The sequence below is a fragment of the Mycobacterium sp. PO1 genome, assembly GCF_017312405.1.
GTDB lineage: Bacteria > Actinomycetota > Actinomycetes > Mycobacteriales > Mycobacteriaceae > Mycobacterium.
The window spans coordinates 1-56,130 of record NZ_BLTG01000044.1 but is presented as its reverse complement, the minus strand read 5'-3'; the positions used below and the strand labels follow the sequence as shown (position 1 = coordinate 56,130).

At 67.5% G+C, this 56,130-nt stretch carries 58 protein-coding genes and 1 pseudogene (1 of these 59 only partly in view); 31 read left to right on the top strand and 28 right to left on the bottom strand.

Going from position 1 to position 56,130, the window contains the following annotated elements; all coding sequences use genetic code 11:
* Positions 1–288 carry the 3' portion of an Rv0518 family GDSL lipase gene (locus tag J3476_RS15840; protein ID WP_207067372.1) on the top strand. It extends 411 nt beyond the left edge of the window, so only the last 288 of its 699 coding nucleotides appear in the window; its start codon lies beyond the left edge, outside the window; it ends in the stop codon at positions 286–288.
* Positions 289–364: 76 nt separating this feature from the next.
* Here J3476_RS15840 and katG read toward each other — a convergent pair whose 3' ends face one another.
* Both katG and J3476_RS15830 read right to left on the bottom strand, forming a co-directional pair.
* On the bottom strand, positions 365–2,500 hold the full coding sequence (gene katG / locus J3476_RS15835) for a catalase/peroxidase HPI (RefSeq protein ID WP_207067382.1): 2,136 nt from the start codon (positions 2,498–2,500) through the stop codon (positions 365–367).
* A gap of 117 nt (positions 2,501–2,617) precedes the next feature.
* Positions 2,618–3,064 (bottom strand): Fur family transcriptional regulator, encoded by a 447-nt coding sequence (locus tag J3476_RS15830; protein ID WP_207067371.1) that lies wholly within the window; start codon positions 3,062–3,064, stop codon positions 2,618–2,620.
* Between the two features lie 81 nt (positions 3,065–3,145).
* Between J3476_RS15830 and J3476_RS15825 the strand changes: the two genes are divergently transcribed.
* Positions 3,146–3,439, top strand: a complete 294-nt coding sequence (locus J3476_RS15825; RefSeq protein ID WP_207067370.1) for a Dabb family protein — start codon at positions 3,146–3,148, stop codon at positions 3,437–3,439.
* A gap of 49 nt (positions 3,440–3,488) precedes the next feature.
* Here the strand turns inward: J3476_RS15825 and J3476_RS15820 are convergent, their stop codons facing one another.
* Positions 3,489–4,232 (bottom strand): glutamine amidotransferase, encoded by a 744-nt coding sequence (locus J3476_RS15820; protein WP_207067369.1) that lies wholly within the window; start codon positions 4,230–4,232, stop codon positions 3,489–3,491.
* Between the two features lie 35 nt (positions 4,233–4,267).
* Here J3476_RS15820 and J3476_RS15815 point away from each other — a divergent pair, with 35 nt between their 5' ends.
* Entirely contained in the window at positions 4,268–5,050 is a 783-nt protein-coding gene (locus J3476_RS15815) for an O-succinylbenzoate-CoA synthase (protein ID WP_207067368.1), read from the top strand.
* Between the two features lie 64 nt (positions 5,051–5,114).
* Here the strand turns inward: J3476_RS15815 and aceA are convergent, their stop codons facing one another.
* From aceA to tenA, 5 genes are all read right to left on the bottom strand, one after another.
* Positions 5,115–7,424: an isocitrate lyase/phosphoenolpyruvate mutase family protein gene (gene aceA / locus J3476_RS15810; protein WP_207067367.1), complete on the bottom strand. Its 2,310-nt coding sequence runs from the start codon at positions 7,422–7,424 to the stop codon at positions 5,115–5,117.
* A gap of 45 nt (positions 7,425–7,469) precedes the next feature.
* Positions 7,470–8,117 carry a uracil phosphoribosyltransferase gene (upp, locus tag J3476_RS15805; RefSeq protein WP_207067366.1) on the bottom strand — a complete coding sequence of 216 codons (648 nt, stop codon included), beginning with the start codon at positions 8,115–8,117 and terminating at the stop codon, positions 7,470–7,472.
* Between the two features lie 2 nt (positions 8,118–8,119).
* Complete coding sequence (locus J3476_RS15800) at positions 8,120–9,397, bottom strand: DUF1688 family protein (protein WP_207067365.1); 1,278 nt, start codon at positions 9,395–9,397, stop codon at positions 8,120–8,122.
* Positions 9,394–10,677, bottom strand: a complete 1,284-nt coding sequence (locus J3476_RS15795; protein ID WP_207067364.1) for a GTP cyclohydrolase II — start codon at positions 10,675–10,677, stop codon at positions 9,394–9,396. Before J3476_RS15795 ends, J3476_RS15800 begins: the two co-directional genes overlap by 4 nt.
* Positions 10,678–10,785: 108 nt before the next feature.
* On the bottom strand, positions 10,786–11,490 hold the full coding sequence (tenA, locus tag J3476_RS15790) for a thiaminase II (protein ID WP_207067363.1): 705 nt from the start codon (positions 11,488–11,490) through the stop codon (positions 10,786–10,788).
* Positions 11,491–11,594: 104 nt separating this feature from the next.
* Here tenA and J3476_RS15785 point away from each other — a divergent pair, with 104 nt between their 5' ends.
* The 5 genes from J3476_RS15785 to J3476_RS15765 all read left to right on the top strand — a co-directional run bounded on the left by J3476_RS15785 (position 11,595) and on the right by J3476_RS15765 (position 17,265).
* A complete protein-coding gene (locus J3476_RS15785; RefSeq protein WP_207067362.1) occupies positions 11,595–12,293 on the top strand; it encodes a DUF899 family protein in 699 nt (232 codons plus the stop codon).
* A gap of 59 nt (positions 12,294–12,352) precedes the next feature.
* Positions 12,353–12,847, top strand: a complete 495-nt coding sequence (gene tpx, locus J3476_RS15780) for a thiol peroxidase (protein ID WP_207067361.1) — start codon at positions 12,353–12,355, stop codon at positions 12,845–12,847.
* A gap of 196 nt (positions 12,848–13,043) precedes the next feature.
* A complete protein-coding gene (gene ripD, locus J3476_RS15775; RefSeq protein WP_207067360.1) occupies positions 13,044–13,634 on the top strand; it encodes an NlpC/P60 family peptidoglycan-binding protein RipD in 591 nt (196 codons plus the stop codon).
* A 367-nt stretch (positions 13,635–14,001) separates the two neighbouring features.
* Positions 14,002–15,237, top strand: a complete 1,236-nt coding sequence (locus J3476_RS15770; RefSeq protein WP_286183196.1) for a PE-PPE domain-containing protein — start codon at positions 14,002–14,004, stop codon at positions 15,235–15,237.
* A gap of 204 nt (positions 15,238–15,441) precedes the next feature.
* Entirely contained in the window at positions 15,442–17,265 is a 1,824-nt protein-coding gene (locus J3476_RS15765; RefSeq protein WP_207067359.1) for a fatty acyl-AMP ligase, read from the top strand.
* Positions 17,266–17,275: 10 nt separating this feature from the next.
* Here J3476_RS15765 and J3476_RS15760 read toward each other — a convergent pair whose 3' ends face one another.
* Together J3476_RS15760 and J3476_RS15755 are read right to left on the bottom strand one after the other, a co-directional pair.
* On the bottom strand, positions 17,276–17,980 hold the full coding sequence (locus tag J3476_RS15760) for a CPBP family intramembrane glutamic endopeptidase (RefSeq protein ID WP_207067358.1): 705 nt from the start codon (positions 17,978–17,980) through the stop codon (positions 17,276–17,278).
* 20 nt (positions 17,981–18,000) lie between these two features.
* Positions 18,001–18,588, bottom strand: a complete 588-nt coding sequence (locus J3476_RS15755; RefSeq protein ID WP_286183194.1) for a YdcF family protein — start codon at positions 18,586–18,588, stop codon at positions 18,001–18,003.
* A 122-nt stretch (positions 18,589–18,710) separates the two neighbouring features.
* Here J3476_RS15755 and J3476_RS15750 point away from each other — a divergent pair, with 122 nt between their 5' ends.
* Complete coding sequence (locus J3476_RS15750; protein WP_207067380.1) at positions 18,711–19,238, top strand: hypothetical protein; 528 nt, start codon at positions 18,711–18,713, stop codon at positions 19,236–19,238.
* A 5-nt stretch (positions 19,239–19,243) separates the two neighbouring features.
* On the opposite strand, the gene J3476_RS15745 is transcribed toward J3476_RS15750, so the two are convergent.
* Positions 19,244–19,678: an MOSC domain-containing protein gene (locus J3476_RS15745; protein WP_207067356.1), complete on the bottom strand. Its 435-nt coding sequence runs from the start codon at positions 19,676–19,678 to the stop codon at positions 19,244–19,246.
* Between the two features lie 191 nt (positions 19,679–19,869).
* Here J3476_RS15745 and J3476_RS15740 point away from each other — a divergent pair, with 191 nt between their 5' ends.
* Positions 19,870–21,375, top strand: coding sequence for a hypothetical protein (locus tag J3476_RS15740; protein WP_207067355.1), 1,506 nt, complete (start codon positions 19,870–19,872; stop codon positions 21,373–21,375).
* A 14-nt stretch (positions 21,376–21,389) separates the two neighbouring features.
* Here J3476_RS15740 and J3476_RS15735 read toward each other — a convergent pair whose 3' ends face one another.
* Positions 21,390–22,142: an alpha/beta fold hydrolase gene (locus J3476_RS15735; protein WP_207067354.1), complete on the bottom strand. Its 753-nt coding sequence runs from the start codon at positions 22,140–22,142 to the stop codon at positions 21,390–21,392.
* Positions 22,143–22,209: 67 nt separating this feature from the next.
* Here J3476_RS15735 and J3476_RS15730 point away from each other — a divergent pair, with 67 nt between their 5' ends.
* Positions 22,210–23,100, top strand: a complete 891-nt coding sequence (locus J3476_RS15730; RefSeq protein ID WP_207067353.1) for a TIGR03854 family LLM class F420-dependent oxidoreductase — start codon at positions 22,210–22,212, stop codon at positions 23,098–23,100.
* On the opposite strand, the gene J3476_RS15725 is transcribed toward J3476_RS15730, so the two are convergent.
* The gene (locus J3476_RS15725; RefSeq protein WP_286183190.1) at positions 23,080–24,660 is read right to left on the bottom strand and encodes a class I adenylate-forming enzyme family protein; all 1,581 of its coding nucleotides are present in this window, start codon (positions 24,658–24,660) and stop codon (positions 23,080–23,082) included. The genes J3476_RS15730 and J3476_RS15725 overlap by 21 nt on opposite strands.
* Positions 24,661–24,864: 204 nt before the next feature.
* Here J3476_RS15725 and J3476_RS15720 point away from each other — a divergent pair, with 204 nt between their 5' ends.
* Entirely contained in the window at positions 24,865–25,377 is a 513-nt protein-coding gene (locus J3476_RS15720; protein WP_207067351.1) for a DinB family protein, read from the top strand.
* Between the two features lie 242 nt (positions 25,378–25,619).
* Positions 25,620–26,015 carry a DUF4267 domain-containing protein gene (locus J3476_RS15715; RefSeq protein ID WP_207067350.1) on the top strand — a complete coding sequence of 132 codons (396 nt, stop codon included), beginning with the start codon at positions 25,620–25,622 and terminating at the stop codon, positions 26,013–26,015.
* Here the strand turns inward: J3476_RS15715 and J3476_RS15710 are convergent.
* Together J3476_RS15710 and J3476_RS15705 are read right to left on the bottom strand one after the other, a co-directional pair.
* Complete coding sequence (locus J3476_RS15710) at positions 25,998–26,543, bottom strand: bifunctional 2-polyprenyl-6-hydroxyphenol methylase/3-demethylubiquinol 3-O-methyltransferase UbiG (protein ID WP_207067349.1); 546 nt, start codon at positions 26,541–26,543, stop codon at positions 25,998–26,000. The two genes, J3476_RS15715 and J3476_RS15710, sit on opposite strands and share 18 nt — an antisense overlap.
* A 10-nt stretch (positions 26,544–26,553) precedes the next feature.
* On the bottom strand, positions 26,554–26,892 hold the full coding sequence (locus J3476_RS15705) for a DUF3253 domain-containing protein (protein WP_286183186.1): 339 nt from the start codon (positions 26,890–26,892) through the stop codon (positions 26,554–26,556).
* A gap of 141 nt (positions 26,893–27,033) precedes the next feature.
* On the opposite strand from J3476_RS15705, the gene J3476_RS15700 reads away from it, so the two are divergent.
* Positions 27,034–27,321: a hypothetical protein gene (locus J3476_RS15700; protein ID WP_152517439.1), complete on the top strand. Its 288-nt coding sequence runs from the start codon at positions 27,034–27,036 to the stop codon at positions 27,319–27,321.
* Positions 27,322–27,381: 60 nt separating this feature from the next.
* On the opposite strand, the gene J3476_RS15695 is transcribed toward J3476_RS15700, so the two are convergent.
* Positions 27,382–28,341: an alpha/beta hydrolase family protein gene (locus J3476_RS15695; protein WP_207067348.1), complete on the bottom strand. Its 960-nt coding sequence runs from the start codon at positions 28,339–28,341 to the stop codon at positions 27,382–27,384.
* A 182-nt stretch (positions 28,342–28,523) separates the two neighbouring features.
* Between J3476_RS15695 and J3476_RS15690 the strand changes: the two genes are divergently transcribed.
* The 4 genes from J3476_RS15690 to J3476_RS15675 all read left to right on the top strand — a co-directional run bounded on the left by J3476_RS15690 (position 28,524) and on the right by J3476_RS15675 (position 32,508).
* Entirely contained in the window at positions 28,524–29,852 is a 1,329-nt protein-coding gene (locus J3476_RS15690) for an NAD(P)/FAD-dependent oxidoreductase (RefSeq protein ID WP_373889072.1), read from the top strand.
* Between the two features lie 88 nt (positions 29,853–29,940).
* Positions 29,941–30,228 (top strand): putative quinol monooxygenase, encoded by a 288-nt coding sequence (locus J3476_RS15685; protein WP_207067347.1) that lies wholly within the window; start codon positions 29,941–29,943, stop codon positions 30,226–30,228.
* Positions 30,229–30,331: 103 nt separating this feature from the next.
* Positions 30,332–31,156 (top strand): nitroreductase, encoded by an 825-nt coding sequence (locus tag J3476_RS15680; protein WP_286183182.1) that lies wholly within the window; start codon positions 30,332–30,334, stop codon positions 31,154–31,156.
* A gap of 116 nt (positions 31,157–31,272) precedes the next feature.
* Entirely contained in the window at positions 31,273–32,508 is a 1,236-nt protein-coding gene (locus tag J3476_RS15675; protein WP_207067345.1) for an osmoprotectant NAGGN system M42 family peptidase, read from the top strand.
* Between the two features lie 71 nt (positions 32,509–32,579).
* On the opposite strand, the gene J3476_RS15670 is transcribed toward J3476_RS15675, so the two are convergent.
* Positions 32,580–33,284, bottom strand: a complete 705-nt coding sequence (locus J3476_RS15670) for a FadR/GntR family transcriptional regulator (protein ID WP_207067344.1) — start codon at positions 33,282–33,284, stop codon at positions 32,580–32,582.
* A gap of 126 nt (positions 33,285–33,410) precedes the next feature.
* Between J3476_RS15670 and J3476_RS15665 the strand changes: the two genes are divergently transcribed.
* The gene (locus J3476_RS15665; protein ID WP_207067343.1) at positions 33,411–33,911 is read left to right on the top strand and encodes a gluconokinase; all 501 of its coding nucleotides are present in this window, start codon (positions 33,411–33,413) and stop codon (positions 33,909–33,911) included.
* 83 nt (positions 33,912–33,994) lie between these two features.
* Positions 33,995–35,482, top strand: a complete 1,488-nt coding sequence (locus J3476_RS15660) for a GntP family permease (protein WP_207067342.1) — start codon at positions 33,995–33,997, stop codon at positions 35,480–35,482.
* Positions 35,483–35,500: 18 nt separating this feature from the next.
* Here J3476_RS15660 and J3476_RS15655 read toward each other — a convergent pair whose 3' ends face one another.
* The 4 genes from J3476_RS15655 to J3476_RS15640 form a co-directional block, all read right to left on the bottom strand.
* Complete coding sequence (locus tag J3476_RS15655; protein WP_163675919.1) at positions 35,501–35,863, bottom strand: RNA-binding S4 domain-containing protein; 363 nt, start codon at positions 35,861–35,863, stop codon at positions 35,501–35,503.
* 93 nt (positions 35,864–35,956) lie between these two features.
* Positions 35,957–37,825: a serine/threonine-protein kinase gene (locus tag J3476_RS15650; RefSeq protein ID WP_207067341.1), complete on the bottom strand. Its 1,869-nt coding sequence runs from the start codon at positions 37,823–37,825 to the stop codon at positions 35,957–35,959.
* A gap of 45 nt (positions 37,826–37,870) precedes the next feature.
* Positions 37,871–38,854 carry an alpha/beta hydrolase fold domain-containing protein gene (locus tag J3476_RS15645; protein WP_207067340.1) on the bottom strand — a complete coding sequence of 328 codons (984 nt, stop codon included), beginning with the start codon at positions 38,852–38,854 and terminating at the stop codon, positions 37,871–37,873.
* A 3-nt stretch (positions 38,855–38,857) separates the two neighbouring features.
* Positions 38,858–39,475: an FKBP-type peptidyl-prolyl cis-trans isomerase gene (locus J3476_RS15640; RefSeq protein ID WP_207067339.1), complete on the bottom strand. Its 618-nt coding sequence runs from the start codon at positions 39,473–39,475 to the stop codon at positions 38,858–38,860.
* Between the two features lie 305 nt (positions 39,476–39,780).
* On the opposite strand from J3476_RS15640, the gene arr reads away from it, so the two are divergent.
* A complete protein-coding gene (gene arr, locus J3476_RS15635; RefSeq protein WP_207067338.1) occupies positions 39,781–40,206 on the top strand; it encodes an NAD(+)--rifampin ADP-ribosyltransferase in 426 nt (141 codons plus the stop codon).
* A 9-nt stretch (positions 40,207–40,215) separates the two neighbouring features.
* Here the strand turns inward: arr and J3476_RS15630 are convergent, their stop codons facing one another.
* The gene (locus J3476_RS15630; protein ID WP_207067337.1) at positions 40,216–42,207 is read right to left on the bottom strand and encodes an aconitate hydratase; all 1,992 of its coding nucleotides are present in this window, start codon (positions 42,205–42,207) and stop codon (positions 40,216–40,218) included.
* A 221-nt stretch (positions 42,208–42,428) separates the two neighbouring features.
* Between J3476_RS15630 and J3476_RS15625 the strand changes: the two genes are divergently transcribed.
* Positions 42,429–42,893, top strand: a complete 465-nt coding sequence (locus J3476_RS15625) for an SRPBCC family protein (protein ID WP_207067336.1) — start codon at positions 42,429–42,431, stop codon at positions 42,891–42,893.
* 19 nt (positions 42,894–42,912) lie between these two features.
* Here J3476_RS15625 and J3476_RS15620 read toward each other — a convergent pair whose 3' ends face one another.
* Together J3476_RS15620 and J3476_RS15615 are read right to left on the bottom strand one after the other, a co-directional pair.
* Positions 42,913–43,062, bottom strand: a complete 150-nt coding sequence (locus J3476_RS15620; protein WP_207067335.1) for a hypothetical protein — start codon at positions 43,060–43,062, stop codon at positions 42,913–42,915.
* Positions 43,063–43,177: 115 nt separating this feature from the next.
* Positions 43,178–44,125, bottom strand: coding sequence for a YafY family protein (locus J3476_RS15615; RefSeq protein ID WP_207067334.1), 948 nt, complete (start codon positions 44,123–44,125; stop codon positions 43,178–43,180).
* Between the two features lie 62 nt (positions 44,126–44,187).
* Between J3476_RS15615 and J3476_RS15610 the strand changes: the two genes are divergently transcribed.
* Positions 44,188–44,856, top strand: a complete 669-nt coding sequence (locus J3476_RS15610; protein ID WP_207067333.1) for a TIGR03086 family metal-binding protein — start codon at positions 44,188–44,190, stop codon at positions 44,854–44,856.
* A gap of 248 nt (positions 44,857–45,104) precedes the next feature.
* On the top strand, positions 45,105–45,608 hold the full coding sequence (locus J3476_RS15605; protein WP_286183200.1) for an LGFP repeat-containing protein: 504 nt from the start codon (positions 45,105–45,107) through the stop codon (positions 45,606–45,608).
* A 127-nt stretch (positions 45,609–45,735) separates the two neighbouring features.
* Here the strand turns inward: J3476_RS15605 and J3476_RS15600 are convergent, their stop codons facing one another.
* Both J3476_RS15600 and glnT read right to left on the bottom strand, forming a co-directional pair.
* The gene (locus J3476_RS15600; RefSeq protein ID WP_207067331.1) at positions 45,736–46,731 is read right to left on the bottom strand and encodes an alpha/beta fold hydrolase; all 996 of its coding nucleotides are present in this window, start codon (positions 46,729–46,731) and stop codon (positions 45,736–45,738) included.
* Between the two features lies 1 nt (position 46,732).
* The gene (gene glnT, locus J3476_RS15595; protein WP_207067330.1) at positions 46,733–48,094 is read right to left on the bottom strand and encodes a type III glutamate--ammonia ligase; all 1,362 of its coding nucleotides are present in this window, start codon (positions 48,092–48,094) and stop codon (positions 46,733–46,735) included.
* Between the two features lie 115 nt (positions 48,095–48,209).
* Here glnT and J3476_RS15590 point away from each other — a divergent pair, with 115 nt between their 5' ends.
* Complete coding sequence (locus J3476_RS15590; RefSeq protein ID WP_286183178.1) at positions 48,210–48,908, top strand: TetR/AcrR family transcriptional regulator; 699 nt, start codon at positions 48,210–48,212, stop codon at positions 48,906–48,908.
* A 328-nt stretch (positions 48,909–49,236) separates the two neighbouring features.
* Positions 49,237–49,680 carry a hypothetical protein gene (locus J3476_RS15585; RefSeq protein WP_207067329.1) on the top strand — a complete coding sequence of 148 codons (444 nt, stop codon included), beginning with the start codon at positions 49,237–49,239 and terminating at the stop codon, positions 49,678–49,680.
* 89 nt (positions 49,681–49,769) lie between these two features.
* Here the strand turns inward: J3476_RS15585 and J3476_RS15580 are convergent, their stop codons facing one another.
* Together J3476_RS15580 and J3476_RS15575 are read right to left on the bottom strand one after the other, a co-directional pair.
* A complete protein-coding gene (locus tag J3476_RS15580) occupies positions 49,770–51,464 on the bottom strand; it encodes a GMC family oxidoreductase (RefSeq protein WP_286183177.1) in 1,695 nt (564 codons plus the stop codon).
* Between the two features lie 206 nt (positions 51,465–51,670).
* The gene (locus J3476_RS15575; RefSeq protein ID WP_207067327.1) at positions 51,671–52,435 is read right to left on the bottom strand and encodes an NAD(P)H-dependent oxidoreductase; all 765 of its coding nucleotides are present in this window, start codon (positions 52,433–52,435) and stop codon (positions 51,671–51,673) included.
* A 161-nt stretch (positions 52,436–52,596) separates the two neighbouring features.
* On the opposite strand from J3476_RS15575, the gene J3476_RS15570 reads away from it, so the two are divergent.
* The 5 genes and pseudogenes from J3476_RS15570 to J3476_RS15550 form a co-directional block, all read left to right on the top strand.
* The gene (locus J3476_RS15570; protein WP_207067326.1) at positions 52,597–53,559 is read left to right on the top strand and encodes an AraC family transcriptional regulator; all 963 of its coding nucleotides are present in this window, start codon (positions 52,597–52,599) and stop codon (positions 53,557–53,559) included.
* 263 nt (positions 53,560–53,822) lie between these two features.
* The gene (locus tag J3476_RS15565; protein WP_207067325.1) at positions 53,823–54,059 is read left to right on the top strand and encodes a type II toxin-antitoxin system Phd/YefM family antitoxin; all 237 of its coding nucleotides are present in this window, start codon (positions 53,823–53,825) and stop codon (positions 54,057–54,059) included.
* On the top strand, positions 54,056–54,478 hold the full coding sequence (locus J3476_RS15560) for a type II toxin-antitoxin system VapC family toxin (protein ID WP_307726973.1): 423 nt from the start codon (positions 54,056–54,058) through the stop codon (positions 54,476–54,478). Before J3476_RS15565 ends, J3476_RS15560 begins: the two co-directional genes overlap by 4 nt.
* Before the next feature lie 838 nt (positions 54,479–55,316).
* Entirely contained in the window at positions 55,317–55,952 is a 636-nt protein-coding gene (locus tag J3476_RS15555) for a TetR/AcrR family transcriptional regulator (protein WP_207067324.1), read from the top strand.
* Positions 55,949–56,130: pseudogene (locus tag J3476_RS15550) on the top strand (hypothetical protein); the annotation flags it as partial. The gene J3476_RS15555 and the pseudogene J3476_RS15550, both read left to right, overlap by 4 nt.

Sequence of the window (56,130 nt, the reverse complement as noted above, 5' to 3'; positions counted from 1 at the left end):
GGCACGTTGAGCCTGGCTCGCCAGATCGCGCGGTCGGCACAGCTGCTGGTGATCGGGCCGCCGTGGCCGACAGCCGATCCGCCGGCGAAGATCTTGCGCGTGCGCGACGTGCTCAGCTATCAGGCTGAGCTTGCCGGTGCGACGTTCGTCGACCCGATCGCGGCGGGGTGGTTCGTCGGACGACCCGAGCTGATCGGCGCTGACGGGGTTCACCCCACCGACGCCGGCCACACCTACATGGCTGAGAAGATCGCGCCGCTGATCGCCGCCAAGTTGCACCCGTACTGAGCCGCATGGCGAACAGGGCACCCGGGCTGGCGTGGCCAGCACCGGATGCCCTGTCCGACTGAGCGGGATCGCCTGACTAGCGCACGTCGAAGCGGTCGGCGTCCATCACCTTCGTCCACGCCGCGACGAAGTCCTTGACGAACTTCTCCTTCGAGTCGTCCTCGGCGTAGACCTCGGCCAGCGCCCGCAGTTGCGAGTTCGACCCGAACAGCAGATCGACGCGGCTGGCGGTGTACTTCTGTTCACCGCTGGCGCGGTCGGTGCCCACATAGGTGCCGTCGTCAGCCGGGGCCGGAGCCCACTTGGTGCTCATGTCGAGCAGGTTGACGAAGAAATCAGCGGACAGCACACCGGGCTGGTCGGTGAGCACACCCAGCTTCGTCCCGCCGTAGTTGGTGTCCAGTGACCGCATGCCGCCGATCAGCACAGTCATCTCGGGCGCCGACAGACCCAACAGGTTGGCCTTGTCGATGAGTTGGTACTCCGCCGGCAGCGGCAGCCCCTTGCCGGCGTAGTTGCGGAAGCCGTCGGCCTTGGGCTCCAGGTAGGAGAACGACTCGACGTCGGTCTGCTCCTGGGTGGCGTCGCCCCGCCCGGGGGTGAACGGCACCTCGACGTCGACACCGCCGGCCTTGGCGGCCTTCTCGACGCCGACGTTTCCGGCGAGCACCACCAGGTCGGCGAACGACACGGACGTGCCCGTCGATCCCTGGATCTCCTCGAGCTTGCGGATGACCAGCGACAGCTCGTCGGGCTCGTTGGCCTCCCAGCCCAGCTGCGGCTGCAGCCGGATCCGGCCACCGTTGGCACCGCCGCGCATGTCGCTGCTGCGGTACGACGAGGCCGCCTTCCACGCGGTCGACACCAGCTGTTGCACAGTCAGATCGGAGTCGGCGATCGCCCTCTTGAGGGTGGCGATGTCGTCGGAGGACAGGTCGCTGCCGGCCGGAACGACGTCCTGCCACAGCCAGGTCTGCTGCGGCACCAGCGGCCCGAGGTAACGGACCACCGGCCCCATGTCGCGGTGCAGCAGCTTGAACCATGCCTTGGCGAACTCCTCGGCGAGCTCCTCCGGGTGGTCCAGCCACCGGCGGGTGATTTTCTCGAACCCGGGGTCCATCCGCATCGACAGGTCGGTGGTCAGCATCGACGGGTGGGTCTTCTTGTCGCCCTGTGCCATCGGGACGGTGTTGGCCCAGCCGCCGTCCTTGGGCTTCCACTGGTAGGCACCGGCGGGGCTCTTGGTCAGCTCCCACTCGTTGCCGTAGAGGATCTCCAGGAAGCTGTTGTCCCACTTGGTGGGTGTGTGGGTCCAGATGACCTCGAGGCCCGAGCTGACGGTGTCGTTTCCGAGGCCCGAGTTCGCCCAGCCGAGGCCCTGCATCTCCAGCGGAGCGGCTTCGGGCTCCGGCCCGTTCTCCACCTCGGTGGCGCCGTGGGTCTTGCCGAAGGTGTGGCCACCGATGATGAGCGCGGCGGTCTCGACGTCGTTCATCGCCATCCGGCCGAACGTCTCACGGATGTCCACGGCCGCCGCCACCGGATCCGGTTTGCCCTCGGGGCCTTCGGGGTTGACGTAGATCAGGCCCATGTGGGTGGCGGCCAGCGGGTTCTCCAGCTTGGTGCGCTCGGAGTTGTCACCGGGGTAGCGGTGGAACGTTTCCAGCCACTCGTGCTCGGCACCCCAGTAGACGTCCTCTTCGGGCTCCCAGTAGTCCGGGCGGCCGAACGCGAATCCGGCGGTCTTGAAGCCCATGTGCTCGAGTGCGCGGTTGCCGGCGAAGATGATCAGGTCCGACCAGGAGAGGTCCTTGCCGTACTTCTTCTTGACCGGCCACAGCAGGCGGCGCGCCTTGTCCAGGCTGACGTTGTCGGGCCAGCTGTTCAGCGGCGCGAAGCGCTGCATACCCCGGCCGCCACCACCGCGGCCGTCCTGGACGCGGTAGGTGCCCGCAGCGTGCCAGGTCATCCGGATGAAAAACGGTCCGTAATGGCCGAAGTCGGCGGGCCACCAGTCCTGGGAGTCGGTCATGACCGCGTCCACATCGCGAGTCAGCGCGTCGACGTCGAGGTTCTGAACCCGCTGGCGGTAGTCGTAGCCGTCGTCCATCGGGTCGATGACGTCGGGATTCTTCTGCAGGATCTTCAGATTGACCGCGTTGGGCCACCAGTCCCGGTTGCTGCCGCCCTCCACGGGCGGCTTGATCACCATCGGGCAACCGCCTTCGACGGGATCACTCTGCGCTTCGCCGATCGGCGGAGTCTCTTCGATGGTGCGACCGTCGTCAGGCACGGCATTTCCTTTCGGGAGTGGTGAATCGGACTGTGATCACGGTTGTGATCCCACGTTGCGGGCGGCGCAGGCCGGACAGATGCCCCAGTAGACGACCTCGGCTTCGTCGACGACGAAACCCTCCAGTGCGCCGGCCGGGTCGGAGGGAATGAGACAGGGCGCCTCGCCGACGGCGCAATCCACGTCGGCGATGACACCGCAGGAGCGGCACACCATGTGGTGGTGGTTGTCGCCGACCCGGGATTCGTACCGCGCCGGCGAGCCGCTCGGTTGGATCTTGCGGAGCAGACCGACGCCGGTCAGGGCCGCCAGGACGTCGTACACGGTTTGCCGGGACACTTCGGGCAGGGCCTGCCGGACCACCCCGACAATGGTGTCGGTGTCGGCGTGCGGATGCTCTGCGACGGCAGCCAGTACGGCCAGCCTCGGACGGGTCACCCGCAGCTCCGCATTGCGAAGCAGGCCCACCGCGTCCGAGGTCACAGGAAAGTTCTACGATCTTTTTTGGACTCAGTCAAGTCTTTATTCGAACTGCTTACCAATCCGCCCTGTTAGGGTGCGCCGGTGATTCGCAACGTGGTGCTGGCCAAGCTGACAGCGGGGTACGACCGTGCGGAGGTCGAGCAGATCCAACAGTGCCTGGCCGAGTTGAACCTCCCGGGAACACGGGATTTCACGATCGGAACCGACGTCGGTCTGCGCGACGGAAACTGGGATTTCGTGATCGTCGCGGACTTCGACGACGTCGCGGCGTACCGGAGTTACGACGAGGACGCCGAACACAACCGACTGCGGGCGCGGCTGGCCCCGTGGATCGAGCAGATCGCGCGCGCCCAGTTCGAGATTCCCGACGCCTGAGCCGCGACGTCGTCGCGGCCGGGCCGCTGTGTTCGCACGTCGACGAGCTCTACGCCGGCCGGGCGTAACGTTGCGCGAAGCGCCTCATGATGACCGTCGGGTGCCGCACATCACGCTGCCGCGCATCGGCTTTGAGTGACTCTGCGGTCTCCGGAGCGAAGTAGCCGTGGTCCTTGTACACGTCGATGCGGGTACAGATGCCCTCGACGTCGAGTTCCGGGTGGAACTGGGTGGCGTAGACGTTGGCGCCGACCCGGAACGCCTGCACCGGGCACGCCGGGGAGGTCGCGAGGAGGAGGACATGGCGGGGCAGCTGTGACGCCGCCTCCTTGTGGCCGCCGAACGCCTCGAACGAGTCCGGCAGCCCGGCGAACAGCGGATCGTCGCGGCCGGCGTCGGTCAGCTCGACCGTGACCGCCCCGACGGGCTCGCTGTGCGCGCGGTCCACGACCGCGCCGACCGCTCTTCCCACGGTGCCGACGCCGTAACAGCATCCCAGGAACGGGAAGTCATCGGCGATCACGTCCGCCAGCAGGCGGGCCAGCTCGGCTTCGACCCGACGTTGGGTTTCCGACTTGGTATCGGGGTCGTCGCTGACGTTGTAGGGCCCGCCGCCGAGGATGATGCCCGACCAGTGCCTCAGATCGACCTCACCGAGCCGGCGGTGGGTCAGCCGAACGCGGCGCAGGCCCGCTTCGCCCAGACCCGTGAACCGCATCATCGCCTGGTACTCGTCGTCGGCGGCCTCGTCTTCGCCGCGGATCGACAACAGGAGAAACGGGGCGTCGGCCACCGGCCAAGAGTAGCCACGGGCTAGCTTGTCGGTCAGTGAGAACACTCATCGATTTCGACGACGCCCCGGTGATCGCGGTGCCGACCGCGGCCGGCCCGCGCCACGCCGTGCTGGTCGAGGGACCCCAGGGCTGGGGTGAGTTCAGCCCGCCGCCCGGCGCCGACGACGCGCTCGCGGCGCGGTGGTTGACCGCGGCGATGGAGCCGAGCACTGTCGGCTGGCCCGACGCGGTGCGCGGCCGGGTCCCCGTCGACGACGGGACCCGACGACCCACCGTCGCGGCCGGCGACGTCGAGGCGGCGGTGGCGCGCATCGCTGATCTGCGCGCCGAGGACATCGAGTTCGTGCTGCTGGAGTGCCGAGATCCCGCCGCTGCCAGGTCCGTTCGGCGCAGGGCCGACGTCCCGATCGCAGTGGACGCAGCGCTGTTGCTTGCCGATCCGCAGTGCGCCGACCTCGCCGTCCTGCGCTGCGGCCCGTCCGGCGGGGTTCGCCGGGCGATGCGCCGCGCGGAAAAACTCGGCCTGCCCGTGGTGGTGCAGTTCACCGGCACCACCAGCATCGGGTTGGCCGCCGATGTGGCGTTGGCCGCGGCGCTGCCCCAGCTGCTGTTCGCGTGCGGGCCGGTGCCCGGCTGGCTCGCTGAGGCCGACGTGGTGTCCGAGGCGAGGTCGCTGATTCCCAGGGACGCACACCTGCCCGCCGCTCCGATGCCCGCAGCACCCGATCCGGTGCGGCTGCAACGGTTCGCCGTCACCGACGCGGAGACTGTCGAGCACTGGCGCGGGCTTCTGCGGCGAGCCGCAGCGATACTGTAGCGGCGAGCCGCAGCGATCTTGTAGCGGCGAGCCGCAGCGATGCAGCGGCCCGCCGCCTACCTGCTCAGTCCTCCTTGCGGATCAACCGGTTGAGCGCCTCGCGGTCCGGCGCGACCAGTTCGTCGATGCGCGGCTGGTTCACGTCGGCGACGATGATCTCGCCGACTTCCTGGTAGACGTCGCTGAAGATGCCGTGCGACTTCATCTTGTCCGTTTGGTAGATGTTGTCCTCGGTGGGGGTGACGTAGTAGACGATCTCGGCCTTGAAGCGGTGGATGAGCCACACGTGGATCAGATCCATCAACCGCTTCTTGCGCAGTTGCTCAGCGAAGGTGTTCTGGTCGCGGACGGTCAGGATGCTGCGACCGTGCCGGTCCTTGATCGGATCGACGACCACATTGGCGAGCGGCTCCGCGCCGTCTTCGGAACCGTCGCTGACGATCTGCAGGTCGAGCACGTCGGAGCCGGCACGGCGCGGCCGCAGGTGCACGCGCAGTTTCTCGGGCAGCTGGTAGTGCTCGCTCCACAGGGCCAGCCACTCTTCGAGCAGCTTCTTCGGCACCTCGGTCTGCACCAGATGCTGGTGCTGGGTCGAGCCCTTGCCCATCGCCTTGGTCGTCGCGGTGCGACCCGAGGAGGCGGCCAGCGCGGCATCGCTGCGCGGTCCGCCCACCAGGGTCTGCGGAGTGCGGTAGGGCGACTCGACCAGGCGCATCTTTCGCTGCAGCCGGGCCAACGCCAACATGCCTTCCTGACGCAGCGACGTCGCGAACTCCTCGGACGCGACACCGTCGACCTGGTGCCCGCCGTAGGTGATGAAGTTGAAGACGAACCCCATCTTGCCGAGTTCCTCCGGGAACGCCCGCATCTCCTCGTCGCTCATGCCGGTGGTGTCCCAGTTGAACGACGGCGACAGGTTGTAGGCCAGCATCTGGTCGGGGTAGACCGCGTGGATCGCGTCGGCGAACTGCTTGGCATCGGCCAGGTCGGCGGTCTTGGTCTCCATCCACAGGATGTCGGCGAACGGGGCGGCCGCCAATGACTTGGCGATCGCATAGGGAATGCCGCCGCGCACCTGGTAGTAACCCTCGGGCGTCTTGGCCCGCTCGCAGTCCCAGGCCGCGTCGGCGCCGAGTTCCTTCGCCTTCTCCCGCGCCGAGTACAGCGACGCCGACTCGGCGAAGGCGCGCCACTCGCTCGAGCTCATCGCCGGGGCCTCGCCCTCGCGTTGCCGGAAGTCGAGCAGATCGGCCACCGCGTCGGCGTAGGTGCCTACCCCGGCGTCGTCCTGCCACACCTCGACGAACCGGGACTCCACCGCGTCGTAGGCGGCGTCGACCGACGAGAGTGACGGGTCCGTGCTGTCCTGCCAGGCGGCGGCGGTGTCGTCGATCAGCTGGGTCAGCCCGTGGCGCTGCAGCCACGCGTCGGCCGCGGCGTACTCGGCGTCGGGGATCGCGTAGAGCAGGTGACCGTTGATCTCGGTCATGCCCTGCTCGTAGAACCGCCGCATCATCGCCAGGAAGCACGCCTTGTACGGGGGGATCTTGAGATTGGTGACGCCCAGCAGGAAGGGTTGATCACGTTCGTCGGCGCGGCTGTCGATCAGGTTGGCGGCCTCGGCATCGGTGCGCGCGACGATGATCCCCTGGACCCGCATGACGTCGAGCTGGAATCGCGCGGTGTTGAGCCGTTTGAGCTGTTCGTCGGAGGGCACCAGCACCTTGCCGCCCTGATGACCGCACTTCTTGGTGCCGGGCCGCTGATCTTCGATGTGATAGCCCGGCACTCCGGCTTCGACGAAGCGCCGGATCAGGTTGCGGACATGCGGATCGCCGCCGTGACCGGTGTCGGCATCGGCGATGATGAACGGACGGTAGTCGTAGGCCGGCGTCGCTGCCCGCTGCTCTTCGGTCATCTGCAACCGCAGATAGTTCTGGTTGCGATCGGCGGTGAGCAGCGCCCGCACCAGTCCCGCGGCTTCCTCGGGGACCTGGCTGAGCGGGTAGCTCGCCAGGTCCGGTCCGGGGTCCTCGGAGATCGAACCTTTCGCCGAGGTCGCCCAGCCGCCCAGGTAGATCCCCTCGATTCCCATCCGCTTCATCACGACGGCCTGGCCGGGGGAGTAGGGCCCGAACGTCGTGATGCTGCGGCCCTGGGCGAACAACTCGCGCAGGTGCGGATAGAACGCGGCGGCAGCCTCTCGGGCGACCGGATAGTCGGCCGGGATGGTGCCGCGCTGCTCGGCGACCTGCCGGGCGGTGTAGAGGCGGATGATGCCCTCGAACCGGGGACTGTCGAAGTACGCCTGCGTGTCGGCGACGTCACGCTCGAACGGCGTCTGTGGCTGAAGGTCAGCTTCGATGATGGCCATAGTTCACAGTACGGCGGGAGGCAGTCCGCGGGGGCGGGGTGCGAACTATTTGGTGCCGAATATCCGGTCGCCTGCGTCGCCGAGCCCGGGGAGGATGTACCCGTGCTCGTCGAGTTGGCGGTCGATCGCGGCGGTGTAGACCGGTACGTCGGGGTGCGCGTGGGCCAGCGCGGCCAGCCCTTCGGGGCAGCTCACCAGGCAGACGAACTTCAGCGACTTCGGCCGGTACTCGGCCAGGCGGTCCAGCGCGGCCACCGCTGAGTGCCCGGTGGCCAGCATCGGGTCGACGACGATCACGTCGCGATCGGGTAGATCCGCCGGCATCTTGAAGTAATACTCCACCACGACAAGGGTTTTCGGGTCACGGTAGAGGCCGATGTGGCCGACCCGGGCGGACGGCACCACTTCGAGCATTCCGTCGAGGATGCCGGTTCCCGCGCGCAGGATCGACGCGAAGACGAGCTTCTTGCCGTCGATGACCCTGCCGGTGGTGCGTTCCAGCGGCGTGTCCACGTCGACCTCGTGCGTGGCAACGTCGCGCAGGACCTCATAGGCCATCAGCGCCGAGACCTCGTGCACCAGCCGACGGAAGGTGTTGGTGGAGGCATCTTTCCGGCGCATCAAGGTGATCTTGTGCTGGACCAGCGGATGTTCGACGAGGTGTACGGTGCCCGTCGACCTGTCGGAAGTCACCGTCAGAACACCGTGCCGTCACTGGCGATCGACAGCGGCGGCCGGCCTCCGCGCCACCGTTGCGCCGACGCCCGCCCGGCGGCCCATGTCCCGCCCTCGAGCACGCAGCCCAGCGGTGTCCGCGCCGGATCCAGTCCCAGGCGGGCGCACACCAGGGGAGCCAGCTCGTCGAGGAGCGCGACGGTCAGCGCCCGCCATTCCACCACCAGTTCGTCGGCGGGACGCCAGGTGCGCAGGGCGTCGTCGCGGTCCCGCATCGCCAGGACCCCCGTATCGATCAGCAGCCCGCCGTTGCGGTATTCGGCGAGCCCGGTCAGCCGGTCGAGGCCGGTCACGGTGACGCCACCGGCCGCGAAGGGCTCGACCAGCGAGTAGGTCAACCACTGCGACAGCTTGTGCAACGGCATCCACCCGTTGCTCAGCCCAGGCCCGGCCACGGCCTCGTGGGGCCAGCAGTCGCCTACCGCCCGGTCACCGATCTTGTTGTCGGACGGCCAGATCGGTGACAGTGCGGTCAGCAGGGCACTGAGCAGGACGTGGGCGTCGACGCCCCGATCCGTGCGGGGCAGCGCGTCGAACAACCCACCCGGGCGGGCCTGCTCACCGAATATCTCCGGGTGGCCGCGCAGCGCAGCGCCGAGCCGGTGCAGCAACTCGACGCGACCGGCGAGACCCACCAGCGGGTTGGCGGGACCGACCTGGAAGACGGCCCGCAGATCGTCGGCGGTCAACGCGGCCAGTGCCGCCGCATCGACCCGCAGGGGCCGCGCCGGGTCGGCGGAGAACCGGCCGCGGACGAAGCCGTGCCAACTGGCCACGGCCAGACCCTCGGACCGCCGATAGGGGGACCGCGAGCCGTCACAGTCCTCGACAAAACTCCAGTCCGGACCGGCCCCGGCGTCGAGCAGCACGCTGATCAGGGTGAGATCGATCATCGCGCGGCTGCGCTCGGCGAGGTCACTGTCGCCGAGCAGCGCGTCGAGATCGCCGCGCCGGTCGCGTCCACCGGCCTGGAAGTGGTTCCAGCGGCTGTGTACCGGGACGTCCAGGTCGGGGAAGCGGGTGCGGGTGATCTCGGCGACGTCGGCGGCCGTGGCGTCCAGGGCGTCGTCGTGGACGACGAACCATCGGGACTCTCCGGCGCGGGCGCGCTCGAGCAGGCGGTGCGCGCGGGTGCGCACCGCACCGGTGGTCTGCAGCTCGGCTACCGCCTGATCGACCGCCTCTTCGGTGTCCCGGACAGCAGGACCCGCGCCGAACGCACCGTGGTCGGAGCTCATTCGTTCAGCCCCCGGCCCCGAACCTTCTTGAGCTCCTCGGTTCCGGGAGCGGCGCCGGGCGTGAAGTAACCCGCGGCCATCTTCGCGTCGATCTCGACGCGGGCGTCGGCCGGGATGAGCTCGTCGGGGATCGAGATCCGCTCGCCGACTTCGATACCCGAACCGGTGATCGCGTCGTACTTCATGTTGCTCATCGAGACCAGGCGGTGGATCTTCGTGATTCCCAGCCAGTGCAACACATCGGGCATCAGCTCCTGGAAGCGCATGTCCTGGACCCCGGCGACACATTCGGTCCGGGCGAAGTACTGGTCGGCGGTGTCGCCACCGGCCTGGCGCTTGCGGGCGTTGTACACCAGGAACTTCGTCACCTCGCCGAGCGCGCGCCCCTCTTTGCGTGAGTACGCCACCAGACCGACCCCGCCGCGCTGAGCGCCGCGGATGCACTCCTCGATCGCGTGCGTCAGATAGGGCCGGCAGGTACAGATGTCGGACCCGAACACGTCCGAACCGTTGCATTCGTCGTGGACCCGCGCGGTCAGCTCGATGCCCGGATCGGCCAGATCGCCTGGCGCACCGAAGATGTAGACGGTCTGTCCACCGATCGGCGGCAGGAACACTTCGAGATCCGGGCGGGTCACCAGTTCGGGGTACATGCCCCCGGTCTCTTCGAAAAGAGCCCGGCGCAGGTCGTTTTCGCTGCATCCGAAGCGTGCCGCGACCCCGGGCAGATGCCACACGGGTTCGACCGCGGCCTTGGTGACCTGCGCGGCGCCGGTGTCGAGCAGCACCCGGCCGTCCGGCACGAGACGGCCCGCGCGAAGGGCGTCGCCGATCTCGGGGAGGATCACCTGGGCCTTGGTCACCGCGATGGTGGGACGGATGTCGAGCCCTTCGGCCAGCTGATCGGCGAACACATCGGCGACCACGGCGCCCCAGGGGTCGAGGCTGACGATCACCCCTGGCTGCCCCCACTGCGGAAAGGGGCCGATCAGGTCGGTCGGTGAGGTGTCGGTCAGGTCGGCGCGGTGCTCACGGGACAGTGCCCCGGCCGCCACTGCGAGGGCGCGGTAGACACCGTAGGCGCCGCTGTGCGTGCCGATGACGTTGCGATGGGTGCGTCTGATGGTGCCCACCACCGGGCCCCGCTCGGCAGCCGTCGCGGCGCCCCAGGACAGCGCGGGCGCCTCCGCCCCGGCACTGTGGGAGGTCAGTCTGATGTGGCCGCCGGCGGACGTGGCCGCGGGCGGCACGTTCGCCGATGGACTGGCCTGCGCCGACATCTGTCCTTCGATTCTCGTGAGCCGTCTCCTCTTCTCGAGGAGAGCCGCAAGCATAGCCAGTCGACCACCGAGTTGCCCGGCTCGTCGCACGCCTGGGCGGGCCGTGACCTACAGCGGCCAGCATTCGCGCCGGTGCGCGGCGTCGAAGAACATCCACTCGTAGCGAGCAGTAGCAGCGAAATGCGCTCGGGCCACGCTTTCCTGCCCGGCCGTCAACGTCGGTCCGGTGCGGTCGGCCAGCGCGAGCACCTCGCCGACCGTCGCAGCGAACTCGTCACCGCCGTAGCTGTCGATCCAGCGCTGGTAGCGCGGCTCGGTGGAACCGCGGGACAGCAACTCGGCACCGAACTCGGCGTAGATCCAGTAGCAGGGCAGCACCGCTGCCAGGCCGTCGGCGAAGCTGCCGTCGTACGCAGTGGCCAGCAGATAACTGGTGTAGGCCTGGGTGGTCGGGGTCTCCGGGAGGGCGTCGACCGCCTGGGCGGACAACCCCAGTGCGGGCAGCAGCTCGTCATGCAGTTCCAGCTCGACGTCGAAGATGTCGGCGGCGTGGCGGGTGAACATGGCGGTGTCGGCCAGAGTGGGGGCCTTGGCCGCCACGACCGCCAGCGCGCGGGCGTAGGCGCGCAGGTAGTGCACGTCCTGGGCGACATACTGCGCGAACGCCGCGGGATCGAGGCTGCCGTCGGTCAGCCCGCTGAGGAAGGGATGGCCGATGATGGCCTCATAGGTCGGTGTGATCTCGGCCCACAGCCGCGTCGACCACGATCCGGGCCGGGCCGTTCTCAGGCGCGGGGCAGCGCTGGTGTTCATGCCGTCATCCTGTCAGCGATGAGTATCGCGGCCCGGTCCGGTCGACATGGAGAGCACTGTCGCTGTGACAGAACTGAGCGCATCCGCCGGAGAGGGGAGCCCCGATGTCCGAATCCACCGCCCTGCCACCTGTGGTCGACGCCGCAACATGGCGTTCGGCACTCGAGGCGCTGCGTGCGCGGGAGAAAGCCGCCACCCGCGAACTGGACGCGATCGCCGCGCAACGGCGCCGGCTGCCGATGGTGCGGATGCCCGACTACACCCTGATCGGACCCGACGGACCGGTGCCGCTGATCGACATCTTCGACGGACGCTCACAGCTGATCGTCTACAACCACATGTGGAACGACGGGGCGCACTGGCAGTGCGGCGGCTGTACCGGCTACACCTCGCAGTTCACCCGACTGGAATTCCTGGACAGCTACGACGCGAAGTTCGTCATCGTCACCGCCGGACCCATCGACGAGGCACTGGCCTACCGGGACCGGGTCGGCAATTCGATGGAGTGGTACTCGTCGTCGGAGAGCGCGTTCGCCGCCGACGTCGACGCCGCTCCCGGTACCGGATTCGCGGTCAACGTGTTCCTGCGCGACGGCGACGCGGTCTATCGCACCTGGCACACCAATGGCCGGGGTACCGAACAATTGAGCCACACCTTCGGACTCATCGATGTGCTGCCCTGGGGGAGACAGGAGAGCTGGCAGGATTCGCCCGACGGCTGGCCGCAGCGCCCCACGTACTCGGGCTGGCTGGACTCGCCCGACATCGCCCGCCTGTACGGGCCGCCGCCGGGCCGCGACTGAGTGCCACACGGTCCGGACCCGGGCGCGACGACCGGCGCTGCGCTTGGCAGACTGGGCGCATGGCACAGATAACCTTGCGTGGAAACCCGATCAACACCGTCGGAGAACTGCCCGCGGTCGGCTCGCCGGCGCCCAGCTTCACCCTGACCGGAACGGATCTGGGTGAGGTCAGTGCCGAGCAGTTCCGCGACAAGCCGGTGCTGCTGAACATCTTCCCCTCGGTCGACACCCCCGTTTGTGCGGCCAGCGTGCGGACGTTCAACGAGCGTGCCGCGGCCGGCGGGGTTTCGGTGCTGTGTGTGTCGAAGGACCTGCCGTTCGCCCAGAAGCGTTTCTGCGGGGCCGAGGACATCGAGAACGTCACCACGGCGTCGGCGTTCCGTGACAGCTTCGGCGAGGACTTCGGTATCACGATCGCCGACGGGCCGATGGCCGGACTGCTCGCGCGCGCCGTCGTGGTGGTGGGCGCCGACGGGAAGGTCACCTACACCGAACTGGTGCCGGAGATCGGCCAGGAGCCGGATTACGACGCCGCGCTGGCCGCCCTGGGCTGAGTGACGGCGGTCACCCTAACGGGTGAGCCGCGCCCGTAGATCACCGTTCGGTTCCGGTACGGCATCGACTTCGTTCACCGTCCTGCGACGACGCTCAGCCACTGTTTTTGGTGGTGTAGAAGTGGTCATAGTGACAGTTGTTAATCGATGTTCCCGGCACCGTACGGTGCCGGCGTCCGGAAAGCGGTGAACTGCAATGGCACGCGTGTGCGCGCTCGTGATGGGGCTTGTGTTGCTGATGGCGACGCCGGGTCTGGCGTCGGCCGACACCCGGTCGGCGACGAACCAGAAGGCGGTCGAGACCGTCATCGCCCGCGCGATGTCCCAGCGGGGCGTGCCGTTCGCCTACGGCGGGGGCGGGGCGTCGGGACCGAGCGCGGGCACCGTCGCGGCATCCGAGCCCGATGAGGCCGAAACCGACGCCGCCGCTTTGGATCTGGTTCCCGGCCTGAACCTCCCGGCCGCCACCCCCAATGTCGCGAGCCCAACGCCGGCGCCCCGTGTGGAGGTGGTCGGTTTCGATGCGTCGGGGCTCATGGTCTACGCGTATGCGGGAGTCGGGGTCAAGTTGCCTCGCTCGTCGGGCGAGCAGTACAAGGTCGGCCAGAAGGTGGCCCCGGCGCAAGCGCTGCCGGGCGACCTCATCTTCTACGGTCCGGAAGGCACGCAGAGCGTCGCGTTGTTCATCGGCAACGGCCAGATGGTCGAAACGACCGACAAGGGTGTCGCCGTCTCGTCGGTGCGCACCAACGGCATGACGCCGTATTTGGTGCGCATTATCGCCTGAAACCGCCCGATCCGCGCAGCAAAGCACTCTATACTCCGGTTCGGCCCCATCTGGTGAACAGCGCCTGAAGTGCAGCCGAATCGTGCGATTGCTGGCATGATTCCGATCACACGGTGGGCCTTTTCGTGCTGCGCCTGCCGCCTCGGCTCACTCGCTTTTTCAACCATTCGGTCAAAAGCCCTCTGAACTGGAATGACGGCTATCTCTTGAGGAATTGACGCGTGTGGATTAATGTCCATTTCTGTCTTCGATAGGCCCCAGCTGAGCTGGCAGATACGGACAAGGACCCCCTGTGCGCGGACTCTTCGCGGTTGCTGCGGCCTCTTCAATCGCTGCTTCCAGCGCCTTTGTATCGCCGGACGTCAATTTGGCAGCAAATGTCCTGACGGTCACCGGGTACACCTCGCTCGGTTCATTGGACTGGGACATGGCCGACATGCTGCAGGGCGGGTTCTGTTCGCAGGCCTCCGGAAACACCTGTGACGAGGTCGAATACCTCTCGGGCGTACCCAACATCGGAGAGTCCAGCGGGCTGTGGGCCCTCCGCGCGGCGCTCGCCACCACCGCGCCGCCGACCATGGTGGTGGGCTTCTCCCAAGGGGCGATGATCGCCACCGAATGGATGCTGGAGTACGGCGAAACCGCGTGGGCGCCGACACCGGCCGACCTGTCGTTCGTCCTGATGGCGAACCCGCAACGCAAGTACGGCGGGGTCCGGCCGGTCTACGACATCGAGGACCCCACTCCTGCCGACAATGCCTACCGGGTGCTCGACATCGCCATGGAGTACGACGGTGCGGCCGACGTGCCGGACAACCTGTTCAACCTGCTGGCCGTCGCCAACGCGATCGCCGGCTTCCAGCACATCCACATCGACGGCTACGACGACGTCGACCTCGACACCTCCGAGAAGCTGGTGTGGATCGACGGCAACACGACCTACGTGTTGATCCGCTCGCAGAACATCCCGCTCCTCCAGCCGCTGCGCAACATCGGCCTCGACGCATTGGCCGACGCCCTCAACGATCCACTCAAGCGGATCATCGACTCCGCCTACGACCGCGACTACGTGGGACTGGTCGACGAGGACCTGCACGACGACGTTCTCGCGGAGTTTCCGCACGCCTCCAGCGCGACCCCGGCCGCGACCGCCGCCAGGACGGCCGGACCACAGACCCTCGACGTTGCCGACGCCGCGGCCGGTGACGGTACCGAGGCGACCGCCGAGAGCACACCCGTCGAGGAGCCGGCCGACATCGATCTCGCCGCAGCCGAGAGTGGAAGCGATTCTGCCGTCGGTGATGTCGACGACAGCGAAGGCGAGCCCGCCGAGCAGGATGTCGAATCGGACGTGGACCTCGAGGACGAGGATGTCGACTCGTCGCCGACCGCCGACGGGGCGGTCGACGAATCGAAGGACGACGACGATGTCGCGCTGTCCGAGGCTGAACCGGACACCGAGGGTGACAACTACGGCGCCACCGGTGAGGCATCGTCGTCGAAGACCGGTGACAGGTCCGCCCCGGATACCGGGTCCGGATCCGCTGACACGTCCGCCTCGGATGACGATTCCGGCTCCGGTGACGACTCCGCGGGGGAGTGAAACGTCGCGGTCTTCTGCCGCGCGGGTGAAGACGTGAAACGCCGCGGGGGCGCGGCGATGTGTGCGATGGACCACAGGGTTCCCCCTTTCATGGCGGCGCCCGCGCAGCGGAAGCATTGCTGGACAACGACATTGCCGACGCGGCCGGGTCTGCGGACCTGTCCAGCCGACAGCGAGCGCACGCGGCGCGCTTAAACTGCGGTCATGCGCGACGGTGCGGATCATGACATCGGAGTGGGCCTGCTTCAGGTCGAGGACTGCCTCGACGCAGACGGTGGCATCGCGCTGCCGCCGGATGTCACGCTGATCTCCCTGATCCAGCGCAACATCGCCAGTGTCGCCGATGCGGTGGCCTACCGGTACCTCGATTTCGCCAGTGGGGCCGGCCCGGTGGTGGACGAGATCACCTGGCGCGCTTTGGGCGTGCGGATGCGGGCGGTCGGCCATCACGTGCAGTGCGTCGCCGCCCGCGGCGACCGGGTCGCGATCATGGCGCCTCAGGGCTTGGACTACATCGCCGGCTTCTTCGCCGCACTCAACGCCGGGACGATCGCGGTGCCCCTGTTCGCGCCGGAGTTGCCCGGGCACGCGGAGCGTCTGGACACCGCGCTACGGGATGCGCGACCCACGGCGGTGCTGACCACCTCACGGGCTCGCGGCGCGATCGAATCGTTTCTGGACGCCACCGCGCTGCCCGAGCGCCCGGCGGTCATTGCCGTCGACGAGGTCCCCGACGCTGCGGCAGACGATTTCCGGCCCACGCTCATCGACGTCGACGACGTGTCACACCTGCAGTACACCGGTGGTGCCACCCGCGCGCCGGTCGGGGTGGAGATCACTCACCGCGCGGTGGGGACGAACCTTCTGCAGATGATCCTGTCGATCGACCTGCTCGACCGAAACACCCACGGTGTCAGCTGGCTTCCGCTCTACCACGACATGGGCTTGTCGATGATCGGTTTTCCCGCTGTGTATGGCGGCCACTCGACGCTGATGGCGCCGACCGCCTTCATCCGGCGGCCCCTGCGGTGGATCGAGGCGCTGTCGGCGGGCTCGCGCATCGGCCGGGTCGTGACGGCCGCGCCGAACTTCGCCTACGAATGGACTGCTCAGCGCGGGGTGCCCCGCGACGCCGGCGACGTCGACCTGAGCAATGTCGTGATGATCATCGGCTCCGAACCGGTGAGCATCTCGGCGATCGACACTTTCCGTACGGCGTTCACCCCCTTCGGATTGTCCCCGTCGGCGTTCAAGCCGTCCTACGGCCTCGCCGAGGCCACGTTGTTCGTCTCGACCATCGACCCCGGCACCGAGGTGAGTGTGGTCCACCTCGACCGGGATCGCCTTTCCGAGGGGCTCGCTGTCTCTGTGACGGCCGGCGACCCGGCGGCGCTTCCCGTGGTGTCGTGCGGGCACATCGCGCGCAGCCTGTCCTGCGTGATCGTCGACCCGTCGTCGCGAACCGAGTTGCCCGATGGCCTCGTCGGAGAGATCTGGTTGCAGGGAGACAACGTCGGACGGGGCTACTGGGGTCGCCCTGACGAAACCGAGCACACATTCGGCGGCCGCCTCGCCGCGACGAAGGAGGCCGGCCACGCGTCGGGGGCCACCCCGGATCGGGCATGGTTGCGTACCGGCGACCTGGGGTTCTATCTGGAGGGGGAACTGTACGTGGTGGGCCGGCTCGCCGACCTGGTGATCGTCTCTGGGCGCAGCCACTTTCCGCATGACATCGAGGCCACCGCCGCGTCTGCATCGCCGCTGGTGCGGCGCGGCTACATCGCGGCGTTCACCGTGCCGGGTGAGCCGCCCGAGCGTCTGGTGATCGTCGCCGAACGCGCCACCGGCACGGCCCGCGCCGACCCGGCAGCGGCCGTCACCGAAATCCGCGCAGCGGTCGAGGACCGGCACCGGCTCGCCGTGGCCGACGTCCGCGTGGTGCCCGCAGGATCGATCCCCCGCACCACGAGCGGAAAACTGGCTCGCCTCGCGTGCCGCGACGCCTACATGGCCGGCGCGTTCGGCTGAGTCGGACGACTCAGGCAGCAGGTACCGAGCCGGCCACACTGAACATGAGCGCAAGACCCGGCAGAAGATTCGTCACCTGGTGCGCGACGATGCTGGCGCTGAGATTCGCGGTGTACAGCCGCGCCAGCCCGATCGGGATCGCGACGACCAACAGCAGAGGCACACGGGTCAACTCGAGGTGCGCGACGGCGAACACCACGGTGGTGGCGGCGAATGCGGTCCAGCGTCCCCACCGTTGGTCCACCGCGCCCCAGAGCAGGCCACGGTAGACGATCTCTTCACAGACCGGCGCGACGAACACGACGGCCGCGAAGACGACGAGGGCCCACGCCCAGGTGCTCTGCACGTTGCCGAACACCTCGCCGGCGGCACTGTTGGCGCCCTCACCGACCACCCACACCCACAGAGACGCGGCGGGAATCGTGACCAGCAGCCCCAGCCCACCGAACAGCAATCCGAGACCCGCAGCGCGCCAGGACCACTGCAGCGCGAGGTCCGCTCGCGGTCCGTTTCCCCTCACCACGGTGACCGTTACGGCCACGGTCGCGGCCAACAGCGACGGCACCAGAGTCGCCGCCACGGCCGTGGGCACCGGATCCAGGCTCGTGCCGATCAGGAAGACGGCGAATCCGATCGCCGTCGCCAAATAGACCAGTTCGACGAGCACGAAGGCACCCAGCCCCCACCGGTGCCTGCGCTGCGGTTGTGTGTCCACACCGGCGACGCTAACGCGCGCTAGGTGATGGTGATGAACGGGCTGATGACGTCGCGCACGAGTTGGGCGATGTTGGTTGACGGGTCGCCGTCGGGAAAACTGACGGTGGCCAGCACGTTTGCGCCTGCGTCGGCGAAGTTGCCGTCCGCGCGGTTCTGGTGCGTCGAGGAAGTCACCAGGATGATCCCCGTGGTGCCCGCCTGTTCGGCGAGCGGAACCGAGAACGCCGCGTTCTGCACCGTGCTGTTGGCCCGGTCCTCGACGATGATGCGCTCTTCCGGGAAGCCCAGCACGCGCAGCATCTTTCGCATCTGCCCGGCCTCGGTGTTGCCGCCACGGGGGTTGCCGCCCGTGACGATCACGGGGGACTGGGGGAAGAACTGCGCGACAGTCAGACCGGTCAGCACGCGCCTGCGCAGGATCGCGCGCATGGTGCCGTTGTCGTTGAGCCCGTAGCCGAGGATGACCACGGCAGGCCGGGAGAAGTCCTTGGTGGGAGGGGGTGCCGCAGCCGCCACAGGCGGGGAGAACCCTTCGACGAGAAGGCCGGCGCAGAGCAGGAGCGCGGCGCACGCTGCTGCAGCCCGACCGAAACGCTGTCGCTTCATCGTTCGTTTCATCGTCGCCGCGCGCCGGGTCATTACAACCCGGTCTCGAAAGCCCAACGATGTGGCGATCGGTGCGCCCTGCGCTTCGCGCGCCCGGTGCGGGCCGTGTACTGCTGGTGGTGATGTCTGCTCACCGCGCAACCACCGCAACGGCGGCGCTGACCGCCGCCTGCTTGTCGCTGCTCTGCACGGTTGTACCGACGGCACACGCGGCACCCGACGCCGACAGTCAGGGCTATGTCGACTCGACTGCGCGCTGCGCGGCCCCGGCGAGCGTGGTCGTGTTCGGCAGCACCGGCAGTTCCCGGGTCGCGATCTGTCGCGATTCCGACGGCGAGTATCAATACCGGGGCGTACGGGTGCGCGACGGGGCGCGGCTCATCCTGCCCGCGCAGAGCGCCGGGGATGGCGAGTACACCGCCGACAACGACGGCATCGAGTATTCGGTGACGTCGAGCGCGCTTGTCATCAGCTCGGGCGGTGAGGTCATGCGCAGAGAGCCGATGCTGGACTTCCATTCGTCCGGGGTGGCCTCGTCTCCGAAGTCGCCTGGGGCGGGCCCCCAGCAAGCGACGCCCACGCCGACGACACCGCTTCCGCCTCCGCTGCCGGCGGAAGCGGGGGCCGACGACGGGTCCGCCGGCAGCTGACCCGATCAGCTCGGCGCGATGGCCACGTCATCGCCGAGCTGAATCCGTCCGGAGCTCAGAACCCGTAACACCGAGCCGGCCCGGCCCCGGAGTGCGGCTGCCGCGCCCGCACCGATGCCGTCGTCGAGCAGCCGGCAGGGCGCCGACACGCGCACCACCTCGAGTTCGACCTCGCCGACGCGCAGGCGCGTGCCCGGTGCGGTCGGGATCATGCCGGCGTCGACCGTGAGGTTGCGCCTTGTCAGTCCGGCGTCGACGGGGCCGCCCAGCTCTTCGGCGGCCGCGTCGAGCAACTCCTGAGACTGGATGGTGACGTGGCGGTGCCGGGTGCCGTGGTAGCGATCTCCGATCAAGCCCTTGCCGGCTTCGGCGTCAACGGCGTCGAACGCGCGCATCGGAATTCGACGGCCCGGTGAGATGTGGATGGCGACGATTCGCACGACGGGGCAGTCTATTGCCGACCGCCGGAACCGGCCAATTCTTTGCTGCACGCAAGTACTGGATTAACTGACGCGCTCGTCAGCAAATGAACTGATGACGAAAATTTCATCCGATGGGCTGGACATCAGGTCACGATACGGATACGTTTCGAGCGGTCGGGGACTCGGACAGCAACACGGAAGGGTCCGTCATGCCCACAGCACGTTCCTATGTCACAGCCGGCGCCGCGCTGGTCGGAGCCGGCGTCATCACCGCGACACCGATCACCACACCGAACCTCGGCGAGAGTACTGCCCGGTGGGATGTGGCACTGGCGGCCGCCACGCAGAGCTGCGCCGGAGAGAATGCCGGCGCGCTGTGCACACAGCCCGAAGCGCCCACCGCGCCGACTCCGTTCGCCGCAACACAAGACGCCACCAACGTCTTCAATATTCCGGCGAATCTTTTTATCGCTCTTGCTAATACGCCGTTCAACTTCTTCACCGCACTGGGCGAGGGCAACGTTCAACTCGGATCCGACCCCGAGGGCGACTTCGACTTCCAACCGACCTACGAAGGGGTGACACTCACCCAACCCGACGGCAGCGTGCCCGGTCTGGGACGCAACCTTCGCTACACCGGTAGCTGGTGGCTCTACAGCCAGACCAACATCCTCGGCACCGACCCCGCAGATCCCTCGCGCTACCAGGCGATCACCAACATCCTGATCCCGTTCCCCGAGCTCGCGGTGCCGCTGGGCAACATCGTGGCAACCGTCGCCGCCTCCCAACTTCCCATGGCCACCGGGTGCACCGGAACCGGCCCCGGCGCCTGCGATGACCCAGCCGACATTCTCAGCAAAATGTTCAATGTTAGTGCTATCCCCGCGCTGTTTTCGCCGGAGGGCTACACGTTCCCGGAGACGCGCGCGGGCATCACCTGCGACGAGAGCGGCCAGTGCTATGTCAAGGACGAGGACGGGCCCGAGGTGCCGTGGTCGGGTCAGACCGTCAGACTCGACGCCACCGAACCGTTCACCAACTTCTACGACAGCCTCACCGGCACACCGGACTACTCCGCGATCAAGCCGCTGACCGCTGAACTGGTGGTCAGCAGCCTGATCAGCCTCGGCACGGGGCTGAACACCGCGTTCAATCCCTTCGTCCTCGGGACGCAGTGCACCGTGTGCGCGCCGTTCGTACCCAATCCCGACAACGAGCCCGTGCCGGGTCCGGTGTTCGAGGATCCCGATGTCGACGAGCCGGCCGTCGACAGCGTTGCCGCGGAGTCGGTCGCAGCCGCGCCGCAGGATGTCGTCGACGAGGTCGTGACGCCATCGGCTCCGGCACCGACCACCGAAACCGACGACGCCGGCACCGTTGAGGATGCTGACATCGTCGAGGAGCCGGAGGTGACCGAGGACGCCGACGAGCCCGCTTCGAGCGGGCCCAAGCACCGCAAGCCCAGCTCAGCAGGCCAGACGCTGAGGCAGGTGCGGGACAGCATCAGCTCGTCGTTCTCGAAGGTCACCGACAGCTTCGGCAAGCGCGATGCAGAGGCGGGCGATTCGGACAGCTCGGCCGGAAAGTCGTCCGACGGCGACGCCGGTTCCGGCAAGGACTCCGGTTCCGGCAAGGACTCCGGCTCTCGCAGCGACTCCGGTTCCGGCAGCGACTCCGGTTCCGGCAGCGACTCGGGTTCCGGCAGCGACGACTGACGGCTGGCGGCCGCTCACAGGTAGGGGTCGGCCCAGGCGCTGATGATCCGCGCAGCGCGCGCCGCCTGGTTCTTGCCGGTCAGCAGATGGTCCGCGCCCTCCAGCGAGATGAAGCTGCGAGGGTGGCGGGCCGTCTGGAAGATGTGGCTGGCATTGTCGATGCCGACGGTGTTGTCGGTCGGGGAGTGCATGACCAGCAGGGGCCGGCGCAGGGTTTCGATGCGGTCGCGCAGATCGGCGGTGCGGACGTCCTCGACGAAGTGGCGGCGCAGGGTCAAAGCCTTACCCCCGATCGTCAGCTCTGCTTCGCCCTCGGATTCGATGCGGTGGACCAGCGTGTCGTAGATGTGCTCGATGTGCGACGGCTGGCACGGTGCACCGACGCTGACCACCGCGGCGACGGTGGGGCACTCGTGCGCGGCCGCCAGCACCGCCGACCCGCCGAACGAATGACCGACCAGCAGTCGGACCTCACGTCCGGATTCGTTCATGAACTGCACGGCGCGCACCGTGTCGGCGACCTTGTGTGAGAACGAACCGTCACCCCAGTCGCCGGCGGACTGCCCGAGGCCCAGGGCGTCGAAGCGCAGCATTCCGATGCCCTCGCTGGCCAGTTGCTTGCAGATTCGGCTGGCCGCAGGACTGTCCTTGCCCAGCGTGAACCCGTGTACGAAGACCCCCCACCCGCGGCACTCGCCCTCGGGTTGGTCGATCAGGCCCGCCAGGGCGGGTCCGCTGCTGCTGGGGAACGTGATGCGCTCTGCCACGCGCACCATCCTGTCACCGCTCACGCGGGCACAGCACGCATAGGGCGCATCGCTACGGTGGATAGTCGTGAAGATCCGCTTCGGGGTGGGGCTGGGGCCCGAGACCGCCACGCAGGACCTCCCCGGCATCGTCGACCGCCTGGAGGCAGCGGAAGTGGACTCACTGTGGTTCTCCGAGATCGTCTACTCGCAGGCGGTCGACCCCGTCATCGGGATGGCGTTCGCGCTGCCGCGCACAACGGAACTGAAGGTCGGCACCTCGGTGGCGGTGCTGCCGGGCCGCCACCCGGTCCTGGTGGCCAAGCAGCTGGCTTCACTGGCCGCGCTGGCGCCCAAACGGGTGCTCCCGGTGTTCGGTCTGCGCTCGGCACTGCCCGCCGAACGCGACTTGTTCCCCGTTCCGGCCGGCCGTCGCGGTGCGGTGTTCGACGAGGCGTTGACCCTGCTCCGTGCCGCACTCGACCCGGACGCTACGGATCCGGTCGCCTTTCGCGGCACCTATCACGATGTACGTGACGTGCGGATTCTCCCCAAAACCGCCGCACCGCTGGACATCTGGCTCGGCGGCGCGTCAGCCGCAGGGTACCGCCGGGTCGGGACGCACGGCGACGGGTGGCTGGGCAGCTTCCTCACCCCCGAGGAGACCGCTGATGCGCACACTCAGATCGTCGCTGCGGCCGGCGAAGCCGGCCGCAGCATCCCTGCCGATCACTACGGCATCAACCTCGCCGTGGGCACCGGTACGCTGCCGGCGGCCGTTGCGGACTCGGTGCGCAGACGACGCCCGGACCTGCGGCCGACGGACCTGGTCGCCGAGGACTGGCCTGCCCTGCATGCACAACTCGACGGCTACCTCGCAGCCGGGCTGACGAAGTTCGTGATCAGACCGGCCGGCCCAGTCGACATGCCGCGCTTCCTCGACGAGTTCGTCCGTGAGCTACTGCCCCGACAGAACTGAGCCGACTACCCAGTCCCGCAGAGCTTTTCGGTTCAATTTACCGCTGGGCAGCGTGGGAATCTGCGCGCTGGACACCGGGATCCACCGAGTGGGCACCTTGTAGGGGGACAACACGTCACGGGCACGACGAGCCAGGGCTTCGAGGTCCAACTGGGCAGTGCCACCAACCACGACCGCGCACACTTCCTCACCTCGCTCGGGATGGTGCACCCCGACCACCACGCACTGCGCCACCCCGTCGAATTCCCCGATCACGGCCTCGACTTCGAGCGGGGAGACGTTGGCCCCCGAGGTCTTGATGAGCTCGGTGCTACGCCCGACATAGAACAGCCGCGGATCGCCGGTGCGGCGGTAGACCCGGTCTCCGGTGTGGTACCACCCGTCCGCGTCGAAGGTCTCCCACCGTTCTTTCTTGTTGTATCCGGCCATCACGCCGATGCCGCGAACCAGCAGTTCTCCGACCACACCGTCGGCGACCGGGGTACCCCCGTCGTCGACCACCGCGATGTCGGTGTAGGCGAAGCCGCCCGCTGTCTCGGACATGGTGCGGTGCACCGGATATCCGTCGGGCACATCGGTCATCGCGATGTCGAGTGGACCGTGACGCAGCATCGGCGCCGACGACAGATCACGGCCGGCGAAGCTGGGATGCTCGCGCATCCGCTGGGTGAACGCCGGCCAACCCACGATGCCGGTGGCCCGTTCGGCCTCGGCGAGGTCCAGGGCGACACCCGCATCGAGCCGGGGCATCAGCAGCAACGTCACCGCCTCGTGCATCGCACCCATGACGGCCAACACGCCACCGATCCAGAACAACGGCATGGCACAGACGATCACCGGTGGATCCTGCGACCCGGTGACGGCCCGGATGGCGGCCGGCCACGTCGAGGTCTGCCGCACCAGGGTTCCGTGGGTGTGCAGAACGCCCTTCGGATCCGCGGTCGATCCCGACGTGTGCACCATGATGGCCAGGTCGGCGGCGGATACCTCGGCCTCGGCCGAAGCCAGCACGTCAGCGCCGACCCGGTCGTCGCCGTCGTCGGTGTCGTCGGCGCCGTCGTCGGTGTCGTCGGCGCACCGGGACGCCCAGGCGACACGGGCGCCGGAGGTGAGCGCGATGCGCCGCAGAAACGGTGCAGCCGGCAGCGACAGCCGGTCCGCCCGCTGATCGGCGAGGCCGGGGAATGCCGCCTCCAAACGCGCGGCGACGTCGATGTCCAGCACCCGGGCCGGCGCGACGAGCAGTCCGACGTCGGCCAGCCTGACCACCTTGGCCAGCTCGGCGGGCCGGTACATGGTGCTCAGCGGGACCGCGACCGCGCCGATGCGCGACGCCGCCAGCCACCAGATGATCCACTCGATGTCGTTGGCGAAGAACAACCCGACCCGGGTCCCCTTACCGACGCCGAGAGCCAACATCCACCGGGCCAGTTCCGCGGAGCGCTGTTCGGCCTGACAGTAGGTCAGTCGGCCGGTCGGGCTGATCGCATAGATCCGGTCACCGTGATCGGCGACGGCGCGCGCGAGCAGACCCGGAATGGTCAACGGTGTATCGGGCACGACTCCGATCATCTCCGATGAGTCCCGTCATCTGAAGCAGCTCCGGAAACGGCTGTGCTCGCATCCGAAGGCCGCGCTCATCTGGTGAGGCTGCGTTGTATCCGACGGCCGCGCTCGTCTGGAACGGTTGCGCTCGTCCGGAATCGGGTCCCTCATCTCGAACGGCTTGCGAACGGGTGAGAACAGGGTGCGATGATCGCGGCCATGGAAATCGGCGAGCGCGAGACACCACCGTTCAACGGCGACGAACGCACCACGCTGACAGCGTGGTTGGACTTCCAGCGCCGCACGCTGCTGCTCAAGTGCGACGGCCTGGACGACACGACGTTGCGCACCGCATCGGCACCACCGTCATCGTTGACGCTGCAGGGACTGGTGCAGCACCTGGCCGAGGTGGAACGGAATTGGTTTCAGCGGGTGATGGGCCGGCGGGACGCGCCGCCGATCTACGGCCCGGCGCCGGCCCCCGGCGGGCATGACGGCGGCTTCGAGCTGTCCGAGCAGGTGTCGTTCGCGGATGCGGTGCAACGATGGCGGGCTGAGGTCGACACCGCGCACACCATCTGCGCGGATCACGAACTCGACGACGTGGTTCCGTTCATGGGCACCGAGGTCTCCGTGCGCTGGATCTACCTCCACATGATCGGTGAGTACGCCCGGCACAACGGTCACGCCGACATCCTTCGCGAACGTCTTGACGGCGTGACGGGGATCTGACCCACAGGCCGGCGCCGCGGGACTGGCGCAGGATCTGGGATCGGCGCCTGTTCGAGCACCACAGCCGATTCCATCGGGTCGCGGTGATGCCGGACAAGGGCCGGGCCGCTCACGCACTACTTGCCTTCGCCTGGACGGTGCCGGGGAGTTCAAGCTCGAGGAAGTCGAGCGGGCCGCCGCGCTGACATCCACCCGGACTGATTTCGCTACGGGGCACCGGCGCCCTCGGTAGGGTTCGCGGCATGGCGGTGGACGGTGCGGCGTTGGCAGCGGGCGCAATTCGCTTGGCGTCGGGGGTGTCGTTCCTCGTCGATCCGCTGCGGGCCAATCGGTGGTGGGGTGACCCGGACGAACCGCCGCCCACGGCGCGGCTGTTGCTGCGATCGATGGGATACCGCGACGCGTTGATCGGTGCCATGTTGCTCGCGAGCGCGGTACGCGGACGCGACACCCGCGGGTGGTTTCTGGCTTCGGGCGGCGCGGATGCGTCAGATCTGCTGGGCGGGTGGAGCGTGCACGATCAGCTGAGACCATCGCAGAAACTCATCGGGCTCGGTGGCGCGGTCGTCGGGATCGGGGTGGGGTTGTGGGGCGCGACCCGGCCTCCTGCCGCGCGGTCCTCACCGACGGGCGAGTAACCAGGCCTGTCCGTGTGTTTCGGCGCACGCGATCACCTCGAGCGCACCGAACGCGTCGGTGAGTTCACCGGCGTGAGCGCGAAACGGTCCCGGTACGGCACCGACCTCGCTCAACGCGCTGACCGCGAGAAGGCCGCCGGGCGCAAGCCGCGCCACGAGAGCCGCGTCCAGCCGTCGATCGCGGAACATGCTGCACAACAGCACATCGACGAGCCCTCCGGCGGGCAGTCCGGCGTCGAGGTCCATCGCGTCGAAGCGACAGCGCGCGGTGACGCCGCAGCGGCGGGCGAGGTCGCGTGCGGCCCGCACCGCGACGGGCGAGACGTCGACGCCGTGGACCGTCATGCCGCGCCGCGCGAGCCATACCGCGCCGGCGCCGCGGCCGCATGCGACGTCGAGTGCGTTCCCGGCCCGCGGAAACACGTCGGCATACGGACGGAAGGCCGCGGGCAGGTCGACGTCCGCCTCGTCGACGGGGTCGCGGTCTGCATGACGCTGGTCCCAGCGGACTCGGTCTTGCTCGGACATGTCTGCGCGGTCAGCCGGTGATCCGGATCCGGATCGGCCCGCGCCAGTCGTCGTTCGGATCGACCACGCTGCCGCGCTGGGTGATCTCGACGACGCCGGCGGCCGCGAGCCGCCGGGCGGTCGCACGGGTGTCGTCCATCAGTTCGCGCCACCGGTCCCCGCCGACACTGCGGGCCACGTCCGACGGACAAGTGCTGCTGGTCCGCCCGCGATGGGCAGCCAGCGCCCTCATGGCCGCCTCGAGCCGCTGACACATCGGGCCGTCGGACAGGGCGACCAGCGCATCCTCGGACACGGTCCCGCGGGAGTCGGCGGCCCGCCGCAGCTCGGCGCGCGATGTCTGGCTCACCGTTTCAGTAGACGCCATCACATTGTTACGCGCATCACCGTTGGCCGGGGACGGGTTTACCCGATCGTGATTCGGGCTAGAACTCCGCACGTACGCACCCGACAGCGGGTCAGACCGAACCCAGGAATGGAGTTCACGACGATGAAGTTCACCAAGGTTCTCGCAAGCGCAGCTGTTCTGGGCGGCCTCACCGCGGGCGCCGTCGGCGGCATCGCCACCGCGACCGCCGAGCCCGCCCCGTGGCCGAACATGCCTGCCCAGCCTGCTCCTCCCATGCCGCCGCCGGGCCCCAACACCGGTGAGCCGCCCGCGTGGGCGCCGCCGATGCCGGTGCCGCCGGCCTGGGCCGCCGGTAATCCGCAGGTCTGGGACGAGGGCTGGCAGCACTGGGGCGTGTGGATGAACGGCGTGTTCATCCCGACCTACTGATTCTGCCGTCGACACGAGACCGGGGCGCGATCACCGATCGCGCCCCGGTTTTCGTTTGGGTCAGACGCCCAGCGTGCGCTGGATGTCCGGCTTCATCGCGACCAGCTGCGATCCCCAGTACCCCCAGCCGTGGGTGCCGTTGGCCGGGAAGTTGAACACCGCGTTGCTACCACCGGCGGCCTGGTATTGCGCCTGGAAGTTCTTGTTGCTGTCCAGGGTGATGGCCTCCAGCAGCTGTCCGGGCACGTCGCCGCCGCCGCCCAGCTCTCCGGGCCGGCCGGTTCCGCAGTACACCCAGACCCGGGTGCCGTTGGCCACCAGGCGACCGACGTTGACCGTCGGATCGTTGCGAACCCACGCCGGGCCTCCGCCGGGCCCCCACATCGCGGTCGAACTGAAACCGCCCGCGTCCCGCATGGCGATGCTCACCAGCAGCGGCCACACGCCGTCGGACAGGTTGAGGTAACCAGACAGCGACGCGGCGAAACGGAACTGGCCGGGGTGATAGGCGGCCAGGATCAGCGCCGCGCTCCCTGACATCGACAAGCCGACGACCGCGTTGCCGGTCGGGGACACCCCTTTGTTCGCCGCGAGATATGCCGGCAGCTCCGAGGTCAGGAACGTCTCCCACTGATAGGAGTAGGTCTGCCCGTTGCCGACCGCAGGACTCTGCCAGTTGGTGTAGAAGCTCGACATGCCACCGACGGGCATCACCACCGACAGACCGGACTCGAAGTAGTTCTCGAAGGCGGCGGTCTCGATGTCCCAGCCGCTGTTGTCGTCACGGGCGCGCAGCCCGTCGAGCAGGTAGACCGCGTGCGGGCCACCGCCCTGGAATTTGACCGGGATGTCTCGGCCCATCGCCGCCGACGGCACCATCAGTGTCTCGACCGGCAGCCCCGCGCGGGAGTACGCCCCCGCGGTGGCCGAGCCGCCCACGATGGTGATCAGACCGGGCAGCAGAAGTGCTGCCAGGGCGCCGGCGAGCAGTCGGCGCCACGAGTTGTACCAGAACGTCATTCGCAATTGTCATCCTCGTCAGGCGCGCCGTGCGCGCCGCATGGGAAAGGGAGCAGGTCCGGCCGCCTCAAGACCGCCGGGCGGGATGCCGACTGCTTCGCATCCATCGCATCGGTTACTTCGTCATGTGACGATTCGCCGTTACCGGTGCGCCGGATCTGCGGCCCGATAGCCTCCTGATCGTGAGCGACGAGCGCACCAAGGTCCTGATCATCGGCGGCGGATTCGGCGGATTGTTCTGCGCGCGACGGCTCGGCCGCGCCGAGGTCGACGTGACGCTGCTCGACAAGTCCGCAGGCCACCTGTTCCAGCCGCTGCTGTACCAGTGCGCCACCGGCATGCTCAGCATCGGCCACATCAGCCGTCCGCTGCGGGAGGAGATGGCCCGCCACCGCAATGTCACGGTTCTTCTCGGCGAGGCCGTCGACCTGGATCCCGACGCCCGCCGGGTGACGGCTCGCCGACCCGACGATTCGACGTTCCTGATCGACTACGACGTGTTGGTCGTCGCGGCAGGCATGCAGCAGTCCTACTTCGGCAACGAACACTTCGCGCAGTGGGCGCCCGGCATGAAGACCCTCGACGACGCGCTGTGCATCCGCCAGCGGCTCTTCGCCGCGTTCGAGATCGCCGAGACGCTGCCGCCGGGGCCGGACCGGGACGCCTGGCTGACCTTCGCCGTGTCGGGCGGCGGCCCGACGGGTGTCGAGCTCGCCGGACAGATCCGCGAAGTCGCGACCCGCACGTTGGCACACGAGTTCCACAGCATCGACCCCGAAGATGCCCGGGTGCTGCTGTTCGACGGTGGGGACCGGGTTCTCAAGAGCTTCGCTCCGTCATTGTCGGCCAAGGCCACAGAAACGCTGACGTCGCTGGGCGTCCAACTCCATCTCGGGGTGCATGTCACCGACGTCGACGGCGACGGGGTGACCGTCACCCCGAAGAGCGGCGCAGCGGTGCAGCGGTACCGGGCTCGCACCGTGCTGTGGACCGCCGGGGTCGAGGCGGTGCCGTTCGCGCACCGGGTCGCCGCCGCCCTCGGGGCGGGCGCCGACCGCTGTGGACGGATCGCGGTCGGACCCGACCTGTCGGTGCCCGGACACCCGGAGGTGTTCGTGATCGGCGATCTCGTCGGACGCGACGACCTTCCCGGCGTGGCCGAGAACGCCATGCAGGGTGGTCTGCACGCCGCCGCCTGCATCCGCGCTGACCTGATCGGTCGTCCCCGACGGCCTTACCGGTACCGCGACCTGGGGTCGGCGGCGTACATCAGCCGGGGCAACGCTCTGCTTCAGGTGGGGCCGATCAGGTTGGCGGGACTCTCCGGCTGGCTGGCGTGGGGACTCATCCACATCGCGGTGCTGACGGGAGTGAGCAACCGCGTCAGTACCGTCGCCACCTGGCTGGCCACGATCGCGCGCGCCAGCCGCTACCACCGGGCGTTCATGCTCGAAGGCGACAGAGGCCAAGGCGGCCGGTTCACGTGGTCGCGACCGGACGAGACCCCCTGAGCGCGGCACGCCCACGCCCCCCCGCGATGAACGACGACCGCACCGCGGGTCTACAGGGCGACAGATCGACCACCGAAAGGAGCCTTCGATGCTCATCGTCGCAGGACACCTCACCGTCGCGGCGACCCAGCGGGAGGCCTACCTGGCCGGGTGCGAGGGTGTCGTCGAACAGGCGCGCCGGACGCCCGGCTGCCTGGATTTCGCGATCAGCGCCGACCGGGTCGACCCGCAGCGGATCAACGTCTTCGAACGGTGGTCGAGCCGGGCAGACCTCGATGCCTTTCGCGGCGACGGACCCGACGACGCTATGAGCGCGGCACTGGTGGCCGCCGAGATGGCCGAATACCACGGCGCAACGGAGCGGTCGCTGACCTGAGCTGATCTTGAGTGACGGTAGTACCGATTAATGTGGATGTCCGCACGGAAGTTCAGTCGTCGACGAGGGGACACATTTGGCGGGCGCTCATCCTGATCGCGCGGTGCTCGAAGCCGTCCTGGATCTGGCGGCCCGCGCCCCCTCCCCACGGAACAGTCAGCCGTGGCGGTGGCAGGTCGACGGTGCAGGTCTGCATCTGCACGCGGACTGGAGTCGCGCAGTCGCTGATTCCGGTGCCGGCCGGCGCGACGTCCTGATCAGCTGCGGCGCGGTACTGGACCACTGCGCCGTCGCGCTGGCCGCGGAAGGTTGGCGCCCTCACGTGCGCCGCTTTCCGATGCCGGACGACCCGGGACACATCGCCCTGTTCGAGGTGATCGAACACCCAGCGCAGCCCGGTCATCACGAGTTGGCCGCCGCAATCGGCAGCCGGCGTTCCGATCGCCGCGAGTTTCCCGAAGCCCGGCTGCCCGCGGGCACGCTGGAGTTGCTGAGTGTGCACGCGGCGCGTCGTGGCGTCGACTTCGCCGTCGTTCCGCGCACCCGATGGGTGCGGGATGAGCACGGGGAGATGGCGCTTCGGTTCACCGGTGGAGCCGTCGGCGGACGAAGCGGTCCAGACGGTGCGGATGGCGCGGTGCTGCTCGCGTTGGGCACCGCGGGTGACGACGAGATCGACCGGGTGCGTGCTGGTGAGACCCTGAGCCACCTGCTGCTGGCCGCCACCGCGCTGGGGTTGGCGAGCTGCGCCCTGACCGACCCGCTGCACGACGGACGGAATCGACTGGCTCTCGGCTGTGAAGTGTTCGACGGCGAGTCCTACCCGCAGGTCCTGATCCGGGTCGGCACGGCCCCCGAGACCCCCCAGGCCCCGGGCACGTCTGATCGTCGGTCGCTGCAGCAAACCACCACGTGGACCCACCACTGACGGCTAGGGTGCCGGTGCGGGGGTGGTATCGAACCCCGCACGCGTGACGCATCGGCTTCGAGCCCGAACCACGCCCGTGTCGCGCCGCCCGGACGCCCACAATCGAAGGGGACGCCGTGAGCCAGCCGCCCGCGATGCCTGACGCCGAACGCACCTGGATGATCGACACCTTGCTGGCGCTGCTGCAGACGCCGAGCCCCACCGGACGCACCGACGCGGTGATGCAGCTCATCGGCGAGATGTTCGACGACATAGGCATTCCGTTTTCGCTGACGAGGCGGGGTGCCCTGATTGCGGAGCTGCCAGGGGAGTCACCCGCGGTCGACCGCGCGATCGTGGTTCATGCCGACACGGTCGGCGCCATGGTCAGTCGACTCAAGGACAACGGGCGGCTGGGTCTGATCTCGGTGGGGACGTTCTCCGCGCGGTTCGCTGCGGGCGCGCGGGTGCGAATCCTGTGCGACGAGTCGAGCGAGTTCATCACCGGAACGATCCTGCCGCTGAAGGCCAGCGGGCATGCTTTCGGCGACGCGGTCGACACCCAGCCGACCGATTGGGACCACATCGAGGTGCGCGTCGATCGCCGGGTGTCTTCACCCGACGATCTGCGTCGGCTGGGAATCCAGGTCGGCGACTTCGTGGCTCTGATGGCCGGCCCCGAGCTCACCCACGACGGTTTCGTCGTCTCCCGCCATCTCGACGACCAGGCCGGCGTCGCGGTGGCCCTCACCCTGGCCAAGCACGTCGCCGACCACGGTCTGAGGTTGCCGCACCGCACTGCGCTGATGATCACCATCGCCGAAGAAGTCGGATCCGGAGCCAGCTCCGGCCTGCCCTCCGGCATCGCGGAAATGATCACCGTGGACAACGCCGTCTGTGCCCCCGGGCTGCAGTCACGTGAGGACGCCGTCACCGTCTTGATGGCCGACCTACACGGCCCCTACGACTACCACCTGTCCCGGCAGCTGTGCCGACTGGCCGATGAGCACGGTATCCGTAGTGTCCGAGACGTCTTCCGGTTCTACCGATCTGACGCCGCAGCGGCTATCGAGGCGGGGGCCAGCACCCGCGCCGCACTGGTCGGTCCCGGCGTCGACGGCAGCCACGGCTGGGAGCGCACCCACCTGGATTCGCTGGCGGCGACCTATGCGTTGTTGCGGGCGTGGTTGCTCACCCCGCTCACGTTCGGCGACTGGGACGCGCACCCGTCCGGCCAACTGCGCGACTTCCCCTCGTCCCGCCAGCCCGCACCGAGCGAGCGGTGGGTGCCGCTGTCACGAGGCGACGACACCGGACCCGGCCCGGTGTCGGCCGGCAGGTCCTGGCCGCATCAGCCGGACGGTGCGCGCTGAGCGCTGGCCGTTACCGATCAGGAGAACCCATCGGCCACCGCCGATCAGCAGATGTCGTCGGCCACCGCCGGTCAGGAGAATTCGTCGGCCACCGCCGACGCCGCTTCATCGATGATCGCGCGCATCGCGAGTTCGGCTGCCGCCTCGTCGCCGGTCCTGATCGCGCGGGCGACCTCGTCGTGCAACGCGATCGCCGCAGGATTCGGTGACGAGGGCATCATCCCGTGATGGGTGCGACCGCTGAGCACCTCGTCCACGACACCGGTCAGCGCCCGGAACATCTCGTTTCCGCTCGCCGCCAGAAGCGTCCGGTGGAACAGCCGGTCGGCGAGCAGGTACGCCTCGAGGTCGCCGGAGCGTCCGTGCATGACCATGTCGGACGCCGCGGCCGCCATCGTGCGGCACTGGTCCGGGGTGGCCCGGCGCGCAGCCAGCGCCGCCGCGGCGGGCTCGAAACCGCGCCGTAGCTCCGATAGGGACACCAGCTGGGCCGCCCGGTCTCCAGAGTCGACACGCCATCGAATGAGCCTGGGGTCGAACACATTCCAGTTCTCAGCCGGCAGGATGGTGATTCCTACGCGGCGGCGCGATTCCACCATGCGCATCGACTCGAGCACCCGCACCGCCTCGCGCGCGACGCTTCGGGAGACCCGGTACCGCGCGCTCACAGCTTCGAGGGTGAAGACCTGACCGGGTGGGTACTCACCCGACACGATTGCCGATCCCAACGCAGCCAGCAAACTGCCATGGAGGGCACCGGCGGGCTGGTCGGCCATACACAGATCCTGTCATACGTTGCCCACCGACAGTTAAAACCCGCTTAATCCGGCCAAGGGGGTTGCTTTGATATGCCTATTGAGGCAAGCTGCGTGATGCTGGCCACAATCGGGTAGGTGGAGGACATGTCATCACCAATCGTCGTCATGGGCGTGTCGGGTTCGGGGAAGTCGACAGTCGGCGCCGCGCTGGCGCAACGGCTGCGCGTCCCCTTCGCCGACGCCGACGACTTCCACCCGCCGGCCAATGTCGCGAAGATGAGCTCCGGCGAACCGCTCGACGACGACGACCGCTTCCCTTGGCTGGAGGCGATCGGGGAGTGGTTGGCCGCGCATCCCGGCGGCGGCGTGATGAGCTGTTCGGCGCTCAAGCGCAAGTACCGCGACCAACTTCGCGAGCACTGCGGTGACATCGAATTCGTCCACCTGTACGGCTCCACCGAGGTGATCGGCAAGCGTCAGGCAAGCCGGCCCGGCCATTTCATGCCGCCGTCGTTGTTGGCCTCGCAGTTCAAGACCCTCGAGCCGCTGGAACCCGACGAGCGCGGCGTGACGATCGACGTCGACCAGAACATCGACGGAATCGTCGACAGCTACGTCGACGGCACCGATCAGGCCGCGCCATGATCTCGCGGGCCCCGGGCGAGGGCGTGATCGCCGGAACACAGCAAGGTCCGGGACCCACCCGGCACTGACAGTACGGAGGAATTGTGGAAGCAATCGAGCCGGCCTACGGAGCAACCACCCTGCTCCTGATTGCCGCTGGGGCAGTGGCGCTTCTGCTGTTCCTCATCATCAGGGTGAAGCTGCACGCGTTCGTCGCACTCGTTCTGGTCAGCCTCCTCACGGCGCTGGCGGCCGGAATCCCCGTCGCCGACGTGCCCGAGGCACTGTCCTACGGGTTCTCCAACACCCTGGGGTCGGTGGCCCTCCTCGTGGGCTTCGGCGTCATGATCGGCCGGCTCCTCGAAATCACCGGCGGGGCACAGGTTCTGGCGGACACGCTGATCGGTCGCTTCGGCGAGAAACGCGCGCCACTGGCCATTGGCGTGGCCGCACTGTTGTTCGGTTTCCCGATCTTCTTCGACGCCGGGCTCGTGGTGTTCCTACCGATCATCATCACCGTCGCCCGCCGATTCGGCGGCTCCCTCATTCTCTACGCGTTCCCCACCGCCGGCGCCTTCGCCGCGATGCACGCGCTGGTGCCGCCACACCCCGGCCCCGTCGCCGCCGCCGAGGTGATGGGCGGCAACATCGGTCTGGCGTTGCTGGTCGGTGTGCCCGTCGCGGTGCTGTCCTGGTTCGTCGGCTCCTTCCTGGTCTCCCAGTTCATCGGCCGCCGAGTGTGGGTCGACGTTCCGACCGCGCTGTTCGGCGAGATGAACGGCGGCCGCGACGACGACAACGGCAAAGGCCGGGACGCGGACAACGGCGGCCGGGGCCGGGATGCGGACAACGGCGGCGCTGCAGGTGCCGCAGGCTCCGGCGGGGGCACGGCCACCGCCACCCGGACCGCCCCGGCGTTCGGCACCGTTCTCGGGATCCTGCTCCTGCCGTTCGTGCTGATCTCGTTCAACACCGTTCTCGACACCCTCATGGCGGCCGGCGTCCTCGAGGAGGACGCCACCTGGGCGCGGTACCTGATGCTGCTGGGCAACACCAGCGTTGCGCTGTTGATCACCGTCATCGTGGCGACTCTGGTGCTCGGGCTGCGTAACCATTCGATGGCCGACGTCAGCGGCATCTTCGACAAGGCGCTGGCACCCATCTGTGTGATCATCCTGATCACGGGAGCCGGCGGCATGTTCGGTGGCGTGCTGCGGTTGAGCGGGATCGGTGACGCGCTCAGCGATTCGCTGTCCGACCTCGGCATGTCACTGATCCTGCAGGCGTTCCTGATCTCCACGATCCTGCGCGTGGCGCAGGGCTCGGCGACAGTCGCGTTGACCACGACGTCGGGTCTGATCGCGGCGTCGGTGGCCGATGCCGGGTTGAGCGACTTCCAGATCTCGCTGCTGGTGATTGCCATCGCTGCGGGCGCCACCGTGCTCTCGCACGTCAACGACTCGGGATTCTGGTTGGTGAGCCGGTTCTTCGAGATGGATGTCAAGACCACCCTGAAGACGTGGACGGTCATGGAGACGACCTTGGGCCTGTCGGCGTTCGTCCTTGCGCTGGCCATGTGGATGGTGGCTTGACCGGACGGCGGTCACCGCTCAGCGGCGGCCGCGCCACTTGTCCAGTGCGCGGCGGTCGCGTTTGGTCGGGCGGCCCGCCCCACGCTCACGCACCCCGATCGGCGGCGCGCTGACGGGAGGCGGCGGGGGAGTCCGGTCGAGGTAGCACGTCACGGCGTCGGCGGCGCCCACCCGCTTCTGGATCACCCGCACCACTTCGACGATGCGGGTGCGCTCGCCGACCAGCGCACGCACCGTATCGCCGGGTGAGACGGCCGTCGAGGGCTTGGCCGGCTTGTCGTTGATGCGCACATGGCCGCCCCGGCACGCGGCGGCGGCGTCGGGGCGGGTCTTGGTCAGCCGGACCGCCCACAGCCAACGGTCCACCCGGGTCGACTCCATGGCCACCATTGTCCCCACCGACGAGCAGAATCCCGCCCGGAGGCGGACACCCCAATCCCACCTGGCGGCTACACGCCTGAGCGCGGGCCTCGGTCAGCCGGCCGCCTGCACCGTGATGTCGGAGATCTCGGTGCGGCTCTGTCCGTCGATCGTGCCCAGTTTCGAGATCCACACCAGAAGGTGTTCGGTGCGGGTGTCGTTGTCGACGGGGATGCGGTTCTCACCCGGCTGCAGCGGCACGTCGGAGGTCAACTCGGCGGTATCGGAGAGGCTGGCCGGATCGGTGCTGTCGGCGGCACGGATCTGCACCTCGGTACCGGTGCTGGCGACGTCGAGGGTCACCGCGTCGATTGCGGTGGGTTCAGGGAGCTGCAGCATCAATCCGATGCCCTGTTTGAACACGGGGAACGGTTCGGGGTCGACGTAGGTGTCGCTGTGCCAGGCGGTGTCGGGATTGCCGTCGATCACCAGATCGGCCTCGTCGGGATGGTCCGGCGCGCCGCCGGGCGAGAAGACGGTGGCCTGGGTGGGCTGGATGACCGGTCCCGGGCCGCGCTGCGGCGACCACAGCCCGAACCCGTGGGTCAGCACAGCGGTCAGCACCAGTGCGGCCACGGCGACCACCGCGACCGCGGCGGCGACGGCGCGTCCGCGCCGCCGTGTCGGGGACGGCGTCGGTTCGGGTTTGTTCGATCGCACCGCGAAGGGCCCCGGGGCGCGTCGCCGGCCGGACGGCGCGGAGTGGTTGAGCACCGATTCCCCGAGCAGCGTGTTGCCGTCCCACATGCCCTGCACCTCGACCACGTCGCCGTCGGCGAGTCGCCCGACGATCGACGTGCCCCGCAGTTCCACCGGGACGCGGGCGCCGAGCTGGTTGGTCTGCCCGTGCTGGTGCACCGTGAAGGTCCAGACCTCCTCGTCGTGCGGGGGCCGGGCGGGCTGTTTGCGGACGTCGGCGACGGTTCCCTGCACGGTCGTCGCGGTCAGCCGCATGGTGTGATTCGCCGGGTTGCGCTCCAGGTCGGCGGCGACGTCGAATGCCGAGGTGCTCATCAACGGGTCCTGAGGGCCTGGCGCGGGCCTGCTGGGAGACGCCGACGGAGCGGGAGCCGGCGAGTCGCTGGTTGCGTGACCGGCCAGCGCCTGGGCGAATGCTTCGCAGGTGGGGAAGCGGTTGCGGGGATCCTTGTCCAGCGCTTTCGCCATGACCGCGTCGAGGTGCGCGAGGTCGGGCCGGCGAGCCGACAGCGGCGGCGGGGGAGTCTTGAGGTGATTGCCCACCACGACCACCCGGTTGGAATGGTCGAACAGCGGCACGCCGGTGAGCAGATGATAGGCGGTCGCGGCGAGCGCATATTGGTCGGCGCGGCCGTCGATGACGTTGCTGACCAGCTGTTCGGGCGCGGCATAGGACACAGTGCCCAACGCGATGTCGACGTCGGTGAGGCCGTCGACGTCGTCGGCTTCGCGCCCGATGCCGAAATCGGTGAGCAGGATCCGGCGACGCGCGCCCTCCGAGGGGTCGGTCACCAGGATGTTGGCGGGTTTGACGTCGCGGTGCAGCAATCGACGTTCGTGCGCGAAGTCGAGGGCTTCAGCGACGGCCCCGACGATCTCGATGACGTCGTCGTAGGGCATGCCCGCCGGGTACTGGCCGGTGAGCAGCTCGCGGGCGTCAGTGCCGTCCACGTAGTCCATCGAGATCCACAACCGGCCGTCGTACTCACCGCGGTCGTGCACGCCGACGATGTGCGGATGCCACAGGGTCGCGGCCAGGTCGGCCTCACGCACGAAGCGGGCGCGGAAGCTCTCGTCGTCCGTGGCGTCCAGCGACAAGATCTTCAACGCATCGAGTCGCGGGAGCCGCGGATGCCGGGCCAGGTAGACCTCGCCCATGCCACCGGCCCCGAGCAGCCGCTGAATGGTGTAACCAGCGAAAACATCGCCGTCCTCATACGGCATGCCCACGAGCCTACAAAAGGGCACGTAGGCCGAGCCGTTGCAGCGTCACTCGGCGGTGGCGTCGTCGCGCAGCGCCTGCAGTCGCCGCACCCGGTTGTCGACCGCGTGCCGAGACACCGCTGCGGCGGGGGCCAGCATTTCGAATCCATGCGGGCACCCGGGATAGACGTGGAGTTCGGTGGCCACGCCGGCCGCCGCCAGCCGCGCGGCGTGTCCGACGATCTCGGCCCGGAAGATGTCCAGATCGCCGGTGTCGAGGTAGGTGGGCGGGAGTCCGCTCAGATCCGTCTCCCGCGCCGGCGCCGCGTAGGACGGCACGTCGGGGCCACCCGCACGATCACCGAGAAGGGCGCCCCACCCGGTGCGGTTGTCGTCGTAGGTCCACACCATGCCCTCGACGGGGATCTGCGGGTCGGGAACCGTGGTGCGGTCGTCGAGCATCGGATAGACCAACAGCTGCAGCGCCAGCGACGGGCCTCGGCGGTCACGGGCCATCAGGGCGACCGCGGCCGCCAGCGCCCCGCCGGCGCTGTCACCGACCACCGCCAGCCGAGCGGGGTCAACGCCGAGTTGCCCAGCCCGCTCGGCCAGCCACCCGAGCGCCGCGTAGCAGTCCTCGGCCGGCGTGGGGTGGGGGTGCTCGGGGGCGGCCCGGTAGTCCACCATCAGCATCGGCACCTTGCTGTGCGCCACGTAGGACCGCACGACCGCGTCGTATCCGCGGCCGGTGTGCTCGAGGTCGAGGATCATGCCGCCGCCGTGCAGATACAGCGCCGCGCCGCCGGCTGACTCCGTCAAGTCGGGCTGATACCACAGCAGCGCGAGCTCGGCGCCGTCGGCGGTGACGAGGACATCGCGCTCGACGGTGACACCCGCGACGGCGGGGTAGGCGGCGCCGATCATGTCGAAGTTCGCGGTCGCGTTGCGCCGCCGCGTCGCGATGTCGCCGACCGGTGGCGGCGTCGGATCCGGCGGCGGCGGTGCGGCCAGCATCGCGGCCAGGACCTCGGGATCGTGGACGAGCGTCATCGGCTAAGCCGTGGCGTCGAGGATCTTGATCGCGAAGACGAGCGAGTCACCCGGGGCGATACCCGCCGCGGGCTGGCCCTGCGGATAGCCGTCGGCGGAGGTCATGGCGACCGCGACGGTGGAGCCGACGGTCTGCCCGGCGATCGCCTTCTGGAATCCGGGCACGACACCGTCGAGCGGGAAGTCGACGGGGGCACCACGCTGATAGCTGCTGTCGAACACAGAACCGTCGCGGCCGTTGACCCCCATGTAGCAGACCAGCACCGTCGCGGTGTCGGAGACGACGGGCCCGTCGCCGGCCTGCAGCGTGTGCACCTGGGTTTCGGACACGCTGAACGGAGGTTCGACAGTGACCTGCGGCGCGGCCTCATCGGTGGATCCGGTGACCGACACGCTGCCGGTCGCACCGGGCAGAGTCCATTCCGGGGCGACGTCCGTCGCCGGCGCGGCGACCGGGCAGCCGGCCGCAGGAGCTGTCACCGACGAGGTCGCCACGTCGGTCACCGACGGCGCACCGGCCGACGTGGTCTCAGCGTCGGAGCCACAGGCCGCCAGGAGAGTCACCAGCGAGGTGGCACAGGCGGCGAAGGCAACAGATGACAGCACACGAGAGAGTTTCACGCCGGCCACGTTACCTGCGGGACCGTTCCAGACCGGCTCGGCGGTTCGGGTTGCCGAGGCACGCTGCCGAGGGGCTGCCGAGGCGCGAGCGGCGGTTCGGGTTGCCGGAAAACCGCGAGATTGTGCTGAGGGTGGTGATCGCTCACATCCAGCAGCCCTGACATCAATTTCGGCGCACAGTCCTGGACGACTTCCCACTCTCACTGTAAGCGATACCCCGGGTCTTGCGGCAAGGCCCCGGCCAGGGCGCACAATCATCCGGCTTCTCGGTGCGACAACCGAATTCGCAGAACAGGGGGAGACACGTGAACGCAGCGAAACCGTTCGAGACGCACCCGAGCGGTGCACTTCTACACGGGACGAAAGCCGATCTCACCGTGGGCGACCTGCTGGTGCCGGGGCGGCCGATGAACCACGACAACAGCCGCATCGCCAACCACGTGTACGTCACCTACACCGTCGACGCCGCGGTATGGGGGGCCGAGTTGGCGCTCGGAGAGGGGCCTGGCCGCATCTACCTCGTCAAGGCGCGGGGTGACCTCGAGGACGACCCGAACGTCACCGACAAGCGATTCCCCGGAAACCCGACCCGCTCGTACCGCACCCGCGAACCGGTGGAGGTCATCGGTGAACTGACCGACTGGGTCGGCCATACCCCCGAGCAACTGCGGGCCATGCGCAAGTCGTTGGCCGAGCTGACGCGTCAGGGCCTCGACGTCGTCTACGACTGAGCGGGGCGCTCACTGCCGTGGTTCGGTCGCCGCCTGCGCGGCGCCCTCGGTGTTCTCCTGCGCGACTTGGGGAATGAGCCCGCCGGCAAGGACGTACTCGGCCTGCCGGGGGGAGAGCCTATGCCGCACTTCGAAGGTGGTCTTCTGGCTGACGTTCTCGACGGTGAGCGGGTCCGAGCCGTCCAACGCCTGGTGCAGATCGACCAGTTTGAGGGTGTCGCCCTGCTCCACACGGTCATAGTCGCCGGCGTCGACGAACTCCAGCGCCAGCACCCCGAAGTTGGCCAGATTCTGCCAGTGGATGCGGGCGAAGGACTTGGCGATCACGACGCGTAGTCCCAGGTAGCGCAGCGCGATCGCGGCGTGTTCACGGGAGGAGCCCTGCCCGTAGTTCCGTCCGCCGATGATGATGTGGCCGGTCGACCGCGCCTCGTCGGCCCGGCGCGGATAGGACTCGTCGACCTGGGTGAAGCTGAACTCGGCGAGTTTCGGGATGTTCGAGCGGTACGGCAGGGCCCGCGCGCCCGCGGGGGAGATCTCGTCGGTGGAGATGTTGTCCTCGACCTTGAGCAGCACCGGCGCCTCCAGTTGGTCGAGCAGCGGCTCGGAATCAGGCAGACGGGAGATGTTGGGACCCTTGACCGGTTGTATCTGCTGAGCCTGTTCCGCCGGTAGCGGCGGTACCAGCATCGCGGTGTTGACGCTGCTGCGCTCGGGCAGTTGCAGGCTCGGATAACTCATGCCGGCGTCCTCTGCCCATTCACGGGGGTCGGTGATCGAGCCGGTCAGCGCCGATGCGGCCGCCGTCTCGGGGGAGCACAACCAGACGCGGTCCTCCTTGGTCCCGGAGCGGCCGGGAAAGTTGCGCGGCATGGTCCGCAGCGAATTGTGTCCAGTGGCCGGCGCCTGCCCCATCCCGATGCATCCCATGCAGCCGGCTTGGTGCAGCCGCGCACCGCTGCTGATCAACGACGTGGTGGCGCCCATCCGGGTCAGGTCCTCGAGGATTTCCCGCGAGGTGGGATTCACGTCGAAGCTGACCTCGGGGGAGGTTTGTCGTCCGTCGACCATCGCTGCGGCGATGGCGAAGTCGCGCAGCCCGGGGTTGGCGCTCGATCCGATGACCACTTGGGCGATCGGCTCACCGGCGACCTCCCGCACCGGTACGACGTTGCCGGGCGATGACGGTCGAGCGATCAGCGGCTCGATCTCGGCCAGGTCGATCGTCTCGTCGATGTCGTAGTCGGCGCCGTCGTCGGCCAGCAGTTCCACCCAGTCGTCTTCGCGGCCTTCGGCGCGCAGGAAGGTCCGTACCGCATCGTCAGCGGGAAACACGGTGGTGGTCGCACCGAGCTCGGCACCCATGTTGGCGATGACGTGCCGGTCCATGGCGGTGAGGCTCGACAGTCCGGGACCGTGGTATTCGATGATGCGGTTCACGCCGCCGTCGACGTCATGGCGGCGCAGCATCTCCAAGATGATGTCTTTGGCCGAACACCATTCCGGCAGTTCGCCTTCCAGCCGAACGCCCCACACTTCGGGCATCCGCAGGTGTAAGGGACGGCCTGCCATCGCCATGGCGACCTCGAGCCCTCCGACGCCGATCGCCAGCATGCCCAACGACCCGGCGGCGGGGGTGTGCGAGTCGGATCCGACCATGGTCTTGCCCGGAACACCGAAGCGCTGCATGTGAGTCGGGTGCGACACCCCGTTGCCCGGCTTGGAGAACCACACCCCGAATCGCTGCGCGGCGGTTCGCAGGAACTCGTGGTCTTCGGCGTTCTTCTCATCGGTCTGCAACAGGTTGTGGTCGACGTACTGAACGCTGACTTCGGTCTGCACCTGATCGAGTTCCAGCGCCTCCAGCTCCTGCATCACCAACGTTCCGGTGGCGTCCTGAGTCAGGGTCTGGTCGATGCGCAGGGCAATCTCCTCACCGGGCGTCGGCTCACCCGATTCGAGATGGGACTCGATGAGCTTTCTCGTGACGCTGGCCGCCATACGTGCTGGCTTCCCTGATCGGCAGTCTTCAAACGGCCTGCGCGGAATGCACGACCGCGATTGCCGGGGAACCGACGAGGCCTTCTTGCTCCAGCGGACTCGTAGCCGACGTTCACACGAGCCAACAGGTGCCATGCTTTGCGGTTGCGGACTCGGGGACTCGGCCGCGGTTCTGTTGGAGCGCACGTTTCCGCGGCGACGAGTTCGGGCACGGTGATGACATGAGCGACAACACGAAGGTCACCGTGGAACGAACCATCTCCGCACCCGTCGACGCGATCTTTGAGATCCTGTCCAACCCCGAGCACCACCACAAACTCGATGGATCGGGTTTCGTCCGCTCCGTTGACCACGCTGATCGGATTCAGCATGTCGGCGAGGTGTTCACGATGAACATGCAGGGCGACCACATGGGCGGGGAGTACAAAACCGACAACCACGTCACGGGGTGCGTCAAGGACAAGTTGCTGGCGTGGAAGACCGCACCCGCGGGGACCGAACCGCCCGGGTGGGAGTGGCTGTGGGAGCTGGAATCCCAGGGCCCCGGCGAGACGCTGGTCCGCCACACCTACGACTGGTCGCAGGTCACTGACAAGAAGCTGCTGGAAAAGGTGCGATTTCCGCTGGTGACCGAGGAGCAACTCAACGACACGCTTTCACGCTTGGCCGCCGAGGCGTCGTCCTGATCGGAAATCTCCATGCTCGTCAATCAGCCTGCTTGGCGTCGCCGGGGTGGGGAACATTGTTCTCGTCGACGTAGGCAGCATGATCGGTGTCGACGCCGTCGTGATCGCGAGGACCTTCGTTGGAGCCCTGGGTTTCGATCGACTCCGCAGCGTCACTCGGCATCGTCATGTGGCGGTCCTTTCGTTCGCGAGCCAAACCATGCAACGAGGTGTGGTGTGCCCCGTCTCAACGATGATCAACCGTCAGGTGCTGCGTGCGCGGGGCGCCGAGCAGAAAGTCCCGCTCAGCTGTACCGCGCGACCAGCGCGACCCCGATGGCGGCGAGATGGTCGCGGACGCCCTGCGGGCCGGTGACTTCGAGCCAGTCGGTGAGCCAGGCGAGCTCCCCAGCGAGGGTGTGCTCGTCGCGGCCGCGGATCACGATCTCGATCCGGCCGTCCGGTGTTGAACCGCCCACGTCGAGTCGTCGTCCGAACACCCTCCGGAGCAGGACGAGTCCACCGGCGGCACTCAGGGCCTGAACCTCGAGGGGAGTGCGCCGGCGATCGACTTCATCGGCGATCTCGCGCCAGCTTTCGGCGAGGTCGAATCCCTCCGGTCGGTGAACGGCAGCGTCGGTCAACTCGACCGAGGAGACACGGTCGATGCGGAAAGTTCGTCGACCGGCCTCGGTATTGGCGATGAGGTACCACGCCGGCCTCTTGGCGACGATGCCCAGCGGGTGCACGGTCCGCTCCGTTTCCGAACCCTTGAGGTCGACGTAAGCTAGCCGCACTTGGACTCCGCGAATCACCGCCTCTTGAAGTTCATCGAGAAACCGGGGTGGCGGAGGCTCGGGCTGGCCGGATCCCCACTGTCGTGGGTCCACCACGAGCGCTGTCGCAGCCGCCTCCGCCTGTTCCCGGAACGGCTCGGGCAGCGCGCGTAGAAGCTTGCGCAGAGCGGCCTTCACGGTCGGGGTGGCCGTCGAGGCGGGCCCGGCCACCAGAAACAGCGCGCGGGCCTCGCCGGCCGTCAGTCCGGACAGGTCGGTGCGAGCGCCGCCCAGCAGACGCCATCCGCCACCGCGGCCCGGCATGGCGTACACCGGCACTCCGGCGCTGCTCAGCGCCTCGAGATCACGACGGGCGGTGCGCTCGGACACTTCCAACTCCCGGGCGACCTCTGACGCTGTGATCCGCTCGCGTTGCTGCAGAAGAAGGAGGATGGCGATCAGCCGGTCGGCCCGCATGATTCACACTTTCACATCAAACCGGACATGAGGTGACCACTTTTGGTCGGCACCATACCGACATGAGCACAGCCACTGATTCCGCCACGCATGACGTCGATGACCCCCGGCCCCTCCTCGACCGCGTCCTGGCCGTCGGCGGGGTCGTCGTTGCCGGCGTACGGCCGGAGCAACTCACCGATCCCACGCCGTGCACGGGCATGGACGTGCGAGCTCTGCTGGCTCACCTCATCGGCGCGCTCGACCGCATTGCCGCGCTCGGCAGCGGCAGAGATCCCTTTTCGGTCACCGAAGCGCCGGTCGAGGATGATCGCTGGTCGCATGCCTGGCGTCAGTCTGCGAGACGAGCCGCCGCGGTGTGGAGCCACGACGCAGTCCTCGAACAACCCATGGCGCTGCCGTGGATCGAAGGCAGCGGCGCCGAGGTGCTCGCGTCCTACTTCTCGGAGGTGACCGTCCACACCTGGGACCTTGCGACCGCGACCGGTCAGCAGCCCGAGTGGGATGACACGGTCGTCGCGGCGGCGCTGCAAGGGGCACGCCGAATCCTTCCGGCAGAGAATCGCCGAGCTCTCTACGAGCAGATCTCGGCGGCACGGGGATTCGACGAGGTCGCTGTCCCGTTCGCCGAAGCTGTCCCGATCGACGGCGACGCTCGTGCGATCGAGCGCCTCGTCGCCTGGTGTGGCAGGGATCCCGGTCGACGATCTGGCGCCGTCATCGATCACTGAGGGCCGTACCCACACTCGATGAAGCAAGCTTCAGCAGCCGCTCGGCGTCGCCGACGTGCCGTATAGGTTGGTCGTTGAGTTGAGTTGAGTTGAGTTGAGTCCGGGCCGTAGCCGGATTTGCCGCAACGACAGGCGTGAGAGGAATCCCATTGCGTACCAGGAAATGCTTTTCACCGGCGATCGCCGGCCTAGCCACGATCACACTGATAACCGCGGGGTGCGGCAACGACCGGAGCATCGATGCGTCGATGCCGCCGCAGGTCGGTTTGATTGCCACCTCCGAGATGCCGGCGCCACCCGCCGAGGTGAAGCTGATCGGGGAGCGGGACGTCGAGGTGACGCTCACCGGCCCGATCGCTGCGAAGTACTCGACAGCAACCGAAGCTCAGAAGCAGGCGCTCGGCAAGCCGTTGACCGGTAGCCACAACGCAGGAACCCGTGAGAGCGGCGTGGTGTTCCAGCAGTTCCAGGGCGGCGTGATCGTTGCCAAGAATGACCAGCCGGGAACGCCCGCCTACATCACCTGGGGCAAGATCCGGGAGGCCTGGAATGTCGAACGCGATCCAGATGGCGTTCCGGAAGTGATGGGCATGAACGGCTCGCCAGGTCCGCTGGGCGTTCCGACCAGCGACGAGAACCTCGTCGGCGATCTGCTGGTGACGACGTTCGAACACGGCAAGATCACGTTCGATCCGAAGACTGGCGTGGTCGAGGTCACGGTCAACGGCACCGTCGTGCCATCAGGCCTCTGAGCGGCGGAGTCCCCGAGTCGCCATTGCCGTGACAGTGCGGAGCAAGTCGTCGGTGCGGCGCAGGTACTGCTGGTCCCTCGGTGTTCCCGTCGATCGGCCAGAGCAACCCGGTCAGGCAAACCTCTGCCTACACCCGCACCCGATCGAGAAGCTCACGTGCCGCCCCGGTGACCTGCGCCGTCTCCCGCGCCCGGATGCCCGGCCGTCCGGCGATGTGACCGAGGTCTGAATCGATGGGCCGCATTTCGCCGCCGGCAATGAGTGCGCACTCGGTGACGTTGTCGGCGAGGGTGAAGTAGGCGTCGGTGGTTCCCGGCATCACGATCGTCTCGGCGCGGATCGTGGCCAACGCAGAATTCCACCCACCGGGCACCGAGCGCCCCACGTCGGCCGCACGCCAGGTGGCCAGCATGGCCATGAGGTTCCCGGGGTGCATCGCGGCGTGGTCATCAGCCCAACTGTCCAGGACTGCGTCCACCGATTCATAACCGAGTTCGCGATAGGTGCCGTGGGCGAAGAAATCTCGAGAATACGCCCAACCCGCGTAAACAATCCCGAACGCGCGCAGCCCCGCCGTCGGCGCACAGTCGGACGTCAGGTACCCGGGATCGGCGCGCAGCGTCGCAGAGATTCCGTCGAGAAACACCCGGTTGAACTCCGAACACCGGGCGCTACCGCAGATCGGTAACAGGGACCGGACCATATCGGGGAAGCGGACCGCCCACTCGTAGCACTGCATCGCTCCCATCGACCATCCCGCGGCGATCGCAATGCTGCGCACCCCGAGCGAGTCGAGCAGCAGACGTTGAGCCCGCACGTTGTCGGCCACCGTGACGAGCGGAAAGCATGCGCTGTCAGTGGTGTTCGACGGTGAGCTCGACAGACCGTTGCCGAACATGTCGACGGCGACGACGAACCAATCGGCGGGGTCGAAGGCGACGCCGGAGCCAATCCACGGCTCGTAGCTGCGGTGCGTTCCGGTGTAATAGCTCGGCAGCAGCACACAGTTGGTGCCCGTCGAATTGAGCGCCCCGTAGGTTCGATACGACAACTCCGCGTCGGGGAGCTCCGCGCCGCACTCGGTGACGAAGGCGCCCAGCTCAAAACGAGATGCCGCAGACACCTCAGAAGAATTTCAGGTAGCGGTCGGTTTCCCACGACGACACATGCGCCTGGTAGGACTCCCATTCTTCGGTTTTGTAGTCGATGAAGGCCTGATACAACTCGTCGCCGAAGACCTCGCGCGACAGGCTGTCGGCCCGGAATTCGTCGATGGCCTCGCCGAGGCTGCGGGGCAACTGCGCGATGCCGAGTTCGGCGATCTGGGCGTCGGTGTAGCGGTACATGTTCTCGGTGCGCGGGTCACCGGGGTCGAGCCGCTCACGGATCCCCTCCAGGCCTGCGGCAAGCACGATTGCGGCCCCGAGGTAGGGATTGCAGCTGATGTCGGCCGCACGGCACTCGACCCGGCCGCCGGCCAGCGGGATTCGCAGCGAGTTCGTCCGGTTGTTGTTGCCGTAGCTGACGAAGACCGGAGCCCAGGTCGATCCGGACATGCTGCCCTGACGCACCAGGCGCTTGTAGCTGTTGACTGTGGGCGCGATGACCGCGGTGATGGCGGGCAGGTGCCGAAGCACGCCGGCGATGAAGTGGTATCCGAGCGCTGAGACACCGAGTCCGCGCGGGTCGTCGCCGGTGGCGAAGAGGTTCGCACCGGTGTCGAGGTCGGCCAGTGACATGTTGAAGTGCGCTCCCGAACCAGTTCGATCGGCGAAGGGCTTGGGCATGAACGAGGCGAAATGGCCGTGCTTGCGGGCAATTTCGTTGGCCATCATGCGGAAGAAGACGAAGCGGTCAGCCATCAGGAGCGCATCGGTGTAGGTGAAGTCGATCTCGAACTGGCCGCACGCGTCTTCGTGGTCGAACGAGTAGACATCCCAACCCAATTCATTCATCGCCGAGACGAGCTCGCCGAGCCAGCTCGCGTTGTCAAGAGTGGTCGACACGTTATAGGCCGCCTTGGCGAGGGTATCCCGGTCGCTGACCTCAGTGGGTCCGGCTGCGGAGTCCTGCAGGACGAAGAACTCGGTTTCGACACCCAGATTGAAGCTGTAACCGAGATCCGCGGCGAGCCCAAGCTGTCGCTTCAGGATGTCGCGGGAGGATGCCGTGAACGGCTGCCCGGCCGTGTACAGGCTGCTGGGAAAGTACGCGAACTCCTTGTTCCACGGTAGTTGGAACCACCGGGACAGGTCTGGGCGCGCGGAGAGCTCCTCGTCGCTGACGTCCTGGGGCAGGCCGTCGAGTGCGGCGCCGGTGAACAGCTCGGAGCCGTCCAGCATGTTGTCCAGATGGTCGATCGGGACGAACTTGCCCTTCGAGACCCCGTGAATGTCGACGAAGCTCGCGATGGCGTACTTGACACCGGACTGACGCAGTTGCTCCTTGACGACGTCGATGTCGGCGGTCGGGTCGGTGGTCGTCATGAGGACTCCTTCGCACGTCGCACTTCGACTCAGTTTCGATGACCTATCGAAACCCTCGTGGCGGGCGATTTCCTGGCCGTGTCCTGACTGTTTCGGAGTGGTAAAGGGTGCTCCGATGATCCACTATCTCGGTATGGGCAAGGGTGACGCGCCGAGGGTGGGCCGACCGCGCAACAGCAACACGCACGCAGAGTCACCGCGTGAGGACATCGTCGCCGCAGCGGCGAACTTGTTCGCCGCTGACGGTTATGCACAGACCAGCGTGAGTGCCATTGCTCGCGCAGCTGGACTGGGCCAGTCCTCGTTGTACTACTGGTTTCCCAACAAGGAGGCCATCGTGCAGGAGCTCATCGACAAGAATCGGGAGTCGCTCGAGATCGCACGTGAGATGGTCAACCGTCCGGAGCCGGCATCAGCGCGGCTCTATCGGATCATCTACGTCGATGTCGTGCAGATGTGCTCGGCGCCGCTGGATTTCTATGATCTCGAGAGCGTCGCACTCGCCCAGCCCGATGAGTTCGGCAAGTACTTCTTCGCCGATTACCGCGAGTTGGGCGAGCTCATGAGCACGGTGATCCGGCAGGGCCAGAAGACTGGTGAATTCCTCGGCGTCGGACCGGATTCGGCCACCTCAGCGGCTCTGGCCATGAATGAGGGACTTCAGTACCGCTACCGTCGCGACGGATCGGCTCCGGACCGGGTGAGCGAGTTGGCGCACCTGTCCGCGGAAACATCACTGGGCGCCCTGCTGCGTGACCGCCGCCGCCTCACCGTGGCGCGCTCCACTGCCGAGACGCTCATTTCGACCGCATAGCTGGGCAGCTGGGGGAGAGCGCCGGCCGGAGCGTCCGTGATCCGGCCGATGAATACGGCGCACTTTGCTGTGACCCGTTAACACCCGGGTACTTGCCGCGCAGGCCACAGCGGTCGATCCACGTTGCTTGGAAAGAGCGTCGGGTTCCTGAGCTTGGACGAGATGCGCCGTGTGGCCGCGGCCCTCCGGGTGGTGCTCGAGCTATGGGCGATGCGCAGTCGCCACCATTGCTGTGCGGTCCAGCCACGGATGAAACAACTAGTGCGCAGTGCACTAGCGTTCTGCAGCAAGTGCTCGCAGATGAGATGCTCCGGTCCGTGGTGCAGACATGACCGCCGCTGACATTGTTCGCGCGGCCATCCGGACCAGCGGCGGTCTGGGTGAGCCGTGGTGCTCCGGACCCGATGTCCGGCAGCCGGACGCGGTTCGTGTTGGTAACCGGATCGTGGTCGTCGAAACTGACGGGGACAATCTCGGCTGGCTGATGACGACCTACGCGGTGCCTGACGACGGCGACGAGGCCACGGCGGTCGCAGCCATCGCCGGGGATAGCGGCGCAGTCCGCACGCTCACGTCGTGGCTGCGCACGACAGCGAGGCCGATGGCGTGGAAGCGTGTACGGCCCGGCCTTTACGCGTCCGGTGCGTACGTCGTGGGACACCTCGACACCGGGGAATGGTTCGCAGAGGGGCCGGGCGTTGACCAAGTCTTCGACGACAGAGCACAGGCCCAGCGCGCATGCAATGCCGCTAGGTCCGGAACTCACACTTGAGGCTCGGCACACCCGCCCGAAAGCAAGCCTCACAGGGTCGATGGCACCCGTGAACCGTCGACGCCCTACTGATTTGGACAGGTGTCGGACTAGTGCAGGATCGCGCGCGCCGCACGCTCGGCGATCAGCATCACTGGGGCGTTGGTGTTTCCGGACGTGATCGTGGGCATCGCCGAAGCGTCGATGACCCGAAGGCCGGCAACGCGGTAGACGCGACAGTCGGTGTCCAGGATCGTGGCGGCCGACCGCGGCACACCGCGCGCATCGAACGCGCCCATCGCGCAGGTGCCGACCGGGTGAAAGATGGTGGTTCCCAATTCGCGGGCCGCGTCCTGTAGGTCGTCATCGCTGACCAATCGCGGACCGGGAAGTACCTCTTGCGGGCGATAGCGGGCGAGGACGGGCGACGCCATGATCCGCCGTGTCATCCGCAGTCCGCGCACGGCGACGTCACGATCGGCGTCGGTGGACAGATAGTTGCAGGAGATCTTCGGGGGGATCAGCGGATCCGCATCGGCCAGCCGTACATGGCCCCGCGAGGTGGGCCGCAAGTTGCAGACCGAGGGAGTGATGGCGCCGTACGGGTGTAAGGGTTCCCCGAACTTCGGCAGCGACAGAGGCTGCACGTGCCACTCGAGATCGGGGCTGGCCAGCTCGGGCCTGCTCTTGGCAAACGCGCCCAGCGTGGACGGCGGCATCGTCAGGGGTCCTGACCGCATGAGTAGGTACTGAATTCCCATGCCCGCCCGGCTGATCCAATTTCGGTACAGCGTGTTGACGGTGCGGGCGTTCTGGACGCGGTAGACGGTGCGAAGTTGAAGATGGTCCTGCAGATTCTCGCCGACCCCCGGCAGGTCGACTACCACCGGCACGTCGTGCCGGGGGAGTAGCTCGGCGGGACCCATACCCGAGACCTGCATCAGATGAGGCGAACCGATGGCCCCGGCACTGAGGATCACCTCTCGGCGGGCATGCACGTCGACGATCTGGCCGTCTCTGAGCAGCCGCACACCGGTGGCGCGGTGCCGTGCGGTGGTCCATGCACCGTGACGCTGATCGTCACTGACCTGGTCGTTCACCAGCACCCGGAGGGCTTGGGTCTGTGTGTAGACGGTCAGATTGGGTCGGTGGGCGACGGGGTGCAGGAACGCATCCGCCATGGACCATCGGCGACCGCGCCGTTGATTGACGTGGAAATACGCGCTGCCGGAGTTGTCGCCGCGGTTGAACTCCTCGATTGGCGCGATGCCCGATTGGGCCGCGGCGGCCTGCCAGGCGTCCAAGATCTTCCAACGCACACGTGGGCGCTCAACCCGGATCTCACCGGCCACCCCATGCCACTCATCGGCTCCGCCGAAGTAGTTCTCGAGATCCTTGTAGATCTGCAGTGTCTCGCCAGGACCGTCTGGGCCGTCCCACAACCAGCGCTCGTCACCGGTAGCCTGCGCCCACAGTTCGTAATCACTGGCCTGGCCACGCATGTGGATCATCGCGTTGATCGACGAACAGCCGCCGATGACGCGGCCGCGCGCGTAAATGATGCTGCGGCCGGCCAGACCTGGATCGGGCTCAGTGGTGAAGCACCAGTCGGTGCGGGGGTTGGCGATCGTGTACAGATATCCCACTGGAACCTTGATCCAGAACCAGTCGTCCTTGCCGCCGGCCTCGATCAGGAGCACCCGGTGATCGGCATCAGCGCTCAGCCGATTGGCGAGCAGGCAACCCGCGCTGCCTGCTCCCACGATGACATAGTCGAATTCGGCCACAGGTTTGGTTTCCGGCACCGTTTCTCCATTGCGCTCCATTGCACGTCCCAGTGTGCGCGATGTTCACCCGGGGCAGGCGCTTCCCGTGCACACGCGTCATCGAGCCTCGCAGCTCCGGTACAAATGGGCTCTGGAACGGGGCCAATCTGATGCCGACGTGAGGGGGGAGCGGTGACGAAGAAGGACGTGGCGTGGCAGCGGCTCTTCAATCCGGGCAGCGAAATCTAGCCCAGATGGGCCGCCAGACCGGAGACCCCAGGAGCGACATCCGCAGCCAGGGTGTGCTTGTCGGGGTAGTCGCCACCGTTTTGGCGGCGGAAGGGGATGGGCGTGTCGGTGAACAGCCCCATGAGCCGCCGCCCGAGCGCCTCCCGGGCGCGCTGGACCCCGTCATCGTCAAGAAACATCGCGCTATGCACAGCAAAGATCGGCAACACGTCCATCCCTGGGTAGAACAGTGCCCCACGGGTGAACGGAAATAGGAGTTCTTCCAACGGGCCATTGATTCCGCGGGGTGCGTAATCGGCGGCGGGCCCGCCTGCGGTCACTGAAACCAATGCTCGCTTTCCGGCGAGGATGCCCTCGCCGAAGCGATAGGCGTTGGTTCCGTCCTTATAGCCATATGCGAAGCGGTACGCGTACACCCTGTCGACCCAGCCCTTGAGGATCGCCGGGAGGCCGTACCACCAGATGGGGAATTGGAAGATGATGGCGTCTGCCCACAGCAGCTTGTCCTGTTCGGCTGCGACGTCACGCGTGAGGGAACCGGCGAGATAGGCTTCTCCGGACGCCGAAACGATGTTCAACGGCGCTGAGCCGTCTCGCGAAGGGAAGTCGTCGGCGTCGGCGACGGCTTTCCAATTCATCGCGTAGAGGTCTGATAACTGGACGTCGTGCCCTTCGCGCTGCAGCACACTGAGAGCGTGGTCCCGCAGCGTTGCGTTGAGCGACGCCGGACTCGGGTGGGCGTAGACGATAAGAACTCGCACTGAATACTCCTTGTGAAGCGCTCGGGATTCTGCTGCCGACCTGCGGCCCTGTCGACGCTATAGCGCAGAGCAGATCTCCGCGATGACCGAAATACTCATATATTTGTCTGATCGGATCGAGATATCTGCCGTAATGAAGTTTTCGGTAATACCCTTGCGCGATGGACACGTTGACCGACGTCCTCAAGCGGGCGTCCGTTCGCGGATCGGTGGCTGCCAGCGTGGTCGCCGGGGGGCGCTGGGGGATGCTGATGGATGCAGATGCCATGCCCGGCGCAGCATTCCACGCGGTCACGGCGGGTACCGCGTGTTTGTTGATGAACGGTCATAGCCCCCTATCTCTTGTGTCCGGCGATCTCGTGCTGCTGCCGAGCGGCCCCACCCATGTGCTGGCCAGCGACCCCAGCGCTCCGGTGCGACCTTTCGACCACGACGGCGCTGCGGCAGCCGTCAGGGCCGGCGAGAACCTACCGGTGGGCACTCAGCCGGCGGCTACCCGCATCTTGTGCGCGGCTTTCCAACACGATCCTGCGACGGCGTTCAATGCATTCGGCCTGTTGCCGGATGTTGTGCACGTTCCAGCGCTGACAGCGCCGCCGCCTCTGCGAAGTGCGCTGCAGCTGCTAGGTGACGAGCTGGGTCACCCGGGGCTAGGTGCCAGCGCGGTCCTCGACCACATCGTGCACATCATGCTCATTCAGCTGTTGCGGGTTTGGCTCGAATCAAGTCGCGTGGCCGAACACGCGCCGTCTTGGCTACGTGGACTAACTGATCCTGTCACCGGCGCAGCGCTCACGGCGATCCATCGTGATCCGGCGTATCCGTGGACGCTCGAAACCCTAGCCAGAAGCGCCGGAGTTTCCCGTGCGACGCTCGCGCGCCGCTTCAGTACAGAGGTGGGGTGCCCGCCGGCCGAGTACCTGACGAAATGGCGAATGGAACTGGCCGCGAACAAACTCCGGCTCACCACACTCCCGGTCGCACATATAGCGCGTGACGTCGGATACACCTCGGAATATGCGTTCAATCGGACCTTCGCTCGGTGGCAGGGCGCTCCGCCGGGCAGATATCGAACCGCTTTTCTTGCAGCGGAATCCAAGGTGTCTGCATCGGCTGAAATCTGACACCCCATAGAGCAATCTGACACCCCATAGAGCCGCCTGCTGTCCACGTAAGTGCACGTTTCGTAAGCCCTTGGCGTAGAGGATCTTTGCACATCTTGACTCGATGCGGCAGGCGAGGGCACTTCGGGCGCCACATGATTCATCAGATGAACATGGCGTAGCTAGCTGGTAACCCTGCATATTCGATTCCTGCGTATTCTCGCGTGTGATGCGGCGCATTCAAGTACGCCGCGTCGATGTCTCACCGGTGATACACTACGGACATGGATGCAGTCACGGTGCGCGAACTGCGCAACAGTGGAGGAGACGTTCTGCGCCGTGTCGAGCGTGGCGAGCGCATCGTCATTACTCGGGACGGGGCACCTGTTGCTGAGCTACGGCCGCTGCCTCGATCGAGCGCAAGGCCTGCGGAACTGATTCGTCGCCGCAAGCACCTTCCGCCGGTGGACCCCGATGCCCTCAAGCGCGATATCGACAACGTCATCGACCCGTCGCTGTGACGCAAACCCAGACCCGGGGGATGCTGGATACCTCCACGGTGACCCTCTTGGGTCAACTGTCTGACCCGGCCGAGCTTCCCGACGAATCGGTGATCAGCGCGATCACGCTGGCTGAGTTGTCTGTAGGTCCACACGTCGCCAACGACGATGCAGAACGCAGTGCCCGGCAGCAACACCTACAGCAGGCCGAGGCGGACTTCGACGTCCTACCGTTCGACGGCGATTGCGCCCGGGCGTTTGGAACCGTAGCGGCCGCGCTGCGCGCGTCAGGCCGCAAGCCAGCTGCGCGCGCCTACGACGCACTCATCGCGGCCAGTGCAATCGCACATGGAGTACCGCTGTACACGTGCAACCCCGCCGACTTCACAGCAATCCCGCGACTGGAACTACGGTCAGTCACACACCCGCATCACCGATAGGGGAACGCTGAAAAGCATTGTCAGTCAAAGCAATATGCAGTGTCTAACTTGACATAATGTAGCTTATCGGCAGATGATCCAGTGCGGATCTCGCCGTTACACGCGGCGTGACCAGCCTTTCGTTCGATAAGCCCCCGCGCGCCGAGGAGTCGGCGATCGACTGCAATCAGATCGCGGCACTCAGAGATGCGGCCTCCGTCATGCCGGTTCGATCCCCAGCGCGCACAGCTTCCGTTGATGCCTACGGCTGCCGCGTCTCATGATGCCTCCACGCCGGTGATGCGACTGGCTTCCGTTTCGGGCGCCGGCCGTGCACCATCCCCGCCACTGCGGAACAGGCCGACTACGTTTTGTCACTGTGACGTATTCAGTTGGCCTAGGTGTGGCCTCGCCTCGCCGAATCGGACATTGACGTTTCGTCCTCATTGCTGCGCCGAATCCGATACGCGCACCGATTCGGCGCTGCTGGTCTGACCATGTCGGCTGACGAACTCCATGGCGCACAGGCCGACACTCGCCACTATCCGGGAGCGCCGACCCGGGATGCCTGACGGTTCAGAACGATCTGGCACGCCTGACGGTTCAGACCGATCTGGCACGCCTGACGGTTCAGACCGATCTGGCACCGACGGATGCCGACCACGTTCGATGCCGCCGGACCAAGTGGCCCGATTCGTCACGCGACGATATCGCAGTTGCGCCGGAGGGGTGGGCCCCACCGTTGCCCGTGACCACGGGCGCCGATTCGCGACCGCGTCACGACTGCCTCGCCCCCCAGCCAACCACCCATAATTACGGAATGCTTGATTTCCGGAACTAACTAGTTCAGTATCGGTTCATGTCGGGAAGCGTGGAGACGCCGCTGGCAGTCGAGCGGCCAACTCCTCGGCGCGGCCGGCCCCGCGACGACCGACTGGACGCGGCGATTGTGGATGCGACGGTCGCCGAGGTGGGAGCCAAAGGGTGGAGCGGCGCGACCATCGAGGGGATTGCCGCCCGCGCGGGCGTCGGTCGCGGCACGATCTACCGGCGCTGGCCGAGTAAGACTGACCTGTTTCAGTACGCCGCTGCGGCGGTCACGCGTCCGGTCCAGGCGTCAGATTCTGGCTCGTTCGTCGAGGATCTGTTCGCGGCTATCCTGCCCATCGCCGACCTGCTGACTCGACCCGAACTGGCGGCGTTGCTGCCGTCGCTTCTGGCCGAGGCCGCCAACGACCCTGCCATTCAGCAGACTTTGCGTGCCTTCGTTGCGCAATCGCGGCAGCAAGCCATCGAAGCGGTCGAGCGCGCACGCCGACGCGGCGACATCGTGCAGACGACAGACGCCGAAACGCTTGTCGACATGCTTGCCGGGGCGCTGGTCTACCGACGGTTGCTGCTCGGCGAAGCGACCGACGCGGCAGCAGTGCGTGCCTTGGTTCGCCAAGCAGTCCAGTCCTGCGCCATGCCGACAGTCACCGAGGAGAATTCATGACACAGGTTCTCGATGTCGACCTCACCGACCCGCAGCTCTACCGAAAAGGGTTCCCGCACGACGTCTTCACCGAACTGCGCGCACGGGGGCCTGTTCACCTTCATCCCCCCGTGGAGGGGCGCTTGGGTATCACCGCGATTCCGTTCTGGTCGATCGTGGTGGCGAGTCCCCGATCCTG

What these genes read in the sequence shown, in the direction of transcription:
- J3476_RS15710 (WP_207067349.1), bottom strand. Translation starts at nt 26,543, where the DNA reads ATGTCCGAGCAAGACCGAGTCCGCTGGGACCAGCGTCATGCAGACCGC.
- J3476_RS15750 (WP_207067380.1), top strand. Translation starts at nt 18,711, where the DNA reads ATGTCTGCTCACCGCGCAACCACCGCAACGGCGGCGCTGACCGCCGCC.
- J3476_RS15630 (WP_207067337.1), bottom strand. Translation starts at nt 42,207, where the DNA reads ATGGCGGCCAGCGTCACGAGAAAGCTCATCGAGTCCCATCTCGAATCG.
- aceA (WP_207067367.1), bottom strand. Translation starts at nt 7,424, where the DNA reads ATGGCCATCATCGAAGCTGACCTTCAGCCACAGACGCCGTTCGAGCGT.
- glnT (WP_207067330.1), bottom strand. Translation starts at nt 48,094, where the DNA reads ATGACGACCACCGACCCGACCGCCGACATCGACGTCGTCAAGGAGCAA.
- J3476_RS15715 (WP_207067350.1), top strand. Translation starts at nt 25,620, where the DNA reads ATGGCGGTGGACGGTGCGGCGTTGGCAGCGGGCGCAATTCGCTTGGCG.
- J3476_RS15610 (WP_207067333.1), top strand. Translation starts at nt 44,188, where the DNA reads ATGAGCACAGCCACTGATTCCGCCACGCATGACGTCGATGACCCCCGG.
- J3476_RS15590 (WP_286183178.1), top strand. Translation starts at nt 48,210, where the DNA reads ATGATCCACTATCTCGGTATGGGCAAGGGTGACGCGCCGAGGGTGGGC.
- J3476_RS15605 (WP_286183200.1), top strand. Translation starts at nt 45,105, where the DNA reads ATGCCGCCGCAGGTCGGTTTGATTGCCACCTCCGAGATGCCGGCGCCA.
- J3476_RS15650 (WP_207067341.1), bottom strand. Translation starts at nt 37,825, where the DNA reads ATGCCGTATGAGGACGGCGATGTTTTCGCTGGTTACACCATTCAGCGG.
- J3476_RS15615 (WP_207067334.1), bottom strand. Translation starts at nt 44,125, where the DNA reads ATGCGGGCCGACCGGCTGATCGCCATCCTCCTTCTTCTGCAGCAACGC.
- J3476_RS15720 (WP_207067351.1), top strand. Translation starts at nt 24,865, where the DNA reads ATGGAAATCGGCGAGCGCGAGACACCACCGTTCAACGGCGACGAACGC.
- J3476_RS15785 (WP_207067362.1), top strand. Translation starts at nt 11,595, where the DNA reads ATGTCCGAATCCACCGCCCTGCCACCTGTGGTCGACGCCGCAACATGG.
- J3476_RS15670 (WP_207067344.1), bottom strand. Translation starts at nt 33,284, where the DNA reads ATGGCCGACCAGCCCGCCGGTGCCCTCCATGGCAGTTTGCTGGCTGCG.
- katG (WP_207067382.1), bottom strand. Translation starts at nt 2,500, where the DNA reads ATGGTGATCAAGCCGCCCGTGGAGGGCGGCAGCAACCGGGACTGGTGG.
- tenA (WP_207067363.1), bottom strand. Translation starts at nt 11,490, where the DNA reads ATGAACACCAGCGCTGCCCCGCGCCTGAGAACGGCCCGGCCCGGATCG.
- J3476_RS15570 (WP_207067326.1), top strand. Translation starts at nt 52,597, where the DNA reads ATGGACACGTTGACCGACGTCCTCAAGCGGGCGTCCGTTCGCGGATCG.
- J3476_RS15655 (WP_163675919.1), bottom strand. Translation starts at nt 35,863, where the DNA reads ATGGAGTCGACCCGGGTGGACCGTTGGCTGTGGGCGGTCCGGCTGACC.
- J3476_RS15620 (WP_207067335.1), bottom strand. Translation starts at nt 43,062, where the DNA reads ATGACGATGCCGAGTGACGCTGCGGAGTCGATCGAAACCCAGGGCTCC.
- J3476_RS15665 (WP_207067343.1), top strand. Translation starts at nt 33,411, where the DNA reads ATGTCATCACCAATCGTCGTCATGGGCGTGTCGGGTTCGGGGAAGTCG.
- J3476_RS15625 (WP_207067336.1), top strand. Translation starts at nt 42,429, where the DNA reads ATGAGCGACAACACGAAGGTCACCGTGGAACGAACCATCTCCGCACCC.
- J3476_RS15585 (WP_207067329.1), top strand. Translation starts at nt 49,237, where the DNA reads ATGACCGCCGCTGACATTGTTCGCGCGGCCATCCGGACCAGCGGCGGT.
- J3476_RS15645 (WP_207067340.1), bottom strand. Translation starts at nt 38,854, where the DNA reads ATGACGCTCGTCCACGATCCCGAGGTCCTGGCCGCGATGCTGGCCGCA.
- J3476_RS15800 (WP_207067365.1), bottom strand. Translation starts at nt 9,397, where the DNA reads ATGAGCTCCGACCACGGTGCGTTCGGCGCGGGTCCTGCTGTCCGGGAC.
- J3476_RS15685 (WP_207067347.1), top strand. Translation starts at nt 29,941, where the DNA reads ATGCTCATCGTCGCAGGACACCTCACCGTCGCGGCGACCCAGCGGGAG.
- J3476_RS15700 (WP_152517439.1), top strand. Translation starts at nt 27,034, where the DNA reads ATGAAGTTCACCAAGGTTCTCGCAAGCGCAGCTGTTCTGGGCGGCCTC.
- tpx (WP_207067361.1), top strand. Translation starts at nt 12,353, where the DNA reads ATGGCACAGATAACCTTGCGTGGAAACCCGATCAACACCGTCGGAGAA.
- J3476_RS15795 (WP_207067364.1), bottom strand. Translation starts at nt 10,677, where the DNA reads ATGTCGGCGCAGGCCAGTCCATCGGCGAACGTGCCGCCCGCGGCCACG.
- J3476_RS15765 (WP_207067359.1), top strand. Translation starts at nt 15,442, where the DNA reads ATGCGCGACGGTGCGGATCATGACATCGGAGTGGGCCTGCTTCAGGTC.
- J3476_RS15565 (WP_207067325.1), top strand. Translation starts at nt 53,823, where the DNA reads ATGGATGCAGTCACGGTGCGCGAACTGCGCAACAGTGGAGGAGACGTT.
- J3476_RS15755 (WP_286183194.1), bottom strand. Translation starts at nt 18,588, where the DNA reads ATGAAGCGACAGCGTTTCGGTCGGGCTGCAGCAGCGTGCGCCGCGCTC.
- J3476_RS15695 (WP_207067348.1), bottom strand. Translation starts at nt 28,341, where the DNA reads ATGACGTTCTGGTACAACTCGTGGCGCCGACTGCTCGCCGGCGCCCTG.
- J3476_RS15740 (WP_207067355.1), top strand. Translation starts at nt 19,870, where the DNA reads ATGCCCACAGCACGTTCCTATGTCACAGCCGGCGCCGCGCTGGTCGGA.
- J3476_RS15555 (WP_207067324.1), top strand. Translation starts at nt 55,317, where the DNA reads ATGTCGGGAAGCGTGGAGACGCCGCTGGCAGTCGAGCGGCCAACTCCT.
- ripD (WP_207067360.1), top strand. Translation starts at nt 13,044, where the DNA reads ATGGCACGCGTGTGCGCGCTCGTGATGGGGCTTGTGTTGCTGATGGCG.